This is a genomic window from Methylobacterium oxalidis (assembly GCF_007992195.1).
In the GTDB taxonomy this organism is placed as follows: domain Bacteria; phylum Pseudomonadota; class Alphaproteobacteria; order Rhizobiales; family Beijerinckiaceae; genus Methylobacterium; species Methylobacterium oxalidis.
Map to the genome: position 1 here is coordinate 1 of NZ_BJZU01000045.1, position 43643 is coordinate 43643.

At 66.4% G+C, this 43643-nt stretch carries 41 protein-coding genes; 20 read left to right on the top strand and 21 right to left on the bottom strand.

Going from position 1 to position 43643, the window contains the following annotated elements; translation table 11 throughout:
- Nucleotides 1-177: 177 nt before the first annotated feature.
- The 3 genes from MOX02_RS12170 to MOX02_RS12180 form a co-directional block, all read right to left on the bottom strand.
- Complete coding sequence (locus MOX02_RS12170; protein ID WP_147026061.1) at nucleotides 178-1914, bottom strand: MFS transporter; 1737 nt, start codon at nucleotides 1912-1914, stop codon at nucleotides 178-180.
- 488 nt (nucleotides 1915-2402) lie between these two features.
- The gene (gene acs / locus MOX02_RS12175; RefSeq protein ID WP_147026062.1) at nucleotides 2403-4352 is read right to left on the bottom strand and encodes an acetate--CoA ligase; all 1950 of its coding nucleotides are present in this window, start codon (nucleotides 4350-4352) and stop codon (nucleotides 2403-2405) included.
- Nucleotides 4353-4697: 345 nt separating this feature from the next.
- Nucleotides 4698-7520 (bottom strand): PAS domain-containing protein, encoded by a 2823-nt coding sequence (locus MOX02_RS12180; protein ID WP_147026063.1) that lies wholly within the window; start codon nucleotides 7518-7520, stop codon nucleotides 4698-4700.
- Nucleotides 7521-7737: 217 nt separating this feature from the next.
- Here MOX02_RS12180 and MOX02_RS12185 point away from each other — a divergent pair, with 217 nt between their 5' ends.
- Nucleotides 7738-8226 (top strand): phasin, encoded by a 489-nt coding sequence (locus MOX02_RS12185; RefSeq protein ID WP_147026064.1) that lies wholly within the window; start codon nucleotides 7738-7740, stop codon nucleotides 8224-8226.
- Nucleotides 8227-8410: 184 nt separating this feature from the next.
- The gene (locus MOX02_RS12190; protein WP_147026065.1) at nucleotides 8411-8728 is read left to right on the top strand and encodes a hypothetical protein; all 318 of its coding nucleotides are present in this window, start codon (nucleotides 8411-8413) and stop codon (nucleotides 8726-8728) included.
- Nucleotides 8729-8830: 102 nt separating this feature from the next.
- Here the strand turns inward: MOX02_RS12190 and MOX02_RS12195 are convergent, their stop codons facing one another.
- The 3 genes from MOX02_RS12195 to MOX02_RS12205 form a co-directional block, all read right to left on the bottom strand.
- On the bottom strand, nucleotides 8831-9505 hold the full coding sequence (locus MOX02_RS12195; protein ID WP_147026066.1) for a L,D-transpeptidase: 675 nt from the start codon (nucleotides 9503-9505) through the stop codon (nucleotides 8831-8833).
- A 200-nt stretch (nucleotides 9506-9705) separates the two neighbouring features.
- The gene (locus MOX02_RS12200) at nucleotides 9706-10248 is read right to left on the bottom strand and encodes a response regulator (RefSeq protein ID WP_147026097.1); all 543 of its coding nucleotides are present in this window, start codon (nucleotides 10246-10248) and stop codon (nucleotides 9706-9708) included.
- A gap of 211 nt (nucleotides 10249-10459) precedes the next feature.
- Nucleotides 10460-11608, bottom strand: coding sequence for a transglycosylase SLT domain-containing protein (locus tag MOX02_RS12205; protein WP_147026067.1), 1149 nt, complete (start codon nucleotides 11606-11608; stop codon nucleotides 10460-10462).
- Between the two features lie 342 nt (nucleotides 11609-11950).
- Here MOX02_RS12205 and MOX02_RS12210 point away from each other — a divergent pair, with 342 nt between their 5' ends.
- Entirely contained in the window at nucleotides 11951-13642 is a 1692-nt protein-coding gene (locus tag MOX02_RS12210; protein WP_147026068.1) for a methyl-accepting chemotaxis protein, read from the top strand.
- A 23-nt stretch (nucleotides 13643-13665) separates the two neighbouring features.
- Here MOX02_RS12210 and MOX02_RS12215 read toward each other — a convergent pair whose 3' ends face one another.
- On the bottom strand, nucleotides 13666-15018 hold the full coding sequence (locus MOX02_RS12215; protein ID WP_147026069.1) for a sigma-54-dependent transcriptional regulator: 1353 nt from the start codon (nucleotides 15016-15018) through the stop codon (nucleotides 13666-13668).
- Nucleotides 15015-16790 (bottom strand): sensor histidine kinase, encoded by a 1776-nt coding sequence (locus tag MOX02_RS12220; RefSeq protein WP_147026098.1) that lies wholly within the window; start codon nucleotides 16788-16790, stop codon nucleotides 15015-15017. The genes MOX02_RS12215 and MOX02_RS12220 overlap by 4 nt, the downstream gene beginning before the upstream one ends.
- A 381-nt stretch (nucleotides 16791-17171) precedes the next feature.
- Between MOX02_RS12220 and MOX02_RS12225 the strand changes: the two genes are divergently transcribed.
- On the top strand, nucleotides 17172-18512 hold the full coding sequence (locus tag MOX02_RS12225; RefSeq protein ID WP_147026070.1) for a dicarboxylate/amino acid:cation symporter: 1341 nt from the start codon (nucleotides 17172-17174) through the stop codon (nucleotides 18510-18512).
- Nucleotides 18513-18631: 119 nt separating this feature from the next.
- Here MOX02_RS12225 and MOX02_RS31190 read toward each other — a convergent pair whose 3' ends face one another.
- The 3 genes from MOX02_RS31190 to MOX02_RS12235 all read right to left on the bottom strand — a co-directional run bounded on the left by MOX02_RS31190 (nucleotide 18632) and on the right by MOX02_RS12235 (nucleotide 19717).
- Nucleotides 18632-18796, bottom strand: coding sequence for a hypothetical protein (locus MOX02_RS31190; RefSeq protein ID WP_170267839.1), 165 nt, complete (start codon nucleotides 18794-18796; stop codon nucleotides 18632-18634).
- A 301-nt stretch (nucleotides 18797-19097) separates the two neighbouring features.
- Nucleotides 19098-19280, bottom strand: coding sequence for a hypothetical protein (locus tag MOX02_RS12230; RefSeq protein WP_147026071.1), 183 nt, complete (start codon nucleotides 19278-19280; stop codon nucleotides 19098-19100).
- Between the two features lie 77 nt (nucleotides 19281-19357).
- Nucleotides 19358-19717, bottom strand: a complete 360-nt coding sequence (locus MOX02_RS12235; RefSeq protein ID WP_147026072.1) for a hypothetical protein — start codon at nucleotides 19715-19717, stop codon at nucleotides 19358-19360.
- Nucleotides 19718-20113: 396 nt separating this feature from the next.
- Between MOX02_RS12235 and MOX02_RS12240 the strand changes: the two genes are divergently transcribed.
- From MOX02_RS12240 to MOX02_RS12270, 7 genes are all read left to right on the top strand, one after another.
- Nucleotides 20114-21328 carry a tyrosine-type recombinase/integrase gene (locus MOX02_RS12240; protein ID WP_147026073.1) on the top strand — a complete coding sequence of 405 codons (1215 nt, stop codon included), beginning with the start codon at nucleotides 20114-20116 and terminating at the stop codon, nucleotides 21326-21328.
- A 141-nt stretch (nucleotides 21329-21469) separates the two neighbouring features.
- The gene (locus MOX02_RS32665; protein WP_147026074.1) at nucleotides 21470-21673 is read left to right on the top strand and encodes a helix-turn-helix transcriptional regulator; all 204 of its coding nucleotides are present in this window, start codon (nucleotides 21470-21472) and stop codon (nucleotides 21671-21673) included.
- A 263-nt stretch (nucleotides 21674-21936) separates the two neighbouring features.
- The gene (locus tag MOX02_RS12250; protein WP_147026075.1) at nucleotides 21937-22236 is read left to right on the top strand and encodes a hypothetical protein; all 300 of its coding nucleotides are present in this window, start codon (nucleotides 21937-21939) and stop codon (nucleotides 22234-22236) included.
- Entirely contained in the window at nucleotides 22226-22651 is a 426-nt protein-coding gene (locus MOX02_RS12255; protein WP_147026076.1) for a hypothetical protein, read from the top strand. Before MOX02_RS12250 ends, MOX02_RS12255 begins: the two co-directional genes overlap by 11 nt.
- A 199-nt stretch (nucleotides 22652-22850) precedes the next feature.
- Entirely contained in the window at nucleotides 22851-23474 is a 624-nt protein-coding gene (locus MOX02_RS12260; protein WP_147026077.1) for a hypothetical protein, read from the top strand.
- A gap of 67 nt (nucleotides 23475-23541) precedes the next feature.
- Nucleotides 23542-23985 (top strand): hypothetical protein, encoded by a 444-nt coding sequence (locus MOX02_RS12265; protein WP_147026078.1) that lies wholly within the window; start codon nucleotides 23542-23544, stop codon nucleotides 23983-23985.
- Between the two features lie 33 nt (nucleotides 23986-24018).
- On the top strand, nucleotides 24019-24465 hold the full coding sequence (locus MOX02_RS12270; protein ID WP_147026079.1) for a hypothetical protein: 447 nt from the start codon (nucleotides 24019-24021) through the stop codon (nucleotides 24463-24465).
- A 40-nt stretch (nucleotides 24466-24505) separates the two neighbouring features.
- On the opposite strand, the gene MOX02_RS31195 is transcribed toward MOX02_RS12270, so the two are convergent.
- Nucleotides 24506-24667: a hypothetical protein gene (locus MOX02_RS31195; protein ID WP_170267841.1), complete on the bottom strand. Its 162-nt coding sequence runs from the start codon at nucleotides 24665-24667 to the stop codon at nucleotides 24506-24508.
- Nucleotides 24668-25024: 357 nt separating this feature from the next.
- On the bottom strand, nucleotides 25025-25243 hold the full coding sequence (locus tag MOX02_RS12275) for a hypothetical protein (RefSeq protein ID WP_147026080.1): 219 nt from the start codon (nucleotides 25241-25243) through the stop codon (nucleotides 25025-25027).
- 157 nt (nucleotides 25244-25400) lie between these two features.
- On the opposite strand from MOX02_RS12275, the gene ctrA reads away from it, so the two are divergent.
- Together ctrA and MOX02_RS12285 are read left to right on the top strand one after the other, a co-directional pair.
- Nucleotides 25401-26102 (top strand): response regulator transcription factor CtrA, encoded by a 702-nt coding sequence (gene ctrA / locus MOX02_RS12280; RefSeq protein ID WP_147026081.1) that lies wholly within the window; start codon nucleotides 25401-25403, stop codon nucleotides 26100-26102.
- A 408-nt stretch (nucleotides 26103-26510) separates the two neighbouring features.
- Nucleotides 26511-26918 carry a hypothetical protein gene (locus MOX02_RS12285; protein WP_147026082.1) on the top strand — a complete coding sequence of 136 codons (408 nt, stop codon included), beginning with the start codon at nucleotides 26511-26513 and terminating at the stop codon, nucleotides 26916-26918.
- Nucleotides 26919-27727: 809 nt separating this feature from the next.
- On the opposite strand, the gene MOX02_RS12295 is transcribed toward MOX02_RS12285, so the two are convergent.
- From MOX02_RS12295 to MOX02_RS12310, 3 genes are all read right to left on the bottom strand, one after another.
- Nucleotides 27728-28474, bottom strand: coding sequence for a Crp/Fnr family transcriptional regulator (locus tag MOX02_RS12295; RefSeq protein ID WP_147026083.1), 747 nt, complete (start codon nucleotides 28472-28474; stop codon nucleotides 27728-27730).
- Nucleotides 28475-28715: 241 nt separating this feature from the next.
- Nucleotides 28716-29378, bottom strand: coding sequence for a Crp/Fnr family transcriptional regulator (locus MOX02_RS12300; RefSeq protein ID WP_238179200.1), 663 nt, complete (start codon nucleotides 29376-29378; stop codon nucleotides 28716-28718).
- Between the two features lie 914 nt (nucleotides 29379-30292).
- On the bottom strand, nucleotides 30293-30565 hold the full coding sequence (locus MOX02_RS12310; RefSeq protein WP_147026085.1) for a hypothetical protein: 273 nt from the start codon (nucleotides 30563-30565) through the stop codon (nucleotides 30293-30295).
- Between the two features lie 806 nt (nucleotides 30566-31371).
- Between MOX02_RS12310 and MOX02_RS12315 the strand changes: the two genes are divergently transcribed.
- Both MOX02_RS12315 and MOX02_RS12320 read left to right on the top strand, forming a co-directional pair.
- Nucleotides 31372-31635, top strand: a complete 264-nt coding sequence (locus tag MOX02_RS12315; RefSeq protein WP_147026086.1) for a hypothetical protein — start codon at nucleotides 31372-31374, stop codon at nucleotides 31633-31635.
- A 246-nt stretch (nucleotides 31636-31881) separates the two neighbouring features.
- Nucleotides 31882-32574, top strand: coding sequence for a recombinase family protein (locus MOX02_RS12320; RefSeq protein WP_147026087.1), 693 nt, complete (start codon nucleotides 31882-31884; stop codon nucleotides 32572-32574).
- A gap of 332 nt (nucleotides 32575-32906) precedes the next feature.
- Here MOX02_RS12320 and MOX02_RS12325 read toward each other — a convergent pair whose 3' ends face one another.
- Nucleotides 32907-33767, bottom strand: a complete 861-nt coding sequence (locus MOX02_RS12325) for an EcsC family protein (protein WP_147026088.1) — start codon at nucleotides 33765-33767, stop codon at nucleotides 32907-32909.
- Between the two features lie 249 nt (nucleotides 33768-34016).
- Here MOX02_RS12325 and MOX02_RS12330 point away from each other — a divergent pair, with 249 nt between their 5' ends.
- Nucleotides 34017-34835 (top strand): universal stress protein, encoded by an 819-nt coding sequence (locus tag MOX02_RS12330; RefSeq protein WP_147026089.1) that lies wholly within the window; start codon nucleotides 34017-34019, stop codon nucleotides 34833-34835.
- Between the two features lie 210 nt (nucleotides 34836-35045).
- On the opposite strand, the gene MOX02_RS12335 is transcribed toward MOX02_RS12330, so the two are convergent.
- The 3 genes from MOX02_RS12335 to MOX02_RS12345 all read right to left on the bottom strand — a co-directional run bounded on the left by MOX02_RS12335 (nucleotide 35046) and on the right by MOX02_RS12345 (nucleotide 37504).
- Nucleotides 35046-35504: an MgtC/SapB family protein gene (locus tag MOX02_RS12335; protein ID WP_147026090.1), complete on the bottom strand. Its 459-nt coding sequence runs from the start codon at nucleotides 35502-35504 to the stop codon at nucleotides 35046-35048.
- 42 nt (nucleotides 35505-35546) lie between these two features.
- Nucleotides 35547-36848, bottom strand: a complete 1302-nt coding sequence (locus MOX02_RS12340) for an OprO/OprP family phosphate-selective porin (RefSeq protein WP_147026091.1) — start codon at nucleotides 36846-36848, stop codon at nucleotides 35547-35549.
- 437 nt (nucleotides 36849-37285) lie between these two features.
- On the bottom strand, nucleotides 37286-37504 hold the full coding sequence (locus MOX02_RS12345) for a hypothetical protein (RefSeq protein ID WP_147026092.1): 219 nt from the start codon (nucleotides 37502-37504) through the stop codon (nucleotides 37286-37288).
- 117 nt (nucleotides 37505-37621) lie between these two features.
- On the opposite strand from MOX02_RS12345, the gene MOX02_RS12350 reads away from it, so the two are divergent.
- Nucleotides 37622-38398, top strand: a complete 777-nt coding sequence (locus MOX02_RS12350) for a GntR family transcriptional regulator (RefSeq protein WP_238179202.1) — start codon at nucleotides 37622-37624, stop codon at nucleotides 38396-38398.
- Between the two features lie 283 nt (nucleotides 38399-38681).
- Here MOX02_RS12350 and MOX02_RS12355 read toward each other — a convergent pair whose 3' ends face one another.
- The gene (locus MOX02_RS12355; RefSeq protein WP_147026094.1) at nucleotides 38682-38921 is read right to left on the bottom strand and encodes a hypothetical protein; all 240 of its coding nucleotides are present in this window, start codon (nucleotides 38919-38921) and stop codon (nucleotides 38682-38684) included.
- A gap of 345 nt (nucleotides 38922-39266) precedes the next feature.
- Here MOX02_RS12355 and MOX02_RS12360 point away from each other — a divergent pair, with 345 nt between their 5' ends.
- Genes MOX02_RS12360 through MOX02_RS12370 form a run of 3 tightly spaced genes read left to right on the top strand, consistent with a single transcriptional unit; the run spans nucleotide 39267 to nucleotide 43223 of the window.
- Nucleotides 39267-40934 (top strand): acetamidase/formamidase family protein, encoded by a 1668-nt coding sequence (locus MOX02_RS12360; RefSeq protein ID WP_238179204.1) that lies wholly within the window; start codon nucleotides 39267-39269, stop codon nucleotides 40932-40934.
- Nucleotides 40935-40948: 14 nt separating this feature from the next.
- Entirely contained in the window at nucleotides 40949-41881 is a 933-nt protein-coding gene (locus MOX02_RS12365) for a metal ABC transporter substrate-binding protein (protein WP_147026095.1), read from the top strand.
- 22 nt (nucleotides 41882-41903) lie between these two features.
- Entirely contained in the window at nucleotides 41904-43223 is a 1320-nt protein-coding gene (locus MOX02_RS12370) for a metal ABC transporter permease (RefSeq protein WP_147026096.1), read from the top strand.
- Nucleotides 43224-43643 lie beyond the last annotated feature (420 nt).

A 43643-nucleotide genomic window follows, 5' to 3' on the forward strand; every position in this document is an offset into this window, starting at 1 on the left:
TTCCCCCTCCCGTTCGGGAGAGGGTTGGGGTGAGGGATTCGCCGTTTCCGAAAAGCTCGCATCCCTCGCCCGCTGCGCCGACGCGCGCGCGACCTCTCCCGGACGGGGAAGGCAGATACGAGAAAGGCCCCGCCTCGCGGCGGGGCCTTCGCGTGTCTCGGTCCGAGTGATCCCGCCTCAGGCGAGGATGTCGCGGTCCTTGGTCTCGGGGATGAAGATCAGTCCCACGACGAAGGTGAAGAGCGCGATCACGATCGGGTACCAGAGGCCGTAGTAGATGTCGCCGGTCTGGGCCACCATCGCGAAGGCGGTGGCGGGCAGGAGGCCGCCGAACCAGCCGTTGCCGATATGGTAGGGCAGCGACATCGAGGTGTAGCGGATGCGCGTCGGGAACAGTTCCACCAGCGCCGCCGCGATCGGGCCGTAGACCATCGTCACATAGAGGACGAGGATCGTCAGGATGCCGATCACCATGAGCTTCTGGCCTGTGAACACGTCGAGCGGGTTCGCGGCCTTGATCACGGTCGGGTTGTTGCTGGCCGAGGGGTAGCCCGCCTCGGTCAGCGCGGCTGGGACGGCCTTGGCGAAGGTCGGATCCGCCACGGGGAAGTCCTTGCCGTTGACGCTCACCACGGTCGGCGTGCCCGCGGGCTGCGCCTCGGTGGTGTAGTTCACGGCGCTGCGGGCGAGCAGCGCCTTGGCGATGTCGCACTCCTTCGTGAACTTGGCCGTGCCCACCGGGTTGAACTGGAACGAGCAGTCGGCCGGGTTCGTCTTGACCACAACCGGCACGTTCGACTGCGCCGCGTACAGCGCCGGGTTGGCGTTGGCCGTGAGCTGGTGGAACAGCGGGAAGTAGGTGAGCGCCGCGATCAGGCAGCCGCCGAGGATGATCGGCTTGCGGCCGATCCGGTCGGAGAGTCCGCCGAAGAACAGGAACCCGCCGGTGGCCAGGATCAGCGACCACGCGATCATGACGTTCGCCGTGAACTGGTCGACCTTCAGGATGCTCTGCAGGAAGAACAGCGCGTAGAACTGGCCGGTGTACCAGACCACGGCCTGGCCGGCGGTGAGGCCGAGCAGCGCGAGCAGCGCCCACTTGGCGTTCTTCCACTGGCCGAACGCCTCGGAGAGCGGCGCCTTCGAGTGCGTGCCCTCGGCCTTCATCTTCTGGAAGGCCGGGCTCTCCTGCATCTGCAGCCGGATCCAGACCGAGATGGCCAGGAGTGCCACGGAGACGAGGAACGGGATGCGCCAGCCCCAGACCTGGAAGGCGGTGAGCGTGGTCGTGGTGCCATCGGGGTTCGTCACTACCGTCGGCGCATAGGCGTTGTTCACGTAGCCCTGCGTCGAGAGGATGATGACGAGCGAGAGCAGCAGCCCGAGGGTCGCCGTCGTCTGAATGAAGGCGGTGTAGAAGCCGCGGCGCCCGCGGGGGGCGTGCTCGGCCACGTAGACCGCGGCGCCGCCGTACTCGCCGCCCAGCGCGAGGCCCTGGAGCATGCGCAGCGCGAGCAGCGTCACGGGAGCGACCCAGCCGATGCCGTAGCTGTTGAGCGTGGCGTAGGAGGGCAGAAGGCCGACCAGGAAGGTCGAGATGCCCATGATGAGGATGGTGACGAGGAAGGTGTACTTCCGGCCGACCATGTCACCGAGGCGACCGAACACCAGGGCGCCGAAGGGGCGCACGAGGAAGCCCGCCGCGAAGGCGAGCAGCGCGAAGATGTTGCGCGTCGCTTCCGGGTAGGCCGAGAAGAACTGCGCACCGATGATCGCGGCGAGCGACCCGTAGAGATAGAAGTCGCACCACTCGAAGACGGTGCCGAGCGAGGAGGCCAGGATGACCTTCTTCTCCCCCGCGGTCATCGGTCTTACCGCGTCGTCCGCCTGCGGCACTGCGGTTCCAACAGCCATTAATGGGTCCCTCCAGGAATTTTGTTTCCGGAGCCGTCTGAGCGCGACCCCGGCTTGGAACGGCAATGTCACCGCCCATGTTGACGTGCGTCGATCGGAGCGCTCCCCGTCAGGGCAGCCGCACCGTGGACATCGACGAGCGGACGGTACCGCACGTCATGCTTTCGCCCAATACGTAAACCGACCGCAAAACTTCGGCGCCCTGGCTTTGTAACAGGTTTGCGCGAGCGCTGGCCTGGCTGCCACTTGAAAATTGCGACCTCAGGTTCGCCGCCGACCTGTCTCCACACTTGTCTCGACGTCGCAACCGAGCCAGCCGGCGTGGCGGCCGGCCACGAATACGCACAGCCGAAGGATCCCGAACGATTCGACCGGCAGGCGGAGACCGTGAGGACCTGAGCGAGATCCTCCGCGAACGCTCAGGGTCCGCGACCGGCCGGAGCGGCGTGGTCCGCCGCGGCGCGAAGGCGACCGCGGCGGTGACGGCGTCAGTGCGTGCGGTTCTGCCGGTTCTCGATGAGGTCCTCGACCACGGCCGGCTCGGCGAGCGTCGAGGTGTCGCCCAGCGAGGAGAACTCGTCCTCGGCGATCTTGCGCAGGATGCGGCGCATGATCTTGCCGGAGCGGGTCTTGGGCAGGCCGGGGGCGAACTGGATCAGGTCGGGCGAGGCGATCGGGCCGATATCCTTGCGGACCCAGGCGACCAGCTCCTTGCGCAGGGCGTCGTCGCCCTCCTCGCCCTCGTTGAGGGTGACGTAGGCGTAGATGCCCTGGCCCTTGAGGTTGTGGGGGTAGCCCACCACGGCGGCCTCGGCGACCTTGGGGTGCGCCACCAGGGAGGACTCGACCTCCGCGGTGCCCATGCGGTGGCCCGAGACGTTGATGACGTCGTCGACGCGCCCCGTGATCCAGTAGTAGCCGTCCGCGTCGCGGCGGGCGCCGTCGCCGGTGAAGTAGTTGCCCGGATAGGTCGAGAAGTAGGTCTGCTCGAAGCGCTCGTGGTCGCCGTAGACCGTGCGCATCTGGCCCGGCCAGCTGTCCTTGATGCAGAGGTTGCCCTCGCAGGCGCCGTCGAGGACCTTGCCCTCGGCGTCCACCATGACGGGCTGCACGCCGAAGAACGGCCGCGTCGCCGAGCCCGGCTTCAGGTCGGTGGCGCCCGGCAGCGGCGTGATCAGGATGCCGCCGGTCTCGGTCTGCCACCACGTGTCGACGATGGGGCAGCGGCTGTCGCCGACGACGCGGTAGTACCAGTCCCACGCCTCCGGGTTGATCGGCTCGCCGACTGAGCCCAGCACGCGCAGGGTCTCGCGCGAGGTCTTCTTCACCGGGCCCTCGCCGCCGCCCATGAGCGAGCGGATCGCGGTCGGCGCGGTGTAGAAGATGTTGACCTTGTGCTTGTCCACCACCTCCCAGAAGCGGGAGTTCGACGGGTAGGTCGGGATGCCCTCGAACATCAGCGTCGTGGCGCCGTTCGCGAGCGGCCCGTACAGGATGTAGCTGTGGCCGGTGACCCAGCCGACGTCGGCCGTGCACCAGTAGACCTCGCCGTCGCGGTAGTCGAAGACGTAACGGTGGGTCATCGAGGCGTAGACGAGGTAGCCGCCGGTCGTGTGCACCACGCCCTTCGGCTGTCCGGTCGAGCCCGAGGTGTAGAGGATGAAGAGCGGGTGCTCCGCCTCGACCGCCTCGGCCGGGCACTCGTCGGTCACCTGGTCGGCGGCCTCGTGGTAGTAGACGTCGCGGCCCGGCTCCATCGCCACGTCGGAGCCGGTGCGGCGGACCACGATCACGTGATCGACGACGTCCTGGCCGAGGCGCTGGATCGCGGCGTCGACGTTCGCCTTCAGCGGAACCTTGCGGCCGCCGCGCAGGCCCTCGTCCGCGGTGATCACGACCTTCGAGGCGCAGCCCTCGATGCGGCCGGCCAGGGAATCCGGCGAGAAGCCGCCGAACACCACCGAGTGGATCGCGCCGAGCCGGGCGCAGGCCAGCATCGCGTAGGCGGCCTCGGGGATCATCGGCAGGTAGATGGTGACCCGGTCGCCCTTCTCCACGCCGCGATTGCGCAGGACGTTGGCCATCCGGCAGACCTGCGCGTGCAGCTCGCGGTAAGTGATGTGCTTGGATTCGTTCGGGTCGTCGCCTTCCCAGATGATGGCGGTCTGGTCGCCGCGGGTGGCGAGGTGGCGGTCGATGCAGTTGTGCGCGACGTTGGTGGTGCCGTCCTCGAACCACTTGATCGCGATGTCGCCGGGCTCGAAGCTCGTGTTCTTCACGCGGGTGAAGGGCTTCATCCAGTCGATGCGCTTGCCGTGCTCGCTCCAGAAGGCATCCGGGTCCGCGACGGACGCCTCGTACATCTCGAGGTACTTGGCATTGTCGACATGGGCGCCCTCGCGCCAGCTATCGCGGACCTCGACCAGCTTCTCGTCCATTGCGCTTCTTCCCTGAGAGGTGCCCGATCGTATCGCGGGATCTGCCGCGCAGCCGGGGCTTCCAAGACTTTTCTTAATGCTCGACGGAGACCCACCGCAAGCGCCCGCACGGCGCCGATAAGTGGTTGAGCACAATGCGAGCTTGCTCGGGCGGGTTCGAGCCTGTCAAGCGAGGCGAAAGTCCGATTGCGCACTGCGAAACAGCAGACCGGCAGCGTTCCCGATGCCAGGCGGAAGCCGGCAGCGCGGCCGGCGAGCCTGGGTCCTGCGCTTCGGTACGGCGTTCGATGGCGGAGCGGAGAGCATGACAACGACGGGCGTTTGTCGCGCCCGGGGCGCCGCGGCTCAGGCGCTCATCGCGGTCCGGGCGGGAAACAGCATCTCGACGAGGGTGCCCTCGTCCTTCCGGCTGGTGATGCGGAAGCGGCCGTGGTTCGCCTCCACCAGCGCCTTCGTCAGCGGCAGGCCGAGGCCGGTGCCGCCGCCCTTGCGCGGCCCTGACACCGCGCCGGCGCGGAACGGCTCCAGGGCCGACTCGATCTCGTCCGGGCTCATGCCGACCCCGGTGTCGCGCACCCTGAGGGCGATCTCGCCGCGCTCGGCCACGGTCGTCGAGACGATCACCTGCCCGCCGGCTTCCGTGAAGCGGATGGCGTTGGCGATGACGTTGAGGGCGGCCTGACGCATCGAGCGCTCGTCCGCCACCAGCGTGGTGAGGTCGGCCGAGAAGCTCGTGCGAACGACGATGCGGTCGCGGGCCGCCTGCGGCTGCAGCAGGGCGACGCAGCTCGACACGAGGTCGTTGAGCGGCAGCGGGCCGAAGGCGAGGTCGAGATTGCCGGACTCGATCCGGGCGAGGTCGACGAGGTCGTTGACGAGGCCGAGCACGTGCTCGCCGGAGGCGTGTATGTCGCGCAGGTAGTCCCGGTAGCGCTCGGGCAGCGGGCCGAACGGCTCGCTCAGCATCACGTCGGCGAATCCGAGGATGCCGTTCATCGGCGTGCGGATCTCGTGGCTCACCTTGGCGAGGAAGTTCGCCCTCCAGGCCTCGGCCTGCTCGGCCTCCGCGCGGGCGCGCTCGGCCGCGTCGGTCAGCCGTTTGCGCTCGCCGAGATCGCGCAGGATGGCTAGGCGGCGCCCGTCCGACAGCGGGCGCGCGAGCCGCACTGAGACCGGCCCGCGCCCCGGCACGGCGACCTCGCGGGCGGGCGCGCCGGCCGCGTGGAGAGCTGCCCGAAGCTGCATCGCGCTCTCGGCTGCGAACAGGCCGAGCAGCGGCCGGCCGACCGCTCGGGACGCGTCGCGGCCGAGCATCTCGACGGCCGCGCGGTTCAGGGCGACGACGCGGTCCTGCGCGTCGAGGGTGAGGACGCCGTCGTCGAAGGCGTCGAGGTCGGGCAGGGCGGGAACTGCCGGCGCGATGGGCACGGGCGCCGCCGCGGTCGGCACCGACTCCGCAGGCGGCACCGACGCCGCGTGCCGCAGGACGAGGGCCTCGGCGGGCGTGCCCTGCCAGGTGAGGACCGCGCGCGCGATCTCGACCAGCCGCACGCCGTCCTCCCGGGTGATGAGCCGGTCGGCGGACGAGCCCGGCTCGGGCCCGGCCTCCGACCGGTGGATCAGGCGCGCGAGGCCGCCCGCCCCCTGGAACGCGGCCCTGTCCGCGAAGCCGGCGAGGTCGAGGAAGGCGGGATTCGCGTGGAGCAGGCTGTCGTCCCGGCGCACGAGGATCGGGACGGGCAGGGCGTCGAGGAGGGCGCGCGCCTCCGCGAGGTCCGCCTCGGCCTGCCGGTTCTCCGCGAGCCGCGCGGCCGGGAACGGCATCACGGCGCCCCCCTCCTGCGGCCGCTCCGACGCGGCCGGCGCATCGTCGCCGGCGAAGCGCGCGCCGAGCGCGCGGGCGATCTCGCGGAAGGCCGCGTGCTCGGAGACGGAGAGCGCCCGCTCCCCGGCCGGCTCCGCCCCGGCCTCGGCGGAGGGCGGCTCCGGCGGGTCGGCCTGCACCGGGCCGCCCGGGCGGGCGGAGCGGTCGACCGGCAGCGTGCGGTCGCGGCCGGTCCACATCCGGCCGAAGCGGGCGGCGGGCACAAGGGCGGCGAGGGAGAGGGTCGCGAGCGCGGCCACGGCCGGCCCGAGGCCCGGAGCCGACGCCTCCGCCTCGGGGGCGGGTGCCGCCATCCCCGGCGCCGCCGCGGAGGCGGCCTCCCGGGGCGATTCCGGCGCGTCCTCATGGAGCGCCGCGGGCGCCGCCTCCGGCCGCACGGCGGGCACGTCCTCCAGCGGGATGGCCGCGCGGACGAGGCCGAAGCCTCCGTAGCCCGCGAAGGGGTGGCCGTTCCGCGCGAGCGGCGCGCCGGAGAGATCGATGCCGATGGCCTCGGCCGCGGGCGCGGGACGAAGCTCGGCCGGCACCGCGCGGAAGGTTCGCCGCTCGGCGATGGCCGCGAGCAGGGGGTCGGCCGCGCCGAGATGCCCGGCCTCGGCCAGCGCCTGCCAGGACCGGCCGACGAGCAGCGGCGCGAGCGCCGCCTGCGGCGCGCCCGTGACCTCCGTGATCCGGTCGGCCGCGTCGCTGCGCCAGACGAAGCGGTCGCCCGGCCGCGGCGGAGGAGCGGGTTCGGCGGACGGGAGCGCCAGCGCGGGCGCAGCCTCGTCGGCGCAGGGGGCATCGCCAGCACTCGGAGCCGCGTCGACCGGAGGCGGCGCGTCCGCCGGTGCCTGCGCGTCGACGGCCGGCGGCAGGGTCTCCGCCGCGTCGCGGCGCATCGGCGGCGCGGCCTGCGTCGGGACGACGAGGAGCGCCGGCTCGCCGGTGGCGAGACGGCCGCGGGCGAGGAGGCATGCGACGGGCGGGGCGATCCGGCGCGGGTCGAGGCGCAGGCGCACGAGGCGCACGCCCTCGCCGGAGGGGGCGGCCCGGCGCACCTGCTCCGGCAGGGCGAGGCGCGGGGAAGGCGCGCCGTCCGGGGCAAACACCGCGCCGGCCCAGGCCCGGGCCGCGCCCGAGGCGCGGATCAGGCGCAGGCTCTCCGCCTCGAGCACCCAGTAGGTGGCGGCCGGATCCGCAATGAGGGCGGCGAGCCGCGGCTCCCGCGCCCAGGCCGCGAGGGCGGGAGCGGCGGGATCGTTCGCGGGATTCTCGTCCGGATCGGACCCGTCGTCGGCCATGCAAACCTGTCTGGCTGGAAAAATCTGCGTTACCGCGCCCTCATTTGTATGCTGAACTGCCTCGGAGCGGTGGACACTTCAAGCGGGCGTCACACGTTTACCTCATGTCAACCTTAATGCCCCCGGGCGGCGGCGGGCAGAGCGGATGCCATGCGCAGACAGCCGTGTTATTGTGCACCGCACAATGAGCGCCGGCTGATTCGGAGAGGAGACGAGGATGAACAACACGCCGAACTACGAAGTCCCGAGCGAGATGCGCGACTTCGCCGAGAAGAGCGTCGACCAGGCGCGCAAGGCCTTCGACAGCTTCATCGGCGCCGCCCGGCGCACGGCCGACACGGTGCAGGGCTCCGCCGAGACCGCGCGCACGAACGCCCAGGGCCTGTCGTCCCGCGGCTTCGAGTACGCCGAGCAGAACGTGAACGCCGCCTTCGACCTCGCTCAGAAGCTCGTCCGCTCCAAGGACGTGCAAGAGGCGATGCAGCATCAGGCCGAGTTCGTGCGCAGCCAGTTCGCCGCGATCCAGGCGCAGGCCAAGGAGTTCGGCGGCATGGCGCAGAGCGCGATGCAGGAGAGCGCCGAGAAGGCCAAGGCGGCCATGCAGGAGAACGCCGAGCACGCCCGCCGGGCGATGGAGCAGGGCGCCGACGCGGCCCAGCAGACCGCGAAGGACGCCGAGACTACGACCCGGAAGGCGACCTCCTAAGGCGCTCCGCCTCCTGAGGCACTCCGCGCGCGGGCGAACGGCCCGCGACGCCGCACGCGACCATCGATGACGGCCCGCCCCGCCCGCCCGCGGGGCGGGCCGTCTCGCTTTTGCCCGCATTGCGGAGGAGGTGGCATCACGCCGCCTCAGCGGGGACGGCACGACGTTTCGGAGGATCACCGCCATGCGACCCGCCCACCGCCTCGGTCTCGCCGCCGGCCTGCTCGCCGGCCTTCTCAGCGCGCAGGCCGCGATGGCCCAGTACTACGACGACGGCTACGGCCCGCCCCGCGGCGCCTACCGCGACGACCGGCCGACCCGGCCGGGGCCCCGCGGCCCGGTGGGCCTGAACTGCGACGCCGTCCAGCAGGGCCTGAGCGGGCCGCAGCCCTATTCCTGCCCGCTGCCGGGCCCGCGCCCCCTCGGTGCGCGCTGCTTCTGCGACATGCCGATCGCCTCCTTCAGCACGCCGCAGACGGCCGTCGGCCGGGTGGTGCCCTGAGCGCGGGCCGAACACGGGAAAAGGCCGCGCCGTCAGGAGGATGGCGCGGCCTTCTCGGATCTCGGATGAGCCGGGACGATCAGGATCGCCCGGCGGAAAAACTCAGTTCAGAACAACGACCTTGGCGCCGACCCTCACGCGGTCGTAGAGGTCTGTGACGTCCTCGTTGGTCATGCGGATGCAGCCCGAGGAGACGGCCTGTCCGATCGTGTCCGGCTCGTTCGAGCCGTGGATCCGGTACTCGGTGTTGCCGATGTACATGGCGCGGGCGCCGAGCGGGTTCTCGATGCCGCCGGCCATGTAGCGCGGCAGGTCGGGGCGGCGGGCGAGCATCGCGGCGGGCGGCGTCCAGGACGGCCACTCGCGCTTGGCCGTGACGGTCTTCACGCCGGACCACGTGAAGCCGGGGCGGCCGACGCCGACGCCGTAGCGGATCGCCTCGCCGTTCGGGAGCACGAAGTAGAGCCGGCGCTCCTGGGTCGAGACCACGATCGTGCCGGGCTTGTAGTTGGCGTTGAAGGAGACGATCTCGCGCGGGATCGGCTGGACCTGCGCCTGCGGCGCGGCCTGCACGCCCTGGCCGTAGCCGGGCTGGCTGTAGCTGTAGCCCTGGGCCGGCTGGCGCCGGTAGCCGCCGCCGAAAATGTCCGACTGCTCGGCGTAGTAGTCGTCGGCATCGCCCCCGTAGGGATCGTAGGACGAGAACGCCGCGGCCGGGCCGGCGGCAAGAACACAGACACCGAGGATTCCCGCGAGAGCGCTGGCAAGGGTCTTCATGGTGGAGCCTACCTGTGCAGTAACCTTTGCTATACAAGCGCAAGCGTTGCCGTAGGTTCCAATCAGGAGTGAAGATTTCCTACACGCGGAGCCGCCGAAGTCGTCGGGGCGCCTTTGTCTGCTCTGACCTGTGCGCCCGCGCACCCCGAAAGGCGTAGGATCCTACTCCGTCGGGACGAGGGCCGGCGAAACCGGCCCGCTCAGGTCAGGGGCGGGGGCGGGGAGCCCGAGGCGCGCTCGGCCTCGACGAGCACGTCGAGGGCGCGCCAGGGCTTCGGGATGAAGACCGCGTGCTCGGGCACGTCCGGCCGCGCCACGGAGCGGCCGGAGGTGACGACGAGGCGCGCCCGGGGCCACAGGGTGGAGACGGCGCGGGCGAGCTGCAGCCCGTCCATCTCGCCCGCGAGCCGCACGTCGGCGAAGACGAGGGCCACCTCGCCGCCGCGGGCCTGCAGGACGGCGAGCGCCGCCTCGGCGCTGTCGCAGCCGACGACGCTGAGCTCGGTCTCCTCGAGGAGCGCCTCCGCGAGCGCCCGGACCTCGGGCTCGTCCTCGACCACGAGGGCGAGGCGCCCGCCCTGGGCGCAAGGCGGGCTCACGGGATCGCCGGCCTCGTCCTGCGCTCGCCCGTCGGCCGACTGGCGGACTTGGCGCACGAGGGCGGCGAGGTGCTCCGGCACGCCCTCGGCCACCAGCGTGTCGTAGAAGGAGGCGAGGGTCTGGCCGATCTGGTCGAGGGGGATGCCGGGCGTCAGGGTCTCGACCGGCCGCCGAAAGCGGCCTCCGCTGCCCGTTGCCTGGTGCTTCGTTCTCGTCACGCCGATCCCCCGATCTGTTCGCCGCGGCTTCACGCGGACGCGCGGACTCCCGAAGGGGAAAAGTCGGGAATCGCTCGCGAGTTGCGACGCTACCCCGAAACGGCGCTCCCGTACCCGCCGTCCGGTGCGGGTTCGCTCACTCCGCGGCGTCGGCGTAGGCCATCACGCCGGAGACCGCGCGCACGTCGCGGTAGCGCGCGCCGCGCGTGCTCATCATGGCCTCGAACTTCTCGTGGACCTGAGCGACCGAGAGGCTGACGGGCTTGCGCCGACGGCCGGAGCCGGAGGCGAAGAAGATCGAGCGGTTCGCCCGGGCGGGGCCGGGCAGGAGCTTGGCGGCCGCCGCCTTCGGCTTGTCGACGACGTTCGCCAGGAATTCCTCGGCGTCGTCCGGCCCGAGGAAGTGGGCGAGGTAGACCTCGCCGAGGGAGAGTTCGCGGCCGATGCGCAGGCTGATGCGGGCGGCGTCGCGCTTGAGCATCTCGCCGGCCATGAGCGCCGAGAGGTAGGGATCGCGGCGCAGTTCCAGGATGCGGGCGCGCTCGGCCGGGTCCGCCACGGACGGCTTGTCGTTGGCGTCCGCCACAACGAGGGCGGCTTCCTGGGCGAGGCCGTGCCGCGCGCCGAAGTCGCGGACCACGCCGAGCCAGGTGCGCTCGATGAACTGGTAGAGGCCGGTGGCCGAGGAGGTCTTGGCCTGAACCGCCGTGATGAAGCTCGATTCCTTGTCGGCCACCGCCATCAGGAGGACGGGATCGGTCTGCACGGTCTGGGCGGCGCGCACGATCTTCTGGACGAGGTGGCGCCGGATCTTCATCGGCCCGAACTCGAGGATGTCGTTCGGGTCGCCGACCGCGCTCTCGGAGAGCAGGTAATCGTAGGAGACGCGGTCGACCGCGTTCGAGCCGAGCTCGGTGTCGAGGTCGTGGACGGGCGCGAAGGCGGCCGAGGCGGTCAGCACGGCGGGCGGCGTGTCGAGGATCGGGACCGCGCTCGTCTGGATGCGGGGGCGCGGCATCACCAGCTCGGTGGCGGCCTGGGCCGAGGGCAGGGCCTGCTGCAGGCCGATCTTGCCGAGCTCCGTCCCGGACCCGAACAGCACCGCCGTGATGCCGGCGGCGAGCAGGGCGACGGCGAGGCCGGAGCGGGTGAGGGCGGGGCGGCTGCCGTGGTCGCGGCCGACCTGGGGGCCGAAGCTGAGGGCGTCGGACGAAGCGGCGGGGCCGGCGCCGAAGCGCGGCTTGGCGGAGGAGGCGTATGACGATCCGACCGTGCGACCGCGCATCTGTGCGACTCAGTCCCTCTTCAACGCGCCGTTAAGGACGCCCGTTAAGGCCGATCTATCTTGACAGATGTGGCGACAACACGGCCGAGGTCGTGGCGGCACCGTGGCGGGTTATGCACGGGAAACTTTCACAGCTCAGGCATCGCGCGCCCGAAACAGTAAAAAGTGTTCAAATCTGTCTCTCAGACTTTACACAATATTACTTGACATTCAGTTTGAACGAGATCTCACATTTAAGCAATCAATCCACCATTTTAATCGATTGTTTACCGTGGCGGACCGAGATGGCGCGACGCGGGCCGAACGGGTCGGCCCTCTGCATGTCCGCCACGGAGCCGTCTCATGTCCGTTCTCGCGCGCACGGGGATCCTGAGCAAACTGATCGCGATCATCGCCCTGATCGCCGTCATCGTCGGAGGCTGCATCCTGTACGCGCAATCGCGCATGACGGTGATCGACACCGCCTACAGCCAGTTGATCGATCGGGAGGCCAGGGCCGCGGTGTCCGCACGCCGGGCGAACCGGCTGATCTTCGAACTCAACTACTGGGTCTATCGGATCATCGCGGAGACGGAGGATGCCCAGATGCAGAGCGCCAGCGCCGGCTTCGAGGCGGCGGTCCCGCAGGTCAGAAAAATCATGGCGGACCTGCGCGACCAGTCGCCGACCTTCACCGACCGCATCGAGGCCCAGAACCGGCGGGTGGAAGCGTACCTCAGTGACATCACGGAGGTCCGGCGTCTCGGCACCGCGAACCGCAACGCGGAGGCGATCGACCTCGTCCACCGCTTGATCGACCCGACCTTCTCGGCCCTGGTCGAGGAGGGCAACAAGCTCGGAGAGGACATCACCGCCTTCATGGAGAAGAGTTCGGACGGGCTGACGGATCAGACGAACGAGACGCGCAGGACCCTGATGGTCGTGAGCGGCCTCGGCATGCTCTCGGGCCTTCTCGCCGCGATCCTGGTGTCGATGTTCGGCATCACGCGGCCGCTCGGGAGCCTCGTGGGCGTGCTGCAGCGCATGGCGCAGGGCGAGATCGACGCCGAGATCCGCGAGGCCCGGCGCGGCGACGAGGTCGGCGCGGTCGGGCGCGCCGTCGAGGGCATCAAGGCGATGGTCGCCAGGAAGGCGGTGGACGAGGCCGAGCGCAAGCGCGTCGCCGACGAGGCCGCGGCGGCCGAGCGGCGCCGGACCATGCTGGAGCTCGCCGACGGCTTCGAGCGGGTGGTCGGCGGCATCGTCGGGCTCGTCTCCTCCTCCGCCACCGAGCTCCAGGCCACCGCCCAGACCCTGACCGCGAGCGCCACCGAGACGGCGAGCCAGTCCACCACCGTCGCGGCCGCGGCCGAGGAGGCCGCCTCGAACGTCAGCACGGTCGCCTCGGCGTCCGAGGAGCTCGGCGCCTCGGTCGAGGAGATCAGCCGGCAGGTCGGCAACTCCGCCGCCCTCGCGCAGATTGCGGTGGGCGAGGCGGACGAGACCGGCCGCCTGGTTCAGGAACTGGAGCAGGCCGCGGCCCGCATCGGAGACGTCGTGGCGATGATCTCGACGATCGCCGGCCAGACGAACCTGCTCGCCCTCAACGCGACGATCGAGGCGGCCCGCGCGGGCGAGGCCGGCCGCGGCTTCGCCGTGGTGGCGACCGAGGTGAAGGAGCTCGCCGCCCAGACCAGCCGCGCGACCGGCGAGATCGCCGGGCAGATCGCCCAGATCCAGGGCGCGACGGGACAGGCGGTCACGGCCATCGGCGGCATCTCCGGCCGCATCCGCGAGATCGACGCGGTGGCGACCACGATCGCGGCCGCCGTGGGCCAGCAGCAATCGGCCACGGGCGAGATCGTCCGCAACGTGGCGCAGGCCTCCACCGGCACCGGAGAGGTCACGTCCAACATCGCCGGCGTGGCGCGCGCCGCCGAGGAGACCGGGGCGGCGGCCGCGCAGGTCCTGTCCTCCGCGGACGAGCTGTCGCGGCAGTCGGAGCAGCTGAGCGCGCAGGTCTCCCGCTTCCTCGCCACCGTGCGCGCCGCCTGAGCGGGATTCCGGCGGGCGCGGCGCTACCGATAGTCGGTCGGCGTCAGCCCGTGCCGGGCGATCTTGTCGTAGAGGGTCTTGCGCGGCGTGCCGAGCGCCTCGGCGGCGAGGCGCACGTCGCCGCCCGCCATGATCAGCTCGTCGCGGATGAGATCGCGCTCGAAGCGGTCGACCTGCTCGGCGAGCGTCCGGCCCGCCGCGGGTTCGGCGTGCGCCTCGCCGCCGCCCGCGAAGCCCAGAGCGCAGCGCTCGGCGTAATGGCCGAGCTCGCGCACGTTGCCGGGCCAGGTATGGCCGAGCAGGTGCTCGCGGATCGCCGCCGTCACGGGCGGCGCCTCCCGGTTGAAGCGGCCGGCGGCGCGGGCGAGGAAGTGCTGGAACAGCAGCATCACGTCCTCCCGGCGGTCGCGCAGCGGCGGGATCGCGATCGTGATGACGTTGAGGCGGTGGAAGAGGTCGTCACGGAAGGTGCCCTGCGCCGCCGCCTGGCCGAGATCGACCTTCGTGGCGGCGATGACCCGCATGTCGACCGCGCGGATCTCGTTGGTGCCGAGCGGCTCCACCGTGCGCTCCTGCAGGACGCGCAGGAGCTTCACCTGGAGGTTCAGGGGCATGCTCTCGATCTCGTCGAGGAAGAGCGTGCCGCCGTGCGCGTGCTCGATGCGCCCGACCCGGCGCTTGAGCGCCCCCGTGAAGGCGCCGGCCTCGTGGCCGAACAGCTCGCTCTCCACAACGGAGTCGGGCAGCGCGCCGCAATTCATGGCCACGAAGTTCCTCGCGGCGCGCCGGCTCCAGCGATGCAGGGCGCTCGCCACCACCTCCTTGCCGGAGCCGGTCTCGCCGAGGACCAGCACGTCGACGTCGGCGCCCGCCACGTCGCGCACGAGGCGGCGCAGGCGCACGATCTCCGGCGAGATGCCGAGGAAGGCCGGGTCCGCCTCCACCGCCTCGTCGAGGCGCGCCCGCAGGCGCCGGTTCTCCAGCGTCAGGCGCCGCCGGTCGAGGGCGCGGCGCACGGAGGTGATCAGCGCCTCGGCCGGGTAGGGCTTGGCCAGGAAGTCGTAGACGCCGTCCTGGATGGCGCCGACCGCCATCGGGATGTCGCCGTGCCCGGTGATCAGGATGACGGGCAGCTCCGGGTCGGCCGCCTGGATCGCCTCGAACAGGCCGCGGCCGTCGAGCCCGGGCAGGCGGACGTCGCTGACGACGACGCCGGGCGGATCGGACAGGATCGCCGCGAGGGCCGGCTCGGCGGCCGGGAAGACCTCCACCGGGAAGCCGCCGAGTTCCAGGCTCTGGCGGTTCGCCCGCCGCACATCCTCCTCGTCGTCGACGAAGATGATCCGCTCGGACCGGTCGCTGTCCGTCTCGCTCACGCCGCGCTCTCCGCCCGCCGCTCCAGCGCAGGGGCGCGGGCGAGCTCCATCCGGAAGATCGTGCCGGCGGGCTCGTTCCCGCGCAGCGTCAGGGTGCCGCCGCAATCCTCGACGATCCCGCGGGCGATGGCGAGGCCGAGGCCGAGCCCGTCCGACTTCGTCGTGAAGAAGGCGTCGAAGACCTGGGCGCGCTGCGCCTCCTCGATCCCGGTGCCGTTGTCGCGCACTTCGACCGCGATGCGGGCTTCCTCCTCAAGGATGACGACCGCGACGCGCGGCTCGGCCCGGCCGGCGACGGCGTCGAGCGCGTTCTGGATCAGGTTGACGAGGACCTGCTCCAGGCGCGGCCCGTCGCCGAGCACCGCGAGGCCGGCGGGCGGGCGGGCGACGTCGAGCGCGATGCCGGAGGCCGCGGCCCGTCCCTCCACGAGCTCCAGGCTGTTGCGGACGATCTCGGCGAGCGCCACCGGCTCGCGCCGGCCCGAGGCGCGGCGGGCGAAGCCCTTGAGCTGGCGGGTGAGCGCGCCGATCCGGTCGGTGAGCCGACCGATCGCCGTCACGTTCTCGGCGGCGTCCTCGACGCGGCCCCGCCGCACCAGGATCGCGGTGTTGTCGGCGTAGGAGCGGATGGCGGCGAGCGGCTGATTGATCTCGTGGGCCATGCTCGCCGCGAACTGGCCGAGGGCGGCGAGCCGGCCCGCCTGAGCGAGCTCGCGCCCGAGCCGCTCGCGCTCGGCCTCGGCCCGGCGCCGCTCCTCGGCCTCGGCGCGCAGCCGCCCGTTCGCCTCGCTGAGCGCCTGCGTCCGCTCCGCCACGCGCGCCTCCAGCTCCTCGCGGCGGGCGGCCTCCTCGCGCAGGCGCGCCCGCGTCCGCGCCCGGCGTCCGAGCAGCGTCGCGAGCCCGAGGGCCGCGAGCCCCGTGGCGAGAAGCGCGATGATCGCGCCCTGGCGCCACTCGCGCTCGACCGCCGCGCCGACCGGCGTCAGCGTGTAGAGCCGCCACTCGGTGCCCGGCACGGCGGCGTCGCGCAGGAGGGCGGCGCGGGCGGGCAGCGGCCCGCCGCCGACCCGCACGAGGCCCTCCTGCCCCTCGACCGGGTGAAGGGGCAGGGGATCGAGCGGTGCGCCTCCGAAATCGAGGCTCTCGCGGATGCGGTCGCGCTCGGCGGGGCCGATCGGGCGCAGCGTCCGGAAGCGCCACGCCGGGTCGCTCGCCACCAGCACGATGCCGCGCGCATCGGCCACGAACACGCTCTCCTCCGCCTCCCGCCAGCCCGCCTCGACGGCGTCGAACTCGATCTTGACGACGACGACCCCGCTCGCGTCGCCGAGCCGCCGTGCGAGGTAGAAGCCGGGCCGCCCGCTCACCGTGCCGAGGGCGAACTGCGAGCCCGCCCCCTGCGCCATGGCGGACCGGAAGTAGGGGCGGAAGCCGTAATCCTGGCCGAGGAAGCTGCGCGGCGTCCCGACGTTGCTCGCCGCCACCGTGATCCCGTCGGCCCGCACCGCGTAGATCACGGCCGCACCGGTGGCGGCCGCGACCTCGGCGAGGCGCCCGTTGACGCGGGCCACGAGGGCCTCGTCCGCGCCGGCCCGCAGCACGCCCGCGATCTCGGGATCCGCCGCGAGCGCCAGCGGCAGGGCGGTCTGCCGCTGCATCTCCGCGCGCAGCGCACCGACCTGGAGGGCGAGCGTCGCGTGGGCGGCGGCCCCGAGATCGGCGAGCGCCGAGCGCTCGGCGGCGCGCCCGCCCGCCCAGGCCGCCGCCAGCATCGCGGCGAGCGCCGCGAGCCAGAGCCAGCGGCCGCCACGGCTGAAGGATGATGCCACTGCCGCCGCGCTTCCGGTCACGCTTGGAGGCCGCGTGCGGATTCCCGGACAGGTTCGGGCGGCCGCGTGCGGATCACCGCAACGCGCGCCCGGGCCGGCCCCGGAACGACAGGAAAAATCCTTCTTGCATCAGGCATTTAACAAAATCTTCACCGGGCCGCTCGGCTGGCACGCGGGTTGCCATTCCCACCACGTATCGCAGCCCTGCCCCGTCGGCATGACTGCAAGCCTCACGGCCAAAAGCAAGTGCGGACGCGACGCTCCCGGGTGCACCCGGCGGCCGCGAGCCGCCCCACCGAGATCGCAACCGAAGGGAGAACGCCCATGGCCGCCCTACCGTCACCGCTCACCGCGCCCCACGCCCCGCCCGCGCCGAAGCCGCTCTACCGCACGCTCTACTTCCAGGTGCTCCTCGCGGTGGCGATCGGCATCCTGCTCGGCCACTTCTACCCGCAGCTCGGCGCCGACATGAAGCCGCTGGGCGACGCCTTCATCAAGCTCGTCAAGATGATCATCGCGCCGGTGATCTTCCTCACCGTCGTCTCCGGCATCGCCGGCATGACGAACCTGGAGAAGGTCGGCCGGGTCGGCGGCAAGGCGCTTGTCTACTTCCTCACCTTCTCGACGCTGGCGCTTTTCGTCGGCCTCGCGGTGGCCAACATCCTGCAGCCGGGCCACGGCCTGCACATCGATCCGAACTCCCTCGACCCGAAGGCGGTCGCCACCTATGCCGGCAAGGCGAAGGAGCAGTCGATCACCGACTTCCTGATGAACATCATCCCCTCCACCGCGGTCGGGGCGTTCGCGGGCGGCGAGATCCTGCAGGTGCTGTTCTTCTCGGTGCTGTTCGGCTTCGGCCTCGCCTTCCTGGGCGACCGCGGCAAGCCGGTGCTCGAGATCGTGAAGGTGCTCTCCGAGGCGATCTTCGGCGTCGTCAACATCATCATGAAGGTCGCCCCCATCGGCGCCTTCGGCGCCATGGCCTTCACCATCGGCAAGTACGGGATCAGCTCGCTCGCCAACCTCGCCTACCTCGTGGGCGCCTTCTACCTGACCTCGGCGATCTTCGTCTTCCTCGTGCTCGGCGCCGTCGCCCGCTACAACGGGTTCTCGATCGTCCGGCTCATCCGCTACATCAAGGAGGAGCTGCTCCTCGTCCTCGGCACCTCGTCCTCCGAGTCCGCGCTGCCCTCGCTCATCGACAAGATGGAGCGCGCCGGCTGCTCGCGCCCCGTCGTGGGCCTCGTGGTCCCGACCGGCTACTCGTTCAATCTCGACGGCACCAACATCTACATGACGATGGCGGCCCTGTTCATCGCGCAGGCGACCGACACGCCGCTCTCGCTCGGCGAGCAGGCCCTCCTGCTCCTCGTGGCGATGCTGTCCTCGAAGGGCGCGGCGGGCGTCACCGGTTCCGGCTTCATCACGCTCGCGGCGACGCTGGCGGTGGTGCCCTCGGTTCCGGTCGTCGGCATGGCCCTGATCCTCGGCATCGACCGCTTCATGTCGGAGTGCCGCGCGCTGACGAACTTCATCGGCAACGCGGTGGCCTGCATCGTCGTGGCCCGCTGGGAGGGCGAGGTCGACGAGGCCCGCCTGCACGCCGCCCTCGGCGGCGGCAAACCGGCCCCCGAGCCGGTGCCGGTCCTGCAGCCCGCCGAGTGAGGCACGCACCGCCCCGGCGCCGGCCCAGCCGTCGCCGGGACGATCTCATCGGGCCGCGCTCTCCTCGGGGGCGCGGCCTTTCCCTGTTCGAGGGCGCCCGCCGCGCTCCGCCGGCCCGGTCAGTTCGCGAGGCCGCAGGCCCTGCGCAGGCGCGCGTCGGCCCGCGCGAGCAGCCTCGCCGAGAGTTCGGCATCCCCCGCCGCGAGGGCACGGTCGGCTGCGCCCACGTCGCGCTTGGCGAGCCAGAAGAGGACGTGGTGACGGAGCGGGCTGAAGGGCCACACGCGGCCGGTCTCCTGCGGCGAGAGACCGAAGGAAGTGCAAAATTCATGCTCGCGGAGCTGGTCCCCGACCGTCGGTCAGGCGGCCGCGCGGCGCCCGCTCAGAACCAGCCGAGGGAGATGCCGGCGAGCAGCAGCAGCACCACGGCGCCGCCGGCGATCGTACCCTGAGCGTCGTTCATCACCGGCCTGCGAAGGGGTGTCTTCATCGTCATGGCGGCCTCCCGGCTGAGGGAGGAGCATGCGCGCATGGGCCGCCGAAATCCCCATCAAATGGCAGGGCGCGGCCTGCCCGGACGGGAGCCTATTCCGAGGCCACGAAGATGGTGCCGAGGATGGCCAGCAGGAGCGAGCCGCCCGCCAGCAGTTCCTGCTCCTCCTCGGACAGCCTGGGCACCCGGCTCGTATTCGCCAGGCACGCCACGATCAGCGCGCAGGCGATGACGGTCACGCCCATCAGATCCGTGAATTGCACATCGGCGGGCATCGTGGCTCCCGGTCCGCTCGCGACGCCAGGAGCTTAGCAGACGGAGATTCCGAAGACGAGGCGCCGCGCGGCCGGCCTCAGAACAGGCGCGCGGCGAAGGTCTGCCGCCCGCGGATTCGGGCCTCGTCGTCGTCCGCCGCGATGAAGCCGGCCAGGACGCGCGCCGGAGTCGTGTAGACGATCCGGAACCGCCTCGGCATCGGGCCGCAGCCGACGCAGACGGCGTAGTCCCAGCGGCGCCAGATGCGCGAGTTGCGCGCGTCCACCTCCCGCTGCCGCCCCTGGCCGATCTCGATCGCGCGCTTCACCTCGGCCGCCTTCTGGTCGCTGTTGATGTCGGAGGGCGGCGCCGGCGGGCGCGGCTGAAGTTTACCCTGCGCGAGGGCCGGCCCGGCTATTGTACAAACCAGAACAATTGACAGAATACGAGCACGCATCGCGGCTCCTGATCATGCGACGAGCAATCCCCTGCTTCGAACGATTACGGGCCACATCGCGGGTAAGTTTCATCACGATGTGATGGATTGCTCGCGGGCAGATCGGGGCGGCGCGGAACGGGACATCTCGGCGGAAACGCGGAACCGGACACGAAAAGGGGCCGGCGCGACGCCAACCCCCCGAAAAGCCCGAAAAAAACGATGGTACCACCGCCCCGGCTCGAACGGGGGACCCCCAGATCCACAATCTCAAGGCTCGTGTGTTCAGACCCCCTCAGCAGCAACCTAAGTGGTTGATTTTTCGGTAGACCCTCAAGATCGATGTAGCCACGAGCGCTCAAAAGGTGGCAGGAAATTTCGCAAATCTGCTTCCTGTCTGCTTCCTGGACAAGCCCCATGCGGTTCACGAAAGCGGCGATCGACAGCCTCACCCTCGCGGCTGACAAAAGCGAGCAGTACGCCTGGGACGACACGCTCAAGGGCTTTGGCGTGAAGCTCAACAAGGGTGGTTCGCGGAACTTCCTGATTCAGTATCGGGGCCAGGACGGGCGAACCCGCCGGATCGTAATTGGGAAGGTGGGCACCCTTACGCTGGACGAGGCCCGCCGCCGGGCTCGCGAGCTTCTGGTTGGGGCTGCGACAGGCAATGATCCGTACAAAGAGAAGAAGACTGCGAGGGCGCAGTCAGCTGTCACAGTTGGTGCCGTAGCCGACGCCTATCTTAAGCATGCCGAGCATCGACTGAAGCCGCGATCCTTCGAGCAGGTCGAACGTCATCTCAAGCAGCATTGGCAGCCGCTAGCGCATCTACCGGTAAACGGCGTCACGCGCGCGAATGTGGCCGCACTGCTCACTGCGATGGCGTCTGGCGGCCATCGGATTAAAGCCACGCGCGCCCGATCGGCCCTATCAGCTATGTTCTCATGGGCGATCGGGGAGGGGATCGCGGAAAGCAACCCTGTCATCGGCACGAATAAGCCAGCCGAAGAGAAATCGCGTGATCGCGTCCTGTCCGAGACCGAGGTGCGGGCGGTTTGGCATGCCTGCCGTGACGATGCCTACAGCAGGATCGTCCAACTCCTTCTGCTGACCGGTCAGAGACGCGACGAAGTTGGCTCGATGGTCGAAAGCGAGTTGGATCTACGGAGCGCCCTTTGGACCATCCCGGCGGCGCGCACGAAGAACGGCCTTACGCATGAGGTGCCGCTGTCGCGGCCCGCACTGGAGATCCTAGCCGGACAGCCTCGGATTGAGGGACGAGACCTAGTGTTTGGGGAGGGTGTAGGCGGCTTTAGCGGCTGGTCGAACTCCAAGGAGCGATTGGATAAACGGATCGCTGCCACAGGCTTGGTGATGCCGCCGTGGCGACTTCACGACCTACGCAGAACTGTGGCAACGTCGATCGCAGACCGGCTGAAGGTTCAACCGCACGTAGTCGAAGCAATCTTGAACCACATTTCTGGTAGCAAGGCCGGCGTCGCCGGCATCTACAACCGCGCAATCTACCGGGATGAGAAGCGCGAAGCCTTGGAACGGTGGGCAGCCCACGTGCTCGCCCTGACCAAGCCTCAGCCGCAACCACTCACGCGTCGAACTTCCGATCTTGCCTGACGCTCCGTGACCGACTACGAAGGTCGAAGTTTCAGTTCAAGTTCTAATTCAGGCCATTGCTCCTGCTGGGGGGCTTGGTCGGACGGAGGCCGAGCGTCATGCGCCGGCCGATCCCCAGTCCCCCTGAACTGGACTGCTTCCATGAATACGCCAACCGTCGCCGCAAGAGGCGTCCTCCGCTTCAGCACCGCGTGCCAGGAGTGCGGCCTGTCCGTCAGCACGATGCGCCGGCTGATCCGTGCGGGCCGCGGACCGCGCATCCTTCAGCTGAGCGAACGACGTATTGGCATCCGCAGAACTGATCTTGACGAGTGGCTCACGAGCCGAGAGGGCGCAACCTTCTAGGGCTGCGTAGCCTCGGCGCGTGCGCCCCGAAACCAGCGCACGCGTCGGAGCAGCACACTCCGCCAATACCAGACACTTGCAGTTTGGCTGCAGACGTCAGCTTCAGAGCGCGCTGCTAAGCAGCGATACGTCTCAAGCTATGCGCTTCATCCGTCTCCCGCGAGCAGAGTAGGTGCTCGAGAGCCCGTGCAGTGCTCCGAATTTTCGCTACCAGCAGGATAGATGCCTACGCCTCGCGGCACCACGAGATGCCGGAGCGAAGGGTGCCGGATCTCAAAAGAAGATTGAAGATGAAATGCGAGATCCTAACAGTTATGAACACACGTTTGCATGTAAAGGCACAGAGCAACATCTCTCGAAAAGCGCAAGAAGCGCAAAATTGGAAGGTAGCTGTGAAGAACGTAGGCGATTATCTGTCCCGCCGCGAGGTCCGATCCCGGACCGGCTGGTCTCTCACTTTCATTGATAAGCACCTCCAACGCGCAAAGATCGGCGGCAAGGTGCTAATTCCTGCGACTGAGCTTGAGCAACTCATAAAGGGAGAGAAGCGTCATGAAAGCTGAAATGAAGAATTATCGCCATTTTATAGGAAAGTGGCCCCGCCCTCAGATTGAGCTTGAGCAATACTGTCTCGCAAAACGAGTGCTTCGATATATATACCGTGATCCAGACTACAAATGTGATAAAAAATACGACCACAAAATATTTTTTATTGCACGTTTAGTCGTAAATTACATGGATTATTACAAAGGACTGACACCAATCACAAGATGGCCCACAGTTATGGGCAACGGAAGTGTTGGATATTTTGACTATGTATCAATTCACTTCCTCACTTTTTCTCTGAACAATATCCCTGAGGGCGGCGGCGATACGGATGAGGAGATGCGCGCACTGCTTCTGCGAATAGGCGAACTGCATTCAGAACTGTATCACAACGGTCAACGATGGGCTGAGTACCGACGTGAGGCTTACTGACCGGGAGTTCTCAACCCTCGGCCGACCTGGCCGGGGGTTGGGTGCCGCTAGCGGCTAAGTAATTTTGGGGATTATCTTTTTCCTTTTCTCGAATGCTCTGCAAAAGGGAAATTGTAGTGGGGGGTATTTCCTAAACAGACCATCAGGAAAGCGGAACATCCTCAGGATGATAGGATAATATATAGGGAGCGAATGGGTGATGCCCCCCACTACATTTTTTCAAGGCGGTGCTCGCACTTTTCGGCCGTTCTCGGATCTTCCTGAACGGACAAAGAAGAAGATCAGCATGCAATTTGTAGGCGCGCACCGCGACGAGTGCGCAGCCTGCTGGCTATGGACGGGCAGCTTCACGGCACCGCGTCGAAGATACAAGGCGTACCGCATTCCGGAAGATTATGAAGGTCGTCGAAACATCGCAGGTTGCTTTCAGCAAGAGCGGGGCATGCCAACTATCCGCATTCCTGAAAAGGGATATGCGGTATCAGCTGTTCGCCATGTCTACGCCGAGCTCAAATGCATTGGCTATGATGAGGTGCCCCGTCTTAGCAGATGCTTAGATGAGCGCTGCGTAAATCCTCATCACACGTTAGAACTCGACGTCTCACCATTTGAAATTCGCAAGCGTGCAGCAGAGGTGAAAGGCATCGTTTTCGAGGCAGTGTCTGCTGCTGAGGTGATGGAGATCCTTCAGCGCATTCGTCCTGCGACGTGGGCTAATTTCGCAACGGCGGAGTCAGAGTGCGAACTCCCATCTGGCTCGATCACCGATGCGATCTGGCGCGAGTACGTCCTCTGGGATGATGCAAACCCTGATCTGGACTGAAGGCATGCTGAGGGCCTGCCACATGCTCACCGAACGCAAGTCTACGAGAGCTGCAGGTGCTACTATCATGCGGCCAGCCACGTCCCTGGCGTCCCTTCCATCGGCCTCCGCTGCAGACTTCGGAGGCCAGCCGCCTTGGAGCGTCATCAGCACCACCACGCTCGTGGCCGCGCTCCGGATCGACAGAGGGAACTTCGCGACATGGCGGTGCCGGGGCATCGGCCCGGCCGAGCTGCCCACCTCTTGGTTCCGGCCCGCATCAGGCCGACCGCGCTATTATCTGGTCAGCCACGTGCTCGCTTGGATCGCCGCTCGACACGCGCAGCCGTTCGATTACCGTGCTTGCTGGCTCGATTACCTCGTCAGCATCCATATGCCGACCGATCTTGCATGGGCCCGCCGCTTGGCCGAGCGCGAGGGGCCGGTGCAGAACGGTGTGGTGTTCACGGTATCCGGCTGGCGCGCGTACCTCGACAGCCTCGACCTCGACCACGCTCCTGTGCAAGCCTAGCTGTTAGGTCGGCAGCATGGGAGTTGGGCGAGGTTGTCAGTCCCGAAAAGTCATCTCGCCGCCTCTGTCCTGAGCGCCGAGCACATCGCCGATCGCCAGCTCATCGCGGCCTTTATCCTCGAAGCCGCGACTGAGTTCAGCGCCAACCCATTTGCCGACACGAGCGCCGCGGCCGTGGGGCATATCTGGGGCGCGCAGGCCTTCGAGTTTCGCGTCCTCGGGGTTCAGGCCGCTGGCCTGCCCTGCCTGCTGAAGGCGGTCTCAGCGCTGCCTGGAGGCGAGCCGCTGGTGCAGGAGATCCTGCGGTCAGGGCTGCACAGCCTCAATCTCTTTCACCGTGGTGATGGGAGCCGGGTCGTCGGCGCGGTCCTATACGGCAAGCCGAACGTGCCGCTGCCGGTCTTCGAGAGCCTACCAACGCCACCTGGTGGCCGGAAGCGGGTGCACTCGGCACAGCTCGACCTCTTTGCTGCGCTCTGATCCTAAGCCGGAAACGACGTCGCGGACATTCAGGGCCACTCTACCGCGGTAGCCGCTGTGTCTGGCGAATCCGCTCTGCTGCCCGGAGAAACGCCGCGTAGTTCTGTGCGTCATCAGGACTGAGGCCGGCGACGACGATTTCCTTGCCATGGGTGACGGCATGCGTGCCGTTGCGCGCTGTCTGTACTCGGATCTTCTGCATGGCGTTTGCTCCGGGCTACCAGCGCCTTGCATTGACAACGCCGACGGCCAGCCACAGCTCCGGTACGATCCAAGATGCCGGTGGATAGAGCCTGACAGGCTCAGCGCAGCACCGCTCAGAACAACACCATCAGCATGCCGATGCTGAACAGCGAGCCCATGGCAGCCGCTGAGAGGGCGAGGAGTTCAAGAACGTCCATAGGCCACCCTGCCCAGCCACCGTCGCTCAGGCCTGAGTGGCTCCAACTCGAAGAAGGGGCGCCGGTACATCCGCGGTCGCCCCTTCCTCTCGCCGGTCGTCGGACAGCACCTATGCAGAGGGTATGGTTAACGAGTCGTTAGAGGATCAGGCAGACGATCATGGCGGTCGCTGACGCGCGAGGTTGCCATGAGCCGAAAGCCGCCCAACCGCATAGCCGCTGCCTGCATCGCTGAGGCGATCGCAAGCGAGCTGGCAGCTGGCGCCGCTCGCCACCGGCAGGAAGGCCGACCAGAAACCGCTCAGGAGATGCTCCAGCACGTTCGGCATCACCGGGTGCGGGCGATCAAGATGCGAGCTCTGGCCGGTGCGGAACACTACATGACGATCAGCGCACCACGATAAGGCTCCTCAACGAACTCAGTGCGGCGTGCAGGCCGCTGCGGCTCCGAGCTCGGCCGAGAGCCACCCTCGTGGCCGTTAACAGTCCAGTATGCTTGACAGAGTATGATGAGCGCCTCGCCGAGGTGCCGTGATGCGCGTGTTGCTTGTCGAAGATGATGCCTCGGTCTCGGCCAGCATCGAGCTGATGCTCAAGTCCGAGAACTTCAACACCTACACCACCGACCTCGGTGAGGAGGGCGTCGATCTCGGCAAGCTCTACGATTACGACATCATCCTCCTCGACCTGAACCTGCCCGACATGTCGGGCTACGAGGTGCTCCGCTCCCTTCGCGTCGCGAAGGTGAAGACCCCGATCCTGATTCTGTCCGGCATGGCCGGCATCGAGGACAAGGTGAAGGGCCTCGGCTTCGGCGCCGACGACTACCTGACCAAGCCCTTCCACAAGGACGAGCTCGTCGCCCGCATCCACGCCATCGTGCGCCGCTCGAAGGGCCACGCCCAGTCGGTGATCACGACGGGCGACCTCATCGTCAACCTCGACCAGAAGACCGTCGAGGTCTCCGGCTCGCGGGTGCACCTCACCGGCAAGGAGTACCAGATGCTGGAACTCCTCTCGCTCCGGAAGGGCACGACCCTGACGAAGGAGATGTTCCTCAACCACCTCTACGGCGGCATGGACGAGCCCGAGCTGAAGATCATCGACGTCTTCATCTGCAAGCTGCGCAAGAAGCTCGCCAACGCCAGCCAGGGCAAGAACTACATCGAGACGCTCTGGGGCCGCGGCTATATCCTGCGCGATGGCGTGGCTGAGATGCAGGCGCTAGCCGGCTGAATGGGATGCCGCTCGGGCCGGCGGGCCTGTGCCGCCGCCTGTGGGCGTCCACCGATTAACGGCCCATTAACCATACCGCCGCACCGTAGCGTCGCTTGCCGTACCCCATACCCCTCAGGATCGGTGGGCCGGTCCCGTTGGCTGTTTCTAGAGCGGCTGGCGGGACCCTCGAACAAGAGGGGTGCCGCGCACAGCATTAAGATCGTTGAGCCCCGCCTCCGCCCGGTCGCGGGGTTCCTTTTTGGGCTTTGCCGTGGGCGCGAGGCTGAGGAATTCGCATAAGGCACGTTATGCGATGCAGCCATCGGCCCAGGCAGCTGCTCTCCTGCGCACGGCTCAGCATTTACTGGCCGCTAGACCTTTTAGGTTGAGATCGGTACACAAAGAGCCAGCTTATCGAGGTCGGCCGTGCTTCATTTTCCCACTTTTGCCGGAAATTGGCTTCGGCTTGCAGATCCTAAGCTAGCCATACTAATCGGTGTCCCTGCGGTTGTTGGCTCGTTGCTGATACATGGAGACAATTTTGTTGATGAACGATTGAGCGCATTCGAATGGATGAATAGCTGCGACGGCATAAATAGTAAAATACTGGAGTCGGCAGCTCAGAAAAATCGAGATGATGAAGCATTTCGTAAGAGGATTATAAAAATATCTCGCAGCAATGACGAAGATGCCCGCCGATTGCTCGTTGATTTATATAATATGAAAACCGAAGAGTTTGAAAAAACCCGAGAAGCTATCGAGAGGCTTCGGAATGAAGTCTGTTCATTTGAGGCCCTCGGCGCTGCAGGGAGAGTGAGCAAATCTCATCAGTGAGCCGTCGGTGTGATCAGCGGCGCGGAGTGCTTACTCCGCACCAGCATCATCCTACTCGGCCCGAGTGTGTAGGAGACCGCGCGGCGTTCGTGTAATCGGCCCGCTCTCCTTCGCAAAAGTCGCTTTATGGTACGGGAAAACGGCCCTCCGGACAGTCTCCGGAAGCTCTCGCATGGGCCGCGGAGGGTGCGTTAGTAGAGACATAGAAGAACCACCCGCTACGGCGCGCGCGGGCGGTTCCTATACTCGCGACATGTGTGAGAGGAGAGCCGCGCGTATGCCCCTGAAATGCGCCTCGGAGGTGAGTCCGTCCACGGTCGCGAGCGCACCGAAATAGGCGCCGGCCACGCCCCGCAGATCATGGGGCCGCCGGCTCTCGGTGTTTCTCGCCACCCCCGAGTGGGCGCCCCACTCCTGTTCACAAAGCCGGTGCTTATAACGGCAGCTGGCGCGTTAGCGTTGCCACTGGGAGCACCGCAAGCCGGCCTGATGGAGCGTATCGCTGAGCCGGAGTTCACAGCCGCCATTCGCGGGCTGGGCGTTATGGAGCGCCGCCGGCCCTGCCATGCTGGGCGAACCCGGCCAGCTTGCGTGTGATCCAGTCTTGAGCCTCATCGAGATCCATGAACTTGGGGGCGTGCGGATGATCGACCGGCCCGAACCCCGCCTCCAAGAACCACATGCCCGCGTCGTCGCCGTACTCGTCCGAGAGATGGGTGAGGACCGCGACGAGGAGCCATCCTCGAAGACGAGCTGGCTCTCGGCGTTGGCGCTGCCAGTCCTGACACGAACAGGCTGCAGTCTCAGGGTCATGCAGCCGCTCGCTTCTCCAGATGCAGGTACGTGGGATCAAATCCGCAGGCGCCGATCAGTTCATCCCAGCTCTCGATGACCAGCGTGCCGCCGCGCAGCGTGATCAGACCCTGCTCGCGCATCTCCTTGAGCACGCGGTTGACGTGCACGTTCGTCAGGCCCAACGCATCGCCAAGGTCGATCTGCGTGATCGGCAACGCGCAGCGATAGCTCTGAGCCAGCCCGACCGCCTGCAGCTTCAGGTACAGCTCGCAGAACAGGTGCGCGATCCGCTCGAAGGCTGTGCGCCGGCCCATGCCGACCATCCACTCGCGGAAGATCGCCGCATCGATCAGCGTCTCGCGCCAGAGGATGGCCGCGAGGCTGGGAAAGCGGGTGGTGAGGTCGAGCAGGTTCTCATGCGGCAGGAAGGCGAGCGTGCTCTCCGTCAGCGTCGCCGCGCTGTGATCCATGGTGTGGATGTGCAGGCTCTGCAGGTCCGGGATGTCGCCGGGGATGTGGAACGAGAATATTTGGCGTCGGCCCTGATCGATCAGCTTGTAGCGATAGGCCCAGCCGCTGAGGATGAGGCAGCAATGTGAGGGCTTGTCTCCCTCGCGCACGATGTCGTGGCCGGCTTTCAGAACGCGCGTTCTCGCTGGCAAGCTCAGGATGGCCTGCCGCTCCTCGTCGGAGAGCGTGGCGATGCTCTCCAGGCGGCGGACGAGCATCTCAAGGGAGTGGGTGTCAGGAGACGACGGCATCGCAGCTCCACCTTGCGTTGCAGGTGGAAGCGCGCGACTCTCCCGGCCATCAGCACCTGTGTCGGAACCGCTGATGATGGGACCTACCTTGGACCCATGTGAAACGGCTGCCTTCACACAGGTTGATCGCTGCAGATCTCAGTTGGATAGAGCAGGGGGGCGTGCACCGATGGTCGGCCTGCCATGGTCCTGCTGCTTGGGCTCAAGGTGCAGGTAGTTCGGGTTGAACTCCGCGAAGCCTTCAGGCGCTCGACTCCGGGATGGTCATGTGCCTGCCCTTCGTCACGATCAGGCCCTGCCCACGAAGCTCTTGCAGCACGCGGTTGACGTGCACGTTCGACAGCCCCGCCGTGTCGCTCAGGTCCACCTGCGTGATGGGCAGATCGTAGCTGTTCTCCGTCGCCAGCCCGACCGCCTGCAGGCGGACCAGCACCTCGCAGAGGATGTGAGCGACCTGCAGATCCGCCGGACGGCGGCCCATGTTGACCAGCCATTCCCGCAAGGTCGCCTCGTCAACCAGGGGCGCCCACCAGAAGGCGCGGTTGAGGGTTGGGAAGTTGGTGGTGAGGTCCTCGACCGTCTCGCGTGGGATGGCGACCACGTCGCAGGGCGAGAGCGTGCCGATCGAGTGGTCCATCTGGCCGAGGATGGCGACGTGCAAGTCGCACATGTCGCCGGGGACCAGGTAGGCCACGATGGAGCGGGAGCCGTTCGGCAGGATCTTGTAGCGGCAGGCGAAGCCCCGCTGGATCAGGAAGACGTGATCTGGCACGTCTCCCTCGGAGATCAGGTCCTCGCCTGCTGGCACATGGCGCACCTTGGTGCTGGCTTGGATCAGGGCCTGCCGATCCGCCTCCGAGAGCTGGAAGCGGCGTTCGAGCTTGCGGATGAACGGGTTGGGCATCTCCGCCTCCCCAGCGGGACGCTGGATCAGCGCATAGGATTAACACAGGTTGCTCTGAACCGTTGCGGTCCAGTGCGTCAGCGTTCCAATAGGACCTGCCCTACTGGAACATTCCAAAGCCGTTACAGGTGAGTGGTTTCAGGCTTCTGGAACGCGCGACAGAAATAGGTCTGAGAACCCAATGGAACAACCCAGTTTGGGGATGCTCCAGCCGAACTAGCTCTAAGCGGGTTCGAACCGACCCGCTGGGCGCCTCCAAACTAGAAGCACCTGCTGACAATTTATCGGGTCTTCAAATAAAAATTAGCTCGGGTAAAAATCTAATTTCATACGCGCTGGGTGCATATCTCAGACTGATATTGCAAGAAGATCTGCGCTCAGGCGGACGCAATATACGTTCTCCGGACACGCGAATGCGCATTATGGTGCAATGCAAAATCAGCAGGCCGCATCGCACAAAATCCGTGGTTCAATCTCTCGTCGGTCGCCTTCGCAGACGGCCACCCTGAACCTGGAGACCTCCCATGCGCACCACTCGCGCTCTCGTTCTGGCTACTCTCGCATCCGTCACCCTGGCCGGCACCGCAATGGCAGGTGACCGCATCAACGTCACCCCGACACTCTATCGCGAGCAGGCCCGCGCTACGGCCGCCGTGCGTCCGGCGTCGGAGCTGACGACCACGCCGTCCCTGACCGCGCGTGCCCCAGCGACCCCGCGCGTCGTTGCTGAGGTCGCTGCGACCTCGGCCCGCTAAGGCGGCCTCTCCGCTGCTGCCCCGGCCACGCGCCGGGGCTCTTCCTTTTGCCCTTTTAGCTTCGACGAACTACGGGCTCGGCCCCCCGGGCCAGATCATGGTCTGGGCCTTGATGCGCGCATCGAACCGCCTCGGCTCCGGAGCGGGCACCATGCTCCCTCATAACTCCTCAAGGCTGCGGAGGAACGACCGATAGCTGAGCGCCATCGCCAGCGTCCGGTCAATCTCGGCGAGAACCTGGCGGGCTTGCGCCTGCACCTCTCCGCCTTCTTCAAGCCCGGCAATCAGCTTGATCTGCCGCGCTCGACGCTGCTCTGCCTCGGCCACCTGCCGCTCGGCGGTCTCAAGAGCAGTCTCATACCTGCGTGTCGATCCTTCCATGATCCGTTCCGCGCTTCCCAGCCGCCCCCTGTTGCCGGGGATCAGCGTCATTCTCGCAAACCAGAATGCTCAAGCGGTTTCAAGGATGCCAGGGCTCAACTCACGGCCCCTGTGGCGCCCGGAATAGATCCCATCCACTGCGCCAGGGCAGCGGGTGGAGTTCGGCCGCCAGCCTAGGGGATAACCAGCGGCGGCCAACGCAGAAGCTGCCCCGCAACCGAACGGTCCAGTTTGAGGCTTACCCCACGAACTGGCGGTCGCTCCCGCTTCCTGCTCCGGCCTGCTTGGCGAGTTCTGCTCGCAGGCGCTCTGCCTCGGCTTCGTGCCTCGCGGCAGATGCTGCGATCCGCCAGCAAAGATGGTCGTAGTACGAGCGGACTGACTGCATCAGGTGCGCCATCGATCCCTCCATCAGAACGCCACGCCGCAGCCGGCGATGCTGCCGAGCGACGCGGGAGCCTCGAACCATCTGAGAGATTGGCAGCCTTTGGCTTGCTGCCAAGACTGTGCCGATGCCCTTTGCGGCATGACCTGTTGCCCCTGCCCGCTGCCTCCCAAGAGCCGAGTCGCGCCTGACGCTTGGTTCCGCTACGTGGTTAGCGGCTTGCTAACCACATCCGCACACGAGCGGGAAACTGCCGTAGTCTCGCCGGTTTAGCCCCATGAACTCGCGGACCACACGAGTTCAGGAGGCGTCATGGTCATCCTCAATCCGCTCACCGGACAGCTCGTTACCGTCGAGGTTCCGAAGCCGCGCCCGTCACCGAAGCCTGCCGCTTGAGCGTGGACGACGAATTGGCCCCAGCCAGCCGCAGTCGGCCCTCCACGCTCCAAAGCCACGCCCTAGCTTCGCCGTTATGGCGACAGACCGGACCATCAACGTGCTGCTACGGCAGGGGCTCCTCTCTCAAGGTGATGTGGATGCGGTTTCAGATGCGATCATAGCTACGCCTTCTAGCCGGCTCGTGCCCGTGGGCGCGGCCCATACGCTGAACCTAACCCGGTTCCTTCGGACGCACGCCTTCGTCGGTAAGACGCTGCGAGATCCTGATGCGAGCCTCACGCTCAAAAAGGCGGCCTTGAACAAGGTCATCCTGATGGCGCAGCTGGAAGTGCGATGACCGACGCCGTCTCGTTATCATTCAAGTAATAGTCAAAATTTCCGGGAGAATAAATGGCACATAGTGATCATTAAACAGCATTAATTCTAGAGAAATAAGACCCGCCCATCCTATTACAGATGCGCGTCAAGTGTTTTATTAGCGTGATGCTGGAATTGTTTCGTTGACGCGCTGAGCCGTGTCCTGCCATGGATTGTGTCATCAGCCAGTACGGTCGTACCGGTAAATGACACAGGGCGCAGCATCATGGTCGAGGGGCGGTTCGTCAGCTACCTGCGCGTGTCGACCAAGCGCCAGGGTGACAGCGGTCTCGGGTTAGAGGCACAGCGCAAGGCAGTCACCGACTTCCTGAACGGTGGAGCCTGGTCCTTGGTGACCGAGGTGGTGGAGGTGGAAAGTGGCAAGCGTGCCGACCGACCCAAGCTCGCCGAGGCCCTGCGTCTCTGCCGTCTCCACAACGCCACCCTGGTGATCGCAAAGCTGGACCGGCTAAGCCGCGATGCTCACTTCCTGCTCGGGCTCCAGCGGGCTGGCGTGCGCTTCGTCGCGGCCGACATGCCCGAGGCCAACGAGATGGTGGTGGGCATCATGGCCGTGGTGGCTCAGGCCGAGCGCAAGATGATCTCAACGCGCACCAAGGCCGCGCTGGCGGCAGCGAAGGAGCGCGGCGTCAAGCTCGGTGGTCCGACCCATCATCTTCCGGCGGAGGCAGCTAAGGCAGCCGCAGTCTCGGCGTCGATCCGATCCACCAAGGCGCAGCGCCGGGCCGACGATCTGGCCCGAGACATCGCCGAATTGCGTACTGAAGGAGCTATATCTCTGCGCGAACTGGCGGCCGGACTGGACCGGCGCAACATCAGGACGGCCCGAGGCACTGCTTGGACGGCTACGGCGGTGCGCCGTGTGCTGGCGATGCTCGAGACCAAGCTATCTGCTTAGCATTACTCTTCGGGAACTGCTGCTGACCACATGAAACATTGGTTCGAGCAGGCAGCCACGTCGGACTTTGGCCGATTGCGGCCCGGCTGCTTTACCGCGGGTCGATGGGCGAAGCGGACGTCGTCGCTCGACCCCTGTCGGCGCTCAAGGTGTTGCCGGCTTCACATTTGCTGCCGCCTAACAACCTGGTGCTGCACGCCGGAATGCGTGCCGCAGACGCTCCCCGCGTCCGGGCTCCACGCGCAGCTACGCTCTTCACTGCGGCTGCAGCCCTCGTCCTGGCAAGCGCTCCTAATCCTACTGCGCCTGCGAGCTGAAACCTGTCGAAACGATCAGGACGCCTGACCGAGTTCGCTGATCCGGATCCGCTCGTAGGCGGATCGCACCGCCTCCTGACCGTAGGTGCGCTCGAGGCGCCGAACGGTGAAGTGAGCATGAGCGATGTCTTGATAGTGATCCATAAAGGCCGTGTTCACCACAGCCCCGCCAAGCGCCCCAACCAGAGGAAGCGCTTGCGCGGCGATCTTCTGTGAGACCACCACCCCAAAGCGCGAGGCGATCTCAGCCGCAAGCCGAATGAGAACAGGCGCGCCCTGTCCGACAAAGCCCTGCTCGGCGACAAAATGGGCCGCTTCGGACATAGACTGCGCCAACGCCGCTCGGACAGCAAAGTAGCTACTCTCGGCAGGGTTGTCGCTCTCAGACCGCCCACCCCCAAGAGCAAACACCTGCACGCAGGCAAGGGCCACGTCCGGGCTGGCGAGATCCTCTCCTTCGGCCTGTGCGATCTCGGCGATGGAGCGGAGAATAAGAGCCGTGGCGATCGGCAACTCGAGCGGCAGGCTCACGATGCCCACTGCGCCGCCCAGCGCACCGGATGTAGCAGCAAGGGCCTTGTGGATGAGACGACCCCGCGTGGCAGGAACGCTGGGCAGGGTTGTCAGGGCAAGACGCAGGGCGGAACTGAGGGCCGCGCGGCTGGCGCGTGTGATGATCTTTGAGGCGGCACGAGGGAGCACGTGCCCGATCAACTCAACGGGCCGGCCCGCGAAGTTCGAGAGGCGAGCCACCAGGCTGGGGCTCTCAAGCGTGATAACAGCTAACCTCAGGGCCTCGTGCTCGTCGCTGGACAGGACAGATGTGCCCGTCTGGGCATCGGCTGGTACAAGGGTCTGAAGTGCCGCTTCGCTCATGGGGCGTTTACGTCTGCGGCAAGGGCGAGTTCCAGCTGGAGGGGCTTATCACCGTGGTGGGACTGCTGGCTTGCCGAGTGCGGATGCGCAGCATAGCCAGGCTACTCAGAGGACGAGCCGAGCAAGGCGAGCGAGCGTAAGAGACTGCGTCTGCCTCGCGAGTAGCTTCGAATTGATGTAAGGTTTACCTCGCCTGCGATCGATAGAGCACTCCTGTTCAGGAGCATTCTGAGCGCATCGAGGTCTGCCATGGCTTTCGCGAGCGTGATGGTTCCTCTGGATTTAGGTGCCTATTCTGCAAGGCGCCTGAAGTTGGCTGTCGAGTTGGCGGAACGGTTCGGCTCACGTTTGATCGGTGTCGCAGCCCGCGAGCCGCTGCCGACGCGGCTCTATGGCCGGGGTGCCTACATCAACCCGCAATCCGTCGAACTCGCCTATGCCTGCATGGCCGAGGACATGGCAAAGGTCGAGGAACTCTTCCATCGCGCCACCGAGCCGCATAATCATGCGGAGTGGCGGTCGGCGCGCATGAACCCGATGGCGTTCCTGATGCGGCAGGCTCGCACCGCCGACATCGTCGTGATCACCCGGTATCATCAGGACGGGGTCGAGGACTGGTGCTCCTACGTCGAACCGGGCGAGTTGATCCTGAACGTTGGTCGGCCGGTGCTCGTGGCGCCGCCGGATGTCGATCACGTCTCGGCGCAACGGATCATCGTTGCCTGGAAGGACACGCGCGAGGCTCGGCGTGCGATCTCCGACAGTCTTCCGTTTCTCAAAATGGCTGCCGAGGTCTTTATCCTCTCGGTCGGAGAAGAGACTGGGCTGGAGGAAGCGCGCGATGTCGCGGATCACCTCAAGCTGCACGGCCTGAACTGCGTTCCGCTTCTCAGGCAAGCATCGTCTGCGGGCGTCGCTGCCGTGATCCTCACCTTGGCCGGCGAGAAGCAAGCGGACCTGATCGTGGCAGGCGCCTACGGCCATTCCCGCATGCGGGAGATGATCTTCGGCAGCGTGACGCGGCAGCTTCTGGAGAGCGCCTCGGTCTGCTGCCTAATGAGCCACTGAGGCGCATGAGACCAAGGGCCAATTCGTGAGCTGACCGGTGGCTGGTTGAGCTGGAGATGCTCTGAAGGGTACGCCAACCGGAACTTGGCCGCTTGTGATGATCGGTCGGCTCTGGAGCGCAGAGGTCTTGGTGGATGGGTTTCGCGCCGTGCGCGATCGTCTTCAGGATCGCTTCCCGCCGAGGTTGCTTCACGAACATGCAGCCAGGCTTCAATCTCGCTTCGACAAGCCGTACCGCTCCAAGATCTTGAGCAGGATCAGAACTGCAAAGGCAAAGCCCATCGCCACCGCGAGAAGCTTGAACTGAGCCGCTCCTGCCACGATGCCAGCCGATGCTGCGAGCCAGATGCTGGCTGCCGTGGTCAGGTTCTTCACGTCGCGCTGAGCTACAAAGATCGTGCCGGCCGCGATGAAACCGATGGCCTGCGCCAAACCCTGGATCACACGAAGCGGGTCTGCATCACCGCCGTGCGCCCGCACATCCGCATACATGCTCAAGGCCGATGCCGTGATCAGGGCCGAGCTGAGACTGACAAGCGAGTGGGTCTTGAGGCCCGCGTCCTTGCCGCGCAACTCGCGCTCAAATCCCAGCAGGAGCCCACACAGCGTCGCCGCGCCCAGCCGCAGCAGGATCTCAGACAAGGGCAACGCTGTCGCATCGGGCAGCATCTCAGGCCTCAATCCGGTTCATCGTGTCCATGGCGCGTGGGACTACCAGTAGAACTGCAGCCGGAACTCGGCGATGTCAGCGTCGATGTCCCGGCTATTCACCGCGGGAGAGCCATCGGCGTCGGCGTGGATGTAGTTGGCCATCAGACGGATGTTCTTGTCAGGATACCAGTTCACGCCGGCCGTCCAGTTGCGTTCGACACCGCCGTCGATCGCGCCGTCCTTGAGATCGAGAAAGCTGAAGCGGGTGGCAAGCTCGAAGACGCCGATGCCGCCGCGGCTCACCCGCTGATCCTCATCCACCTGGACGCCTTTGAAGATCGCGAGATCGGCCCCGTAATCGGTCTTGAGTTGGTAACGCCGGCCCTTGCCATTGATGATCCACGCGCCCTCAACGTAGCCACCCTCGAAGCTGGTGCCCGGCAGCAGACCGTCGCGTCCGACCTCCGCTCGGATGTACTCACCCTGCAGGCGGAAGGGGCCGTTCTGATAGGCTGCCTCAAGGCCGAGGCGGGTCAGATCGGCCGCGTTCCGGATGGCGCGGGTGTTAATCAGGCTGGTTTGGAAGACGAACGCCTCTGGCTTTGACGAAAAGGAAGGGCTGTGGTCGTTCTGGTCATAGGAGCGGAAGCTGCCGGCGATGCCGAGATGTAGCACCTCCGTCTCGCTAAGGATTGGAGCGTACGTGGCGCGCACCGTCCCGGCAACGCCGCCGAGCTCAACACCGGTGTTTATGTTGCCGCCGAACACGCCGCCCGTCAGTGTCCAGCGCTCGCCATAGCCACCCACGGCAAAGCCTGTGTTGCGGGCCGGCACGAGTGCGTCGGGCAGCGCGCGCTCCACGAAGGTGGTGTTGTTGTCGCTGATCAGCTGCTGGAGGCTGAACGGCTCCTTGAAGTTGCCGAGCGAGACGACCAGCCCGTCGATGCCGCGATACCCGATGGCTGCGTCCTGGATTGGCGTTCGGTCGTTGTTGACGTCGTACTGGAAGGCAAGTTCGATCGCGTTGTTGATCGTCAGGTAGGTCTCGATCCAGGCGCGCCGAACCTCGATGTTGGAGCCGAATCCGTCGGCGATCCGCGGGCTGGTGCCACCGAAGGCGGGATCGAGGTGCAGGCGGCCTCCGATCCGGAACTTCACCGCATCGTCGGCCGACTTAACCGTGATGCCCCGCTCGTTGAGGCTGACGCCGGGGATGCCAGGATCCATCTGAACAAAGCGCGGCAGGGAAGGCGCGGCTCCGGCGTCGGCGGCAAGGCTTGGAGCGGCAAGGCTCACAACCGCAACAGCATAGCTAGTAGCGGCGGCTAAGCGCCGAAAATGACTAAGAAAACGGTGCTTCATCGCGGATTTTAGCCGTGGGAACTCGTGGCAACGACCATCTCCGTCCGCACCTCCGAAGTCACTGTCCCCGGCTGTACGCGACGGCTGTTCCTCGGCCGCTGCAGCTTATGGGTGACACGCGCTGCACATTGGCGGCGTTAGGAACAAGCGATCGACACATGGCTGCTATCGAGAAACCTTCCGAGTCAACTGAACAGCCGGAATGGGCGCCATACGGCCGGCAGGCTTTGGCCGTAAGCAGCCCGCCCGCTTTGGAGTTCTATCTGCCGGTGATCGGACATTCTGCGCAGCTCAGGTGAAAGCCTCGGTGTGCCCCCTTCCGGACCTTCCATCTTGCCGCTTCGGTGGTCCGCTTTAGAGGAAGAAGCAGACCTCGTAGTAGCGGCGGGGTCAGCACCGTCGCTCGCCTTAGCCACGCAGGTCCGGATGATCGCGGCTCACTGCGGCGGGCACGAACGGGCCAGCTTGGACATGCCCGAGTGTTTGGCAGCCTGAGGCGCGGCATGTGCCGAGTTCAGCGCCGACAGTTGCGCCGTGCCGGGAGCTTGGGGCAGCGTCACCGTCGCCAGCGACCACATAGCCTGCGTCACCGCTGCGACAGCAGCCATCTGCTCCGCTTCGACCTTGTCATAGGCTGCCGGAGCCACGTTGTGCATAACGGCCTATTGCTTCAGCGGAATACGGACGACCACCAGAACTGGATCAATGCCACGGGGTAGAGGAGAATGGCGCAGTCGGCTTACCCGCGAGTCGGGCTCCATGAAGCGCCATACGTGACGGGCTTCGAAGCTGCAGCAGGCCGTCACGAGCTGGGAGCAAACGAGGTGGAGCAACGCGTGCCGGACGGGGAGCAACGGATCGGTGCCTCCTACAATAGCGAGCGATCCAAAGCGGAGTTGGCACCTCCGTCCGAGACGCAGTCTCAATTGGCGTATCGGATCATCGAAGAGATGATTGTCACGTTGCAGATCCCGCCCGGCAGCATCATTTCCGAAAAGTCCTTGAACCGGCAGTTGAATATCGGGCGGACACCCATCCGCGAGGCGCTGCAAAGGCTGGCGCTTGAGGGGACTGTGCGAGTTGTTCCGCGGGCGGGTGTGATCGTTTCGGACATCGACTTAGTCGATCAGCTCAAGATGATCGAGGTGCGTCGAGAGATCGAGAAAATCCTCGCTGGGCGTGCTGCTCGCCTTGCCGACCCGCAGACATGCGACGAGTTCCGCCGCCTCGCTTCCGACTTCGAAGAGGCTGCCGCTAAAGACGACGGGAAGCTTTTCATCGCGACCGATCGGCAGTTCAACGGGCTGATCGTGGCGACCGCGCAGAACAACTACGCGGCACACGCAATCGGCCCGATCGAGGCGCAGACGCGGCGCTTCTGGTATCTGCACTTTCAACGGTTCGGTGATCTGCAGCGGGTCTGCGAGCTTCATGCGAAGATCGCTCTGGCAGTTGCGCAGAACGACGAGCCTGCAGCCAGGCGGGCCTCTGACGCGCTCCTCGACTATGTCGAGTGGTACACGAGGCGCACGCTCGAGAGTCTGCGCTAAGATTCAAAATGCAGCTTGCGACAGTAGGGGAATCGTGTAGTTTTATTCTGACATGTCAGCGACACGTTAGAGGTCGGCATGCAGTCTCAGGGAATGGGCACCAAACCCGTTCATGGGAGGAACGTGATGGACGCTAAATTGCCGGGCTCGGCGCTCGTGTCGCCAAGAGGCAGGCGCCTTGGTCTTGGCTTGACCGCCATGATGACAACCTTCAGTCGTCATCACTACTGGGTCTAATTCGCGCGGCTATCTGCCAATAAGATCAGCGCGACCCTAGCCGAGTTCAGGGCACCTTCTTGCTTCTGACCTTGAACGAGCGCGGCTTTGATCGGCCAAGCGACAGAAGCGTAGTGGCATCCCGAAAATCCTCCAGGTCGTTCGGCGCGATCTGCGGAGTGTTCAACCAGCATGCGGTGATCACACCGAGACCGAATTGTGCTTGGCTCGCATCGGCTCCGGCAGGGGCTTGCCTCCTCAAGGATCTGCTTTCCCGCAGGTCGAAGCCACGCTTCATCAGCATCACCGAGGTGCCTTGTACCTGAAGCAGCTTAGGTGCCGGCGAACAGCATGGAGGAGCGGGACTGCCACGTAGTTGCAGCTTCCGACGACAACCAACGTAGCGCTCACATGGAGCGGCAATGCGCCTCCGGACCATGCGATTTGGGAGCGGGAGCAACGATCTTGCCCGCGAGCTTATAGAGGCAATACTCCTAAAGATTTAACGCCGATTTTCAGAATACGAAGCGTGGCCATTTCAGAATTGTTGACGAATGCGCGCGCTAGATTACGCTAAGGCGGCGAGAAATAATCGGCGACGCTCCTCGTGAAAGCTTGATTCGTCCAAATCCAAGGAAATGGGAGGCTCCGAATGTCAAAATCGAAATCGCTCGCCGCCGTAGCGGGCGTAGGCATCAGTCTCGCCTTCGCGGGCAGTGCGGCAGCGCAGGGCACCCCTTCTGGCCAGCCCACGCCACAAACACGGCAGGACGCTCGCGAGACGAAGGAGCTTGAGCGTGGCGGTGCAGGAGCGGGGCAGGATGCCTCCGAGGGGCAGAGCCTGAAGATCCCGCAGCCGACTGCGCCCAGGCAGCCCTCTCCAACCACAGCACCACCCGCGCCCGCGGAAGGCGCGGCGCCGGCTGGCCAAACTACGCCGCAGACCCGGCAGGATGCGCGCGAGACGAAGGATCAGGAACGCTCTCCCGGTGCGTCGAAGGACGCAACGGAGGGACAGACGTTACGTCCGCCGCAACCAACCGCGCCGCCGCAGGCCGATCCTAAGAATTCCAAAACCTTTCTGCCTTTCGTCTACGGGCCTCTGGAACAGTCCGGCATGAAGGCGGCCAGCAGGGAGGGCAGCCCGACGACCTACCTGCTCTCCGCGACGCCTGCCACGACCCAGTGGGGCTGGTTCGACAACGCCGAGCAGCCGGTGCTGCGCATCCGTTCCGGCGACACGGTCGTCATGGAAACCATGATGCACTCGCACAACCAGCTCGTACCCGGCATCACGATTGAGCAGGTGAAGAAGACCCGCACCGACTATCCCGGTCGCGGGCCGCACTCGTTGACTGGGCCGGTCTACGTCGAAGGGGCAGAACCGGGCGACGTCCTCCGGGTTCGCATCAACAAGATCGTGCCACGCGCCTATGGCATGAACTTCAACATACCTGGTCTGTTCGGCCAGTTCCCGAAGGAGTTCCCAGAAGGGCAGATCAAGTTCTTCTATCTCGATCTCGAAAAGATGCAGACCGAGTTCGCTCCGGGAATCACCATTCCACTGAAACCCTTCCCCGGCACAGTCGCGGTCGCCCGGGCCGAGCCGGGCCGCTACTCCTCCGTGCCGCCAGGACGGTTCGCCGGCAATCTCGACATCCGAGAACTCAGTGAAGGGGCGAGCCTCTACGTACCCGTCTTCGTCAAGGGTGCGCTTCTCTGGTCAGGAGATTCCCATGCCGTCCAGGGCAACGGCGAAGTCAACCTGACTGCGCTCGAGACCGCCTACAAGGAGCTGAACCTCACGATCGAAGTGCTCAAAGGACAGCGGCTCGAGTGGCCACGCATCGAAACCCAGACAGACTGGATCACGGTCGGCTACGATGAAGATCTGGACAAGGCGCTCGACCTCCTCAAGGCTGAGACCACCAAGTTCCTGATCGAGCAGCGTAATGTGCCCTCCGAGCGGGCAGAGCAGGCCATGCTCGACGGCTGGAACTGCCCGATCTCGGAGGTCGTCAACATCGTCAAAGGCACCTACTGCATGATTTCGAAGGCCGCGGATGCACCACGGCCGGCCCCGTTGCCGACGCAGGACACGGACGAGGCCTTCGTCACCGTCGCTCGGGACGCACGCCTCGGCAAGGCAATGGATGGCGCCTCGATGGCGATGATCAACACCATCGTCGAGAAGAAGGGGCTCTCGCGGCTCGATGCCTACGGGCTTCTCAGCATGACGATGGATTGCCGGATCGCGCCCCACCGCGAGGGCGACAAGGCTGTCCACTGCATGGTGCCCAAGAACCTCTGGACGAAGTAGGCCAGGAGGAGGGGATGAGATGGACGCGATGGAGCGCGGCGGCACTTGCCGCGCTCGGCTTCGTTCTGGCCGGGCCATTCGCTGCTGCACGAGCGGAGGTCGCACCGCTTGTGGTCGTCACCACGCCAGACCTCAAGAGCATCGCGGAGGCGGTGTCGGGCGGGGCGGTACGGGTCGAGACCCTCGTGCAGCCTGGCGCCGATGCGGAGACCTTCGCACCGCGACCTGGCCATGTGGCGATGATCCGCAAGGCGGCACTCCTCGTTCGGGTCGGGCTTGGGTTCGACGAGTGGCTGGACAAGCTCATCCGGCAGGCCGGCGACACAGGTCAGGTGAGGAATGAACAGATCCTCGATCTTTCGACCGACATCGCGCTGCTGGAAGTCCAGGGTCGCAGCGTCGAGGCTCGCTCCGGCCACGCCCATGGTGCGGCCAACCCGCACTACTGGCTCGATCCGGCAAATGCGGAGGCGATGTCGGCCCGCATTGCCGAGGCGCTCGTGCGCATCGCGCCGGCGGGGCAGGACGCCATCGCCAGCGCGCAGAAGCGCTTTGCTGTGGACCTGAAGCAACGGCTGACCCGCTGGACGGCAAAGCTCGAGCCATTCCGAGGCGAGGCTGTCGTCGCCTACCACAACGGCTGGCCCTATTTCGCGCGCCGCTTTCGGCTCAACATCGTGGATCTGATCGAGCCGAAGGAGGGCATCGCTCCAAGTCCCGCACGCCTTTCTGGCTTGGCCGGGCGCATGCGAGTGAGCGGTGTGCGTGCCATCCTGCATGAGCCCTTCGAGCCAGCGGAAGCCTCGCGCTACCTCGCGGAGCGCACCGGTGCACGTGTCGTCGTACTCGCTCCCTCGGTCGGTGCCGTTCCGGAGGCCACGGACTACCTGTCGCTGTTCGACTACAATGTCGATCGCCTCGCAGAAGCCCTAGCCCAGCCCCGTTGATCCGCAGGAAGCCGAAGCATCCATGTCGGACCTCGTCGCGCTTCTTCTCACGCCGTTTCTGGCCGCGTGTCTGTTTGTAGGCATCCACACCTGGCTCGGACTCCAGGTGCTGCGCCGGAAGGTGGTGTTCGCGGACCTCGCGTTGGCGCAGTTGTCGGCGCTCGGCGGTACGATCGCCGTTGCAGTCGGGCATGCGCCGGGCGGTGCCGCCGGCTTCGGCTACGCTTTCGCCCTGACGCTCCTCGGGGCGGCACTCCTGACGGTCACCCGGCGCGTCTCCGCGCAGGTGGGGCAGGAGGCGGTGATCGGTATCCTCTACGTCGTCGCCACCGCCGCGGCGGTCCTGGTGGTTGACCGGTCGCCGCAAGGTGCCGAGCACGTCAAGCGTATGTTGGTCGGCGACATCCTGACGGTGAACGCCTCCGATCTCCTCAAGCTCGCGCTCATCTACGCGGCGGTCGGCGCAGTGCATGCGCTGTGCCGCCGGCACTTCCTTGCGACAGAAGAGGATGGCCTGCAGCGGCGCCAGAGTTTCACCGCACTCTGGGATTTCCTATTCTACGCCACCTTCGGACTCGTGGTGACGAGCTCGGTCGCAGTCGCTGGTGTGCTGCTCGTCTTCTCGTTCCTGATCATTCCGGCTGTGATTGGCTCTCTGTTCTCCGCGCGGATCAGCGTTGCGCTTGGCGTCGGCTGGGGCACCGGGATCGCAGCCAGCGTTCTGGGCTTTGCTGCCTCCGTCGCACTGGACGCGCCGACCGGAGCGACCATGGTCGTCGCCTTCGCTTCGGTTCTGCTGGTCGCCGCTGGCGCTCGAGCGCTCTTCTTCGCTGCCCCTGAGGCCCGGCGTCGGAACGGCCGACGTGCCGCCGTGTCAGTTGCAACGGCGCTCTTGGCCGTCGTGGGAGCTCAGGGCGTGTGGCTGATGGCCCAACCTATGGCCGACCAGCCTCTGCTCGCGCTTGTTGAGAATAGGCTTGGGACAGGGCCGGAACGGTTCCTCTCCGAGGGTGAGCGGCGCGTGTACCGTGAGGCTGCCGAGACGGAGCGGGGCCATCGTGCCGAAGTCGAGCGTCTGGTCGGAATGGAACGCAATGCGCGTTGGCGCGGCGATGTTCTGCGCGAGGAAGAACTGCGGCGTATCTCCTCATTCCAGCAGACGTTCAACGAGATGGGTCGGGGCGAACGCTTCGTGCAGGACCATCTGCGTGGCTTGGCCCGGTCGCGGGAACGATGGATCGTGGGCATCCCCATGACCGCTTTGTGCGTCCTGGGACTCCTTCTGCTTTTCCGCACCCGAAGGATGGGCGTCCGAGCAGTCCGATCGGGATGGAACCGATGACCGCACGGCGTGCCGGCATGATCCGGCGCCGCCGGCCGTCCGCCGGGCGGCAGGCGGAAGGACGCTGGTCGCTCTGGTTCCCGCAGCGGGCGTCCCCGGCGGACCTGCAGTCGACCTGCGCGATGGTCGCATCACTTGATAGGGCGGCCGTTTCGTTATGCTTTGAGACTTGATTGAGGCGCCGAACCGTCCGATGCTTCGGCCTTGCTGCTGCGCCGCAATATAAACGCCTATAACAATTGCAAGACGCGGAGGAGTCCAGTCATGAGCAGTGCGGAAGACTGGAGCCACTTGAGGTTGACGGCTTCGAGACGAACCCTCCTCTTCTCGTCCGCGGCCGCTCTGGGGGCGGCAGCATTGGCCACGGGGTCTCGTGCGGAGACGGGCGCCGCACGCAACGGGCTGGCACGCTCCAGCCAG

Coding starts and splice junctions, on each gene's coding strand:
- MOX02_RS12170 (WP_147026061.1), bottom strand. CDS start 1,914: ATGGCTGTTGGAACCGCAGTGCCGCAGGCGGACGACGCGGTAAGACCG.
- acs (WP_147026062.1), bottom strand. CDS start 4,352: ATGGACGAGAAGCTGGTCGAGGTCCGCGATAGCTGGCGCGAGGGCGCC.
- MOX02_RS12180 (WP_147026063.1), bottom strand. CDS start 7,520: ATGGCCGACGACGGGTCCGATCCGGACGAGAATCCCGCGAACGATCCC.
- MOX02_RS12185 (WP_147026064.1), top strand. CDS start 7,738: ATGAACAACACGCCGAACTACGAAGTCCCGAGCGAGATGCGCGACTTC.
- MOX02_RS12190 (WP_147026065.1), top strand. CDS start 8,411: ATGCGACCCGCCCACCGCCTCGGTCTCGCCGCCGGCCTGCTCGCCGGC.
- MOX02_RS12195 (WP_147026066.1), bottom strand. CDS start 9,505: ATGAAGACCCTTGCCAGCGCTCTCGCGGGAATCCTCGGTGTCTGTGTT.
- MOX02_RS12205 (WP_147026067.1), bottom strand. CDS start 11,608: ATGCGCGGTCGCACGGTCGGATCGTCATACGCCTCCTCCGCCAAGCCG.
- MOX02_RS12210 (WP_147026068.1), top strand. CDS start 11,951: ATGTCCGTTCTCGCGCGCACGGGGATCCTGAGCAAACTGATCGCGATC.
- MOX02_RS12220 (WP_147026098.1), bottom strand. CDS start 16,790: ATGCTGGCGGCGGCCTGGGCGGGCGGGCGCGCCGCCGAGCGCTCGGCG.
- MOX02_RS12225 (WP_147026070.1), top strand. CDS start 17,172: ATGGCCGCCCTACCGTCACCGCTCACCGCGCCCCACGCCCCGCCCGCG.
- MOX02_RS12230 (WP_147026071.1), bottom strand. CDS start 19,280: ATGCCCGCCGATGTGCAATTCACGGATCTGATGGGCGTGACCGTCATC.
- MOX02_RS12235 (WP_147026072.1), bottom strand. CDS start 19,717: ATGCGTGCTCGTATTCTGTCAATTGTTCTGGTTTGTACAATAGCCGGG.
- MOX02_RS12240 (WP_147026073.1), top strand. CDS start 20,114: ATGCGGTTCACGAAAGCGGCGATCGACAGCCTCACCCTCGCGGCTGAC.
- MOX02_RS32665 (WP_147026074.1), top strand. CDS start 21,470: ATGAATACGCCAACCGTCGCCGCAAGAGGCGTCCTCCGCTTCAGCACC.
- MOX02_RS12255 (WP_147026076.1), top strand. CDS start 22,226: ATGAAAGCTGAAATGAAGAATTATCGCCATTTTATAGGAAAGTGGCCC.
- MOX02_RS12260 (WP_147026077.1), top strand. CDS start 22,851: ATGCCCCCCACTACATTTTTTCAAGGCGGTGCTCGCACTTTTCGGCCG.
- MOX02_RS12265 (WP_147026078.1), top strand. CDS start 23,542: ATGCGGCCAGCCACGTCCCTGGCGTCCCTTCCATCGGCCTCCGCTGCA.
- MOX02_RS31195 (WP_170267841.1), bottom strand. CDS start 24,667: ATGCAGAAGATCCGAGTACAGACAGCGCGCAACGGCACGCATGCCGTC.
- ctrA (WP_147026081.1), top strand. CDS start 25,401: ATGCGCGTGTTGCTTGTCGAAGATGATGCCTCGGTCTCGGCCAGCATC.
- MOX02_RS12295 (WP_147026083.1), bottom strand. CDS start 28,474: ATGCCGTCGTCTCCTGACACCCACTCCCTTGAGATGCTCGTCCGCCGC.
- MOX02_RS12300 (WP_238179200.1), bottom strand. CDS start 29,378: ATGCCCAACCCGTTCATCCGCAAGCTCGAACGCCGCTTCCAGCTCTCG.
- MOX02_RS12310 (WP_147026085.1), bottom strand. CDS start 30,565: ATGACGCTGATCCCCGGCAACAGGGGGCGGCTGGGAAGCGCGGAACGG.
- MOX02_RS12315 (WP_147026086.1), top strand. CDS start 31,372: ATGGCGACAGACCGGACCATCAACGTGCTGCTACGGCAGGGGCTCCTC.
- MOX02_RS12320 (WP_147026087.1), top strand. CDS start 31,882: ATGGTCGAGGGGCGGTTCGTCAGCTACCTGCGCGTGTCGACCAAGCGC.
- MOX02_RS12325 (WP_147026088.1), bottom strand. CDS start 33,767: ATGAGCGAAGCGGCACTTCAGACCCTTGTACCAGCCGATGCCCAGACG.
- MOX02_RS12330 (WP_147026089.1), top strand. CDS start 34,017: ATGGCTTTCGCGAGCGTGATGGTTCCTCTGGATTTAGGTGCCTATTCT.
- MOX02_RS12335 (WP_147026090.1), bottom strand. CDS start 35,504: ATGCTGCCCGATGCGACAGCGTTGCCCTTGTCTGAGATCCTGCTGCGG.
- MOX02_RS12340 (WP_147026091.1), bottom strand. CDS start 36,848: ATGAAGCACCGTTTTCTTAGTCATTTTCGGCGCTTAGCCGCCGCTACT.
- MOX02_RS12345 (WP_147026092.1), bottom strand. CDS start 37,504: ATGCACAACGTGGCTCCGGCAGCCTATGACAAGGTCGAAGCGGAGCAG.
- MOX02_RS12360 (WP_238179204.1), top strand. CDS start 39,267: ATGTCAAAATCGAAATCGCTCGCCGCCGTAGCGGGCGTAGGCATCAGT.
- MOX02_RS12365 (WP_147026095.1), top strand. CDS start 40,949: ATGAGATGGACGCGATGGAGCGCGGCGGCACTTGCCGCGCTCGGCTTC.
- MOX02_RS12370 (WP_147026096.1), top strand. CDS start 41,904: ATGTCGGACCTCGTCGCGCTTCTTCTCACGCCGTTTCTGGCCGCGTGT.